Consider the following 57,671-nt stretch of genomic DNA (forward strand, 5'->3'; position numbering starts at 1 on the left):
GGCATCATGGCCCGCAAGTTCGCGGCCCGCACCGACTACCAGCGCGCGGACAACTTCGGAAAAGGTGACATCAACCGGCTCATCCTCCTGAACACGCCCCATGCGGGCACGGGCATCGCCAAGGCCATCGTCGACACGCGCACCCACATGAAGGCCGCCCACCCCGAGGCCTGGACCGAGTTCAGCAACGAGATGCGCCGGGACTTCAAGATAACGCTCGAAGCCGATGGAGGACCGACGGCCGTCGATGACCTGCAGCCCAACAGCGCCACGCTCACCAGCGTGGGGGTGACGGCCATCCCGACGCACGTGCTGGTGAGCCGCAATGGAAAGAACATCGACCGCACCCAGGCGCGGGCGATGCTCTTCGACAACATCAAGGTCCTCTACACCAACATGGAGGAGTACCACCCGCTCGTGGCGGCGCTCACCCCGCCGGCGTCCTGGAACCTCGTCATGCGCGCCAACATCGGGCGGCCCTCGTCCCCGAACGTCCAGCCCAGCAGGCTGTTCTGCACGCAGGACTACGACATGTTCACCTCGGAGCTGGACCAGCGAGGCGGCGCGCCCGTCGCCGCCACCACCGCGTTCGAGATGGATGCGGGCGCCCCGGACCTGGAGCACTTCAAGACGCCCGCCAACGCCGGCTACTACAACCGCATGCTGGAGCTGCTCAACAGCCCCGTGGGAGGGACGAGCTTCGCCGCGTCACTCCCCGCGCCCAGCGCGACGCCCAACTGCGGCGGTGGCGGGGCGTTCCTCCCCGGTCAAGAAGCCTTCGCGCAAGCCGAGGAGGAGCTCCCCCTCCTCCCGGCCGCGGACTGGCAGGAGCCCGCGCTCGCCCCCGGCGGAGGCATGCGCATCGTGTCGCCCGCTCCCGGCACCCTGGTGAGCCCTGGGAGCACCGTCACCGTGGTCGCCGAGGGCACCGACGGCTTCGCCCCCTCCCACGCCTATGTCACGAGCGCCGGAAAGGCGGTCTTCATCACCGAGCCGCCTTTCACCACGGCCTTCCAGGTGCCCCCGCATGCCATCGGCACGGTGCAGCTGGTCGCCACGGGCATCGACGGAGCGAAGCGGCGGCGGTCCTCGGCGCCGGTGGTGCTGTCGGTCGTCAGCTCCGCGCAGCTCAACTCGCTCTCCGTCCTCAACGACGACGGCGTGCTGCATGGAGTCGGCACGACACGACACCTGGTGGTGACGGGCCACTTCAGCGACGGAATCAAGCGCGACGTCACCTCCGCCGCCCTGGGAACGGTGTACTCGTCGTCGAACGAGAACATCGCCACGGTGACGAGCGAGGGCATCATCACCGCCCGGGGGTTGGGCATCGCGACCCTCGTGATTCGCAACGGAGACCGGAGCACGAGCATCTCCGTCACCGTCGTCGCGGCGCCCGTGGAGCACTGCATCCAGGTGCGCCTCAACGACCACAACCTCTTCGTCCTGGAGGACTACCGCCAGGGCCTGGACGTCGCGGGGCGCGTCGCCGCGGGCGGCAGCGTCTTCCTCAAGGACTTCCGGGTCGGCTGGCAGCTGCCGAACTCGGACACCGACAACATCCTGGTGGCGGGCCAGAACCTGAACCTGAACAACGGCACCGTCTGGGGTGATGCCCGGTACGGAGGACAGCTCATCCCCGGAGGCACGCTCTCCATCCTCCGGGGCGTGGCGAGCCGGGGAACGCCCATCGACTTCGCCACCGTGGGGACCTCGCTGCGCAAGCTCTCCACGGACTTGGCCGCCCTCCCCGCCCGAGGCACCGTGTCCATCGAGGGCTGGGGCGGCATCCTCCTGCGTGGCACCGACCCCAAGGTGAATGTCTTCCACGTCGAGTCAGCTGCCTTCGCGAGCGCCTCGCTGCTCTCCATCGAGGCGCCCGCCAACTCGCTGGCGCTCATCAACGTCCGGGGCACGTCCGCCACCTTCTCCAACTTCGGACATGTCTTCTCTGGTGGCATCGACGAGACGGGCGTGCTCTTCAACTTCCCCACCGTCACCACGCTCACCGCGTTTGACTATGGATTCTACGGAACAGTCCTTGCACCGAATGCCAACGTCACCTTCAACTCTGGCAGTTGGGTGGGCGGCATCTATGCGCGCTCACTGACAGGCAATGCGGTTGGCCATATCAGCCATCTGCGGGATACTGACATCTGTCGCTGAAGGCCGGGGTCCCCTCGTGGGACTGAAGCAAACCCATGGGGGGCCAAGTGCCCGAGCGTTCAAGGTGCCGTGTGTCCACCGTGGTCCTGGCCCTGGCCCTCCTTGTTGGAGGGTGCGCGGTGGAGCCCCCCATGGGCAGCCCTCCCGACTCGCGGGTCGGGGGGCCGACGGAAAATCCTCACGCCGTGACAGTCCTGTCGCGGGACACCGAGCGCGGAGTGCCCACCCTGGTGTGGGCGCGAAAGCGTGACACGACTCCCACGCAAGACACGCCCCAGGCCGCGGCGCGCGCCTCCCTGGAGCAGCAGGCGTCGCTGTATGGGTTGAGCGCCGCGGACCTTGAGTCGGTGTATGTCCATCGGGTCCATGATTCGGGTCGGGGTGGAATCATCGTCTTCTTCCGGCAGCGCGTGGGCGGGCTGGAGGTGGCGAACACCGAGCTGAAGGTGCTGTTGGGCAGGGACCTGGAGCTGGTGGCGCTCACCGGGAACCTGCGGGGCGGCGTGGCCCAGCAGGCCGTGGCCGACTTCACCTTCCCCGCGTCCGAGGCGGTGCTGCGAGCCCTGGGCGATGTCCATGGACTCTCGCTGGTGGGAGAGGTCCAGGCCCTGGGCCTCTCTCATGAGGAGGACGCGTCCCGCTTCGACCTGGCTCCGGGCGGCGCCATCCAACGCGCGGGCCTCCGGTTGGTGACTCCCGCGCGCGTCACGCGACTGTATTTCCCCGTGGGGGGCCGGCTGGTCCCCGCCTACGCCGTGGACCACCTCTCCGTGCGCGCGGGAGACGAGCGCCCCCACGGGCAGGTCCATGTCCTGCACGCGGGCAGTGGAGAGGTGCTGCTGCGCGAGGACCGGGTCGCGAGCGATGCCTATTCGTATCGGGTCTGGGCCCACGCGGACGGCACGCCCGCGGACAACCCCCAGGTGGACTTCTCGCCGCATCCCACGGGACGGCCCGAGGACCCCGAGCCCGGCTTCGCGACCTCCCGCAGGGTGACCGTGGAGGGACGGACGCACCCCGGCACTGGCCGGGTCGACCCGTGGCTGCCCTCGGGAGCGGAGGCGACGTGGGGCAACAACGTGCGGGCCTATGCGGACCACTTCGACCCGGATGGGTATACCGACGGCCAGGACCGGCGCGCCCAGGTGACGGCCGGCACGCGGGACTTTCCGCATGTCTACGACTCCGGCGCGGGCCCCATGAGCAGCGTGGAGCAGGTGTCCGCCTCCGTGGTGCAACTGTTCTACACCACCAACTGGCTGCACGATTACTTCTACGACTCGGGCTTCACCGAGGCCGCGGGCAACGCGCAGGACGTCAATCGAGGCCCCGGTGGACTGGGCGGAGACCCCGTGCTCGCCGAGGCCCAGAACCGGGGGCCCGACCCGCAGGCGCGCAACCTGGCGCTGGCCTACGTGCCGCGAGACGGCATGTCTCCCCGGCTGGAGTTCTCGCTGTGGCAGACGGCGGAGGAGCGCGCGTTCACCGCGTCGGGCACGCGGTATGAGACGGGCAAGGCCGAGTTCGGCGCGCAGCGAATCGACGAGGCCGACAGGCCACTCATCGTCGCCAGCGACGGCACGGGGACGGCGAGCGACGCGTGCGAGCCGCTCCAGAACGACGTCACCGGCGCCATCGTCCTGGCGGACCGGGGCAGCTGCATCTACGAGCTCAAGGCGGTCAACGCCGAGGCCGCCCAGGCCGCGGGGCTCATCGTCATCAACAACGTCCCCGGGGACCCGCCGCCGGAGATGACGGACGTGGATGCCACGCTCACCACTGGCCTGCCCGTCCTCTCCGTCTCCTACGAAGCCGGCCAGGCCCTCAAGGATTTGCTCACGCGGGGCTCGGTGACGGGCACCATGCTGCGGGTTCCCCATCCCGAGCGCGACAGCTCCCTCGACAACACCATCGTCGCCCACGAGTGGGGCCACATCCTCTCCCAGCGCCTCATCACCCCCTGCTCGACGCCCCAGTGCCGGGCCCTGGGCGAGGGCTGGAGCGACTTCCTGGCCCTGCACCTGATGGTCCGCGAGGAAGACAACGCCTCCGGGACGTATGCGATTGGCGGGCATGCCGCGCAGCTCTCCGGCCAGAGCGCCTACTTCGGCGTGCGCCGCACCCCCTACTCGCGTGACTTCGCCAGGAACGCCTTCCAGCTCCGCCACCTCTCCAACGCGGCGGGCCTGCCCGCGCAGGACTTCCTGCGAGACAACGGCCTGGAGAACTCGCAGATACACAACGCGGGCGAGGTCTGGGCCTCCATGCTCTTCGAGGCCTACCAGGCCCTGCTCGACGAGACTCGCCAGGGGACGCCTCGCATCGCCACGTTCGCCGAGGCCCGGCGCCGCATGGCGGACTACGCCGTCGCCGGCATGATGCTGACGCCGGGCAACGCCACCCTCACCGAACAGCGCGACGCCCTGCTCCTGGCGGCCGCGACGCGGGACACACTGGACATGCAGGTGCTGGCCCGGGCCTTCGCGCGCCGGGGCGCGGGCACCTGCGCCGTGTCCCCGGCGAGAGACTCCCGCGACTTCAGCGGCATCGTCGAGGACCTGACGGCCCACGCGGACGTGCGACTGGAGTCCGTGCGGGTGACGGAAGCGGGGCACACCGCGGCGGAGCGCTCGTGCGACGGGGATGGCGTGCTCGACGCCTCGGAGACGGGCCTGCTCAAAATCGCGGTCCGCAATCACGGCCCCTTCGCCGCGAAGGGGGCGACGGTGCGGGTCTTCAGCGACGACGCGCCGCTGTCGTTCCCCGGAGGAACCACGTTCTCCGTGGCGGAGGTCGCGCCCTTCGGCTCGGGCGAGGTCCAAGTCCCCATCGCGCTCGCCGCGACGCTGACCTCCTTCCAGACGCTGCGCTATCGCGTCGTGCTGGAGAGCGGCGACGCGTGCCAGCGGCGCGTCGAGCAGGCGCACTCCATTCCCCTCCACTACGACCTGAGTCCCTCCACGACGGACAAGGTCGAGGGGCTGCGGACGACGTGGCGCACGGAGGTGCTGGGCGGCGACGCCACGCAGGCCTGGCGCGTCACCGCGTCCCCGCTCACGTCCGGAGAGAAGCTCTGGTTCGCGGCGGACGGTTACGACTTCGCGGACACGGTGCTGGAGACCCCCGCGCTGGTCATCCCCTCGGGCTCGCCCTTCGTCCTGGCCTTCACGCATCGACACTGGTTCGACTACTCGGAGGACGCGAGGACGGGCGTCATCGACTACTGGAACGGCGGCGTCATCGAGTACCACGTGGAGGGCGAGGCCCCGGACGCGTGGCACGACATCCTCCCCCTGGCCTCCCCGGGGTACGCGGGGCCGCTCGACACCCAGACGGGAAACCCCCTGGGGGGACGCCGCGCGTACGCGGCGAGGAACCCGCGCTGGCCCCAGCCCGAGAGCGTCACGTTGGATTTCGGCACGAGCCTGAGCGGGAAGACGGTGAAGCTGCGCTTCCGCCTGGGCTCCTCCGTGGTCTTCCGCGCGCATGGGTGGGAGGTGGACGACATCACCGCGCAGGGGACGGCCAGCCCGCCCTTCCTGGAGCGCGTCGCGGACTCCACCAGTCCCTGCGTCCCGCTGGCGCAGGCCGGTGAGGACCAGAGCGTGCTCGCGGGCGACACGACGACGCTCGACGGCTCGCGAAGCACGGACCCCGGCGCCGCGCCGCTCACGTTCCTCTGGACGCAGGTGTCGGGCCCTCCCGTGGAGCTGCGCGACGCGAACACCGCCACCCCGAGCTTCACGGCGCCCGGCGTGAGCCAGGACACCGTGCTGGAGTTCGAGTTGACCGTGCAGGTCGCCGGCCTCACCGCCACGGACCTCGTGCGCGTCACCGCGCGGCCCCAGACCTCCGGGCCCGACGCGGGCGAACCGGACGCCGGCCCCACGCCCGACGCGGGTCCCATCGAGCCGCCCAAGCGCCCGGGTGAGCACACCGGCTGCACCAGCGTCGGCGGCGCGGGCCTCGCGTGGCCCCTGGGTCTGCTCGGCGCGCTGCTGCTCACGGCCCGGCGCCGACGCCGGAGCTGACAACGGGGCGAAGCAGCCGGGCAGGCAGGCCCGGGAAAAACCAGAGCCGCCAGTTGGGCAGGGGCACGGGTGTCCACTACACTCGCTCCCCGCCCCATGCGACTTGCCCCCCTCCTCGCCCTGGCCGCCCTGCTGACCGTGTCCTCCGCTTCCGAGGCCGCCGTCAGGTACGACATCAAGAACCGCCGGATTGAACCGCGCCAGACATTGGCGGGCGCGCTGCATGAGGCCCAGTTACCCGACGCCCAGGTGACAGCCGTCATCTCCGCGCTGGAAGGCGTGTTCGACTTCCGCAAGTCCCGCGTGGGCGACCAGTTCCGCATCGTCCTGCGCGACGGCGAGCTGGACTTCTTCGACTACCGCCAGAGCCTGGTCGACGAGTGGCAGGTGCGCCGCGACGGCGAGAAGTACGTGGGCAGCAAGCGCTCCATTGAAGTGGAGAAGCAGGTGTCCGTCGTCTCGCTCGAAATCCAGACGTCGCTCTACGAGGCGGCGGTGGACGCGGGCGAGGACCCGGCCATCGGCATGGTGCTGGCGGACGTGTTCGCCTGGGACATCGACTTCTACCGGGACGTGCGCAAGGGCGACACCGCGCGCGCGCTGGTGGAGAAGTTCGTCTCCAAGGGCCGCGTGCTGCGCTACGGCGAGGTGCTCGCCGCCCAGTACCAGGGCGGCCTCGTGGGCCCCAAGAAGGTCTACCGCTACGTGCTGCCGGACGGGCAGCCCAACTACTTCCAGGCGGACGGCGCCAGCGCGAAGAAGACCTTCCTCAAGAGCCCGCTGAAGTACGCGCACGTCACCAGCAAGTTCGGCTCGCGCTTCCACCCGGTGCTCCAGTACCTGAAGAACCACAACGGCGTGGACTACGGCACGCCCATCGGCACGCCCGTGTGGGCCGTGGCGGACGGCACCGTGACGCAGGCGGGCTGGGCCGGCGCGGCCGGCAACATGGTGGTGCTGCGCCACGCCAACGGCTTCGAGACGCAGTACATGCACCTGTCGAAGCTGGGGGACGGCGTGCGCGTGGGCGCCCGGGTCAGCCAGAAGCAGGTCATCGCCTACTCGGGCAACACCGGCCGCTCCACCGGGCCGCACCTGCACTTCGGCATGAAGCGCGGCGGCGGGTACACCAACCCGCTCAACCAGCAGTTCCCCCGCGCGGACCCGCTGCCCAAGACGCTCCTGCCGGACTTCCTCGCCAAGGCGCAGGAGCTGGCCGGACAGATGGAGGTCGTCTCCGTGGCCGCCGTCGCCGGACAGGCGCCCGCGGCGCCCTGAGGTCGCCGCGAGGCAGCGCAGGCCCGGCGGACTACTCCCAGACGATGTCGTAGTCCGCCGCGAAGTAGCCGTGCGGCGTGCCCACCACGGAGCCCTTGCACTGGATGGCCTTCAAGGCCTCCTGGAGCACGCCCTCGTGGAACTGCACCGGCTGCATGTCGCCGTGGAAGGACAGGCGCACGTGGCGCTCCGACACCACGGTGTAGTCCCGGCGCCCGTAGCTCACCAGCGTGGAGTAGGCGGTGGGCGCGTTGGACAAGAGGCGCTTGGGGTCGCCCTTGCCAATCAACCGCGTCAGCGTCTGGCCCACGGTGGAGGAGAAGAAGCCCGTCACCGCGGCGGCGCCACACGCACGCACCGCGTCCTCCTGGGTGCTGAAACGCCCCGCCTTCTCCAGCGCCTCCGACGTGGCGTACAGCAACCGGATGGCGTCCACGGCGGAGTACGAGAAGAAGTCCACCGGTGAGCGCTTGAAGAGCGGCTCCCGCAGCCGGGCGGCGGTGTCCGGCCCCAGTTGCTTCTCCGCGAGCGTCAGCACCGCGTTGAAGATGAGGCCGCGGACCGTGTCTTCGGGCCGCACCAGCGCGAGCCGCTGGTCCAAGTCATTCTTCGGGAAGGCCATGAGCGTTGATTTCTACATCAAACCGGCCGGCCACGGGCGGGCGTTCCACGCCAGCGCTGTGGGAAAGCAGGCGGACGGACACACGTCGCGCATCCCTCCTGGACGTCCCAGGTCCTTCCCAGGGAGCATCCTCCTCCTTCCTGGCTCCGCGCTTTCCCATGCGAGGTCCGCCAGGGCTGCGATACCCTGACAGCCCGCATCACCCTTCTTCCCACCCGAAGTCACACCCGGATGGAGACCTCTCGCGACATGGCCTCTCCCGCCTCTTCTTCCCCGCAGCCCCGTCCCGCAGCGTCGAGTGCCACTGACGATGGCGGCCGCAGCACCGGGCGCGACGCGACGTCCATGCGTCGCTCCTTCCTGGACCACGTGCGCTACTCGCGCGGGAAGAACTACGAGACCTCCACCGCGCATGACCGCTTCATGGCGCTGTCGCTCGCGGTGCGCGACAGGCTGGCGGACCGCTGGGTCCGCACCGCGCGCACGTACTACGAGAAGGACGTCAAGCGCGCCTACTACCTGTCCGCCGAGTACCTGCTGGGGAGGGCGCTGGGAAACAACCTGCTGAGCCTGGGCATGCACGACGCCGCGTCCGAGGCCATGCGCGAGGTGGGGGTGGACCTCACCAACCTGCTGGAGATGGAGCCTGACGCGGGCCTGGGCAACGGCGGCCTGGGGCGCCTGGCGGCGTGCTTCCTGGACTCGCTGGCGACGCTCGGCTACCCCGGCATGGGGTACGGCATCCGCTACGAGTTCGGCATCTTCACGCAGGACATCGTCGACGGCTACCAGGTGGAGCGCGCCGACGAGTGGCTCAAGTTCGGCAACCCGTGGGAAATCGTCCGGCCGGAGAAGGCGGTGCCGGTGCGCTTCTTCGGGCGCGTGGAGCACCACCAGGGCCCGGACGGCAAGCCCGTGGCGCGCTGGGTGGGCGGCAAGACGGTGGTCGGCGTCCCCTACGACACACCGATTGCCGGCTACCACAACGACACCGTCAACACCCTGCGGCTGTGGCAGGCGCGCGCGTCCGAGGAGTTCGACCTGCTGCTGTTCAACGCGGGCGACTACGAACGCTCCGTCGTGGAGAAGAACGACTCGGAGGTCATCTCCAAGGTCCTCTATCCGAACGACGCGTTCCAGGCGGGCAAGGAGCTGCGCCTCAAGCAGCAGTACTTCTTCGTCGCGTGCTCCATCGCCGACATCGTCCGGCGCTACCTGAAGAACCACACGGACTTCAGGGACTTCCCCAAGAAGGCGGCCATCCAGCTCAACGACACGCACCCGGCCATCGGCGTGGCGGAGCTGATGCGCGTGCTGGTGGACGAGAAGCGGCTGGGCTGGGAGGAGGCCTGGTCGATTACGCAGGCGGTGTTCGGCTACACCAACCACACGCTCCTGGCGGAGGCGATGGAGAAGTGGCCGGCGACGCTGTTCGAGCGCCTGCTGCCCCGGCACCTGGAGCTCATCTACGAAATCAACCAGCGCTTCCTGCGCCAGGTGCAGATTCGCTACCCCTATGACCAGGAGAAGCTGAAGCGGATGAGCCTGGTGGAGGAGGGGCCGGAGAAGAAGATTCGCATGGCCCACCTGGCGGTGGTGGGCAGCCACAGCATCAACGGCGTGGCCGCGCTGCACACGGACCTCTTGCGCCGGGACGTGCTGCCGGACTTCGCGGCCATGTATCCGGAGCGCTTCAACAACAAGACGAACGGCGTGACGCCGCGCCGGTGGCTGGCGTGGTGCAACCCGCGGCTGTCCCAGCTGATTACGTCCCGCATCGGCGAGGGCTGGGCCACCCACCTGGACAAGCTGCGCGAGTTGGAGCCGCACGCGGAGGACCCCGCGTTCCGCAAGGCGTTCCGCGACGTGAAGCGCGCCAACAAGGAAGACTTGTCCAACCACATCCGGGACCTCCGCTCGGTGCGGCTCAACCCGGACGCCATCTTCGACGTGCAGATAAAGCGCCTGCACGAGTACAAGCGCCAGCTCCTGGACGCGGTGCACATCGTCGCGCTGTGGATGCGGGCGCGCAGGGACCCGAGCACCATCATCCACCCGCGCGCGTTCCTCTTCGGCGCCAAGGCGGCGCCGGGCTACCACCTGGCCAAGCTGACCATCCGGCTCATCAACGGCATCGCCGAGGTCGTCAACAGCGACGCGGGCACGACGGGGCTGCAAGTGGTGTTCGCCCCCAACTACCGGGTGAGCCTGGCCGAGCGCATCATCCCGGCGGCGGACGTGTCCGAGCAGATTTCGACGGCGGGCATGGAGGCCTCCGGCACGGGCAACATGAAGCTGATGCTCAACGGCGCGCTGACGCTGGGCACGCTGGACGGCGCCAACGTGGAGATTCGCGAGGCGGTGGGCGATGAGAACTTCTTCCTCTTCGGCCTCACCGCCGACGAGGTGATTGCCAGGAAGCGCGCCGGCTACCGGCCGCGTGACGAGTACGAGAAGAACCTGGAGCTGCGCGAGGCGCTGGACCTCATCTCCACCGGCTTCTTCTCCCCGGAGGACCGCGCCCTCTACAAGCCGCTGGTGGACAGCCTGCTGGACGAGGACCGCTACCTGGTGCTGGCGGACTTCGCGGCGTACGCGGCGAAGCAGGACGAAGTCGTGCGCGCCTACCAGGACACCGAGAACTGGACGCGCAAGTGCATCATCAACGTGGCGCGCGCCGGCATCTTCTCCTCGGACCGCACCATCAAGCAGTACGCCGAGGAGATCTGGCGCATCCAGCAGACGCCCGTGGAGCCGTAAGGCCCCGCACCGCCCCCCGTTGACCGCTCCGGCGACGGGGGGCGCCCCACCCTGAGGGACGCGCGCAAGGCGTGTCCTCGGAGGGCGACGCGGCACGCAACGACTGACGCAGCAAGACGACGCACCGCGCAATCACAGACGACGCAGTGCGCCACCCGACAGACGGCTCGTCCCGTGGGGCTGACGCGGCGCGATGTATTGACTCTGGAATCAATCCTGGGGCACTGATCTCTCGTTCTTCGGGATTCGCTCGGTCGTGGGGATGGGCTGAGTCGCAGGGGTGCCTCCGCGTGAGGCCGGCTCCCGAGGTTCTGTTCCGACGTGCATCGGTCGCAGCAGGCGTTCCTCCCAAAGACAGGAGTCCCCCAATGAAGCAACAGCCGCTGTTCCTTGCAGTCCTGACGCTCGGTGTCCTGGGTGTCGCAGGCCCGGCCACCGCCGCGGAGAAGACCACCTACCCCGTCGTGTTCGCCCATGGGTTGGGCGGCTTCGACGACATCCTCGGGTACGACTACTGGGGGGATGACTACGGGACGTTCGTGGGCGACCCGTGCAACGAGCTGTTCGAGGTGTCGTGCAACGACGGCCTGAACAGCGGGCAGCGCGCCTTCGCGGCGGCGGTGCAGCCGGTGCAGAACTCCGACGTGCGCGGCCTGGACCTGGCCAATGACGTGGAGGGCTTCATGGCCTCCGCGGGCTCGTCCTACGTGAATCTCGTGGGCCACTCGCAGGGTGGGCTCGACGTGCGCAAGGCCGCGCGCGTGCTGCGCGAGCGCAAGGGCTACACGGTGGTGAAGGCGATGGTGAGCGTGTCCTCGCCTCACCGCGGCTCGCCGGTGGCCAAGTACATCCTGGACCTGGGGCCCGGCATCACCAGCGTGCTGGACGCGCTCTTCCGCTTCTACGGCGACGTCGTCTACGCCCCGGGCAATGACGGCTACGCGGCGGTGAAGGCGCTCATCTACAACGACGCGGACGCGAACGACGGGAAGACGACGGGCGCCAAGGCCTTCAACGTCGCCAATCCCATCAACGCGTCCTACGCGTCCCACTACGCGTCGCTCATCACCGCGCAGCAGGGCCTGAGCGTGAACCCCGCGTTGTTCGTGGTGCGTCAGTTCCTGTTCGATATCGACGGGGACGGCTTCTGCGCGGATGACTGCGACAACGACGGCGCCGGCGGCAAGGGTGACGGCAACAAGGCCGAGCAGGACGACGACGGCCTGGTGGGCGTCAACTCGCAGCAGATGGGCTACCGACTGCGCTACACGGAACGCCTGGGCTCGGACCTCATCGCCCAGGACTCCGCGCTGGGTTACGTGTCCAACATCAACGCGCCCAGCTCGTTGCAGTCCACGTCCATGTCCAGCGTCATCAACCAGGACCACCTGGACGTCATCGGCCTGGGGCCCGACACGTTCAGCGAGATGGAGTTCTACGCGGCCATCATCGACTACATCGCGAAGGTCGACTGACCCGCGCTGAGTCGTCCATCGCCGGGAGGGCCGTCACCTGGCCTCCCGGCGTTCTTCACCGTGCCCCAGGGAGTGGATTCATGCGACAGCGCACGAAGGTCTTGCTGGTGGGCGCGGTGGCCGTGACGTGTGGAGTGCTGGGCTGGGGACTCGTCAGGCCCACCGGGGCGGCTGTCCCGGCCGCGACACCCGCGACGACGTCGACTCCCGGACAAGCCCCACCGACAACGCCTGTCGCGGCCAGTCCCTCGGCCGCCACTCCGCCCCCGGTGATGCCCGCCCCTGCTCCGGTGCGAGGTGCCGGGGACGAGGAGCTGGAGGCGTTCGCGACGTCGCTGCGCGAGAAGTACGGGGCGAAGCTCCACGAGCCGTATCTCCAGATACGGATGGTGGAGGAGCTGATGCGCTTCTTCCAGGAGCGCTTCCCGGACCGGTGGGAGCAGGAGCTCCTGGCCTTCCTCAAGGCGAACTTCCCGGAGCATTACGACGCGCTGGCGGCGATGTTGCGCAACCGCGTGGACTACGAGAAGTGGGTCAAGGACAGCGACTCGTACCTGCGAGGGCTGAGCGCCGAGCAGCGCCGGTCCGCGACCTGGGACGCGCGCCACCGCCTCTTCGGCAAGGAGAACGCCGAGCGCATCTGGGTGTCGGAGCGGAAGAACCAGGCCATCGCGGACACGCTGCGGACGCTCGGCGCGCAGGAGGGCGTGAGCCTGGAGAAGAAGCTGTCCACGTACAAGGAGCGCCTCCAGGAGGTGCACGGCGAGCAGGCGGCGGCCTACGTGGAGCGCCACCAGCAGGAGCTGATGAACCGCTTCCTGGACCTGCCCTCGGTGCAGACGGACCTGGGCGGGATGACACCCGCCGAGCGCAACCAGAGCCTGCGCGCGGTCCGCAAGGAGATGGGCCTGGACGCCGAGGCGCTCCAGCGCTGGGACGCGCTGGACCAGACCCGGGACGCGCGCTGGGACGCGGGCGCGAAGTACATGGCGGAGCGGGAGACGCTGGCGAAGGAGCTGTCCGGGGACGCGTTGGAGGCGAAGCTGGTGGAGCTTCGCGCGCGCTACTTCGGTGGGGAGGCGGAGACGATTGGCCAGGAGGAGGCCAGTGGCTTCCTGCGCTTCTCCCGCCCCCGGCAGTGGGGGCGCAACTGACGGTGCCTCAGAGCGGTGAGTCTCCTCCCGTTCCAGGGACGGGAGGCTCCACCGGCAGCGGCAGCAGCGCCGGAGTCAGCTGATGGCGCTTCTTGAAGCGCGTCCAGTCCCGGGTGAAGCTCTTGCGGGCCGTGCTGGAGCCCGGGCGCGCATCGAGCGACACCCGCTCCATGCGCTCGTCCTGGGTGAGCGCTTTTCGCGGCGCGAGCTTTTCATCACCCTGGCGCTCCCGGAGCAGCTCGAAGGCGTGGGGGAGCCAGTCAGGGAGGCCGTCCAGGGTGAGCACTGTCTCGATGGCTCGTGCGGCCATCAAGTCCACGTTCGCGTCCACATGGCCTCGCAGGGCCATGAGCATCATGGGGAGCGCACGGTCCAGCGGAGGGCGCTCGACGAACCCCCGCGCCAGCAGCTCCAGCTGCGCGCCCGTCAACGCCAGGGGAGTCCTGTCGCGCCCGTCGTAGAACGAGCGGGCCGAGTCCCCATCGGGCACCAGCCCGTACAAGCCATCCCAGCGCGTCATGGGATGGTCGGACACGCGCACATGCCAGTCCACTCGCGCCGCATCCAGGTCCCCGCTCCCGTCCACGCCGCGCTCCTGCGCATCCCTCGCGAGCGTCACCGCGCGCCGATAGGCGTCCGCGTCGTCATTGCTCGCCGGGTAGCGCGTCCCATACGACATCGCCACGGTGCGCCACTTCCCAGCCCTGCGCTTCAGGAAGGCCACCACCGCCAGCCCTTTCTCGTAGCGAGGGGGCGCCGGACAAATCATCGGGCGCCAGTGCACTTCCAGGAGTTCGCCCTGACGGGCATTCCCCTTCCACACCTCACGGACGACCAGGCGCGCGAAGTCGCCAGACGCCCGGTCCTCCTTTTGCGCGAGCGCTCTCTCATTCGCCGGCAACGACAGCACCTCATGGACGTCCGCCCACACCACCCACTCGGCTTGCTGGGTCAGGGACCAGAGCGTCTCTGGAGGAATGGGATAGGCCTCCGCGCGAGGCCCCGGAATGAACAGCGCCACCAGGACCAGCGCCAAGGCCGTCCCGGGGCCCTTCTCGAAATCGGACTCACGCATGGGTCGCTCTCCTCTCAAGTCACCGGGAGGCTACCTCATCCACACACACTCGGAGTCATGCTCCCCCGAAAAGGCAGGGGGCCCAGACGTCAGCGGTAGTGCGTGGCAATCCAATCGCCATTGATTTGCTGGATGGCGATCTCCAAGTCATAGACAGCCCGCAGCACGTCCGGCCGCATGATGTCCTCCGAGCGCCCCTGGAACGCGACCTTGCCGTCCCGCATCGCGATGAGGTGGTCGGAGTAGCAGGACGCGAAGTTGAGGTCGTGCAGCACCAGCACGAAGCTCTTGCCCAGCGTGTCGGCGGCCGTCCGCAGCTGCTTCATCATCGACACCGCGTGCTTCAAATCCAGGCCGTTGAGCGGCTCGTCCAGGAGGACGTAGTCCGTGTCCTGGCAGAGCACCATGGCCACGAAGGCGCGCTGACGCTGGCCTCCCGACAGCTCGTCCAGGAAGCGCGCCGAGAGCGCCTCCAGGCCCATGTGCTGAATCGCCCGCTCCACGTGCTCCTGGTCCTTCACCGTGGGCCGCCCCTTCGAGTGGGGATAGCGGCCGAACGTCACCAGCTCCCGCACCGTCAGTCGCGAGGTGAGGTGGTTGTCCTGGCGCAGGATGGCCAGCCGTTTGGCGAGCACGTCTCCCGGCGTGGTGACGACGTCCAGCCCATCCACCAGGACGTTGCCCGAGGACATGGGCAGCACGCGGGAAATCATCGACAGCAGCGTCGACTTGCCCGCGCCATTCGGGCCGATGATGGAGGTGATGCCGCCCACGGGCAGCCGCAGGGAGACGTCGTCCACGACGAGCGTCGTGCCGTAGCGCTTGGTGACGTTCTTCGCCTCGATCATCCCGGGGCCTTCCTCATGAGCATCGTGATGAACACCAGCCCGCCGACGAACTCGATGATGACGCGCGGGTTGGTGTCGAAAGCGAAGACGTGCTCCAGGACGACCTGCCCCGCCACCAGCGCCACCGCGGCGACCAGCGCGGCGGCGGGCAGGATGAGCTCGTGCTTGTACGTGCGCACCACCGCGTGGGCCAGGTTGGACACGAGGAGGCCGAAGAACGTCACCGGCCCCACCAGCGCGCTCGACACGGAGACGAGGATGGCCACCAGCACCAGGATGAGCGCCACCGTGCGCTGGTAGTCCACCCCCAGGTTGATGGCCGTCTCGCGGCCCAGCACCAGCACGTCGAACGTGCGCAGCATCCGGAAGCCCAGCACCGACACGCCCAGCGTCACCAGGAACGAGACGACGAGCAGCTCCTGGTCCGGGTTGTTGAAGCTCGCGAAGAAGCGGTCCTGGAGGAAGATGAACTCGTTGGGGTCGATGAGCCGCTGGAGGAAGGACGACAGGCTCCGGAACAGCACCCCCAACACCACGCCCGTCAGCAGCACCAGGTGCAGGTTCCTCCGCGCTCCGCCGAACAGCCCCCAGTACAAGAGCCCCGAGAAGGCCACCATGATGAGGACCTCCACGCCGAACAGCAGCCGGGGGTCCAGGTTCACCACCGTGCTGGAGCCCAGGAAGAAGAGCAGGCACGTCTGGATGAGCACGTAGAGGTAGTCGAACCCGAGAATCGCGGGCGTCAGCACGCGGTTGCCCGTCACCGTCTGGAAGAGCACCGTGGAGACGGCGATGGCGTAGCCCACCAGCAGCGCCGTCGCGAGCTTCTTCCCCCGGAACGGCAGGACGAAGTCCCACTGCCCGCCCACGTCGATGAGCATGAACAGGACGGCGCACGCCGTCGCCATGCACCCGAGGATGAACAGGGTGCGCTCGGGCCTCGCCGGCACCGCGACTCGGTCAGCCGACACGGGCGTCCCTCCGCAGCAGGAGGTACAGGAAGAGCACGCTGCCCATGACGCCCGCGATGGTCGCCCCCGGGATTTCGTACGGGAAGCGCACCACCCGGCCGATGACGTCACACACGAGCACGAAGCCCGCGCCACACACCGCCACCCACGGAATGGAGCGCCGCGCGTTGTCGCCCATGAAGAGGCTGACGACGTTGGGGACAATCAGGCCCAGGAACGGAATCATCCCCACGGTGACCACCACCATCGCGGTGACCATGGAGACGATGACCAGCCCCAATGCGACGATGCGCGAGTAGCGCATCCCCAGGTTCGTGGTGAAGGACTCGCCCATGCCGGCCACGGTGAAGCGGTCCGCCGCCACGTAGGCGCAGCACGTGAGGCCCAGCGTCACCCAGAGCAGCTCGTAGCGCCCGCGCAGGACGGTGGAGAAGTCCCCCGTCGTCCAGGCGTTGACGGACTGGAGCAAATCGAAGCGGTACGCGAAGAACGTCGTCACCGAGTCGATGACGCCCGCCAGCACCAGGCCCACCAGCGGCACGACGAGCACCGAGCGCAGGGGGATGCGCTTGAGGATGAGCAGGAACAGCGCAGTGCCCGCCAGGGCGAAGCCCGACGCCACCAGCATCTTCCCGAGCACCGGGAGCTGGGGAGCGAGCACCGTGGCGGTCAGCATGCCCAGGCTCGCGGACTCCGCGGTGCCCGCCGTCGCCGGCTCCACGAAGCGGTTGCGCGCGAGCATCTGCATCAGCAGCCCCGCCACGCCCAGGGACATGCCCACCAGGATGACGGCCAGGAGCCGGGGGATGCGGCTGATGACCAGCACCTGGAGGGCGCGCTCGTCGGGGCTCGGCGAGAAGAGCGAGTTCCACGACACGTTGCCGACGCCAATGAACAGGCTGACCAGGGCCAGCAGGACGATGACGACAGCGGCGGCGACGAAGCGTTTCACGACCCGGACAGCCTACTGGGCTCGCGCGGCGTAGGCTTCCGCAATCTGACCGCGCAGGTGGTTCACCGACTGGATGCCACCGCCGATGAGATACGTCGTCATCGGGTCCAGGTAGACGACCTGCTTGTTCTTCCAGGCCGTCGTCTGGTGCACCAGCTCGTTGTCCAGCACCTGCTGCGCCCCACCCCGCTGGCCCATGCCCGCGTCACGGTCAATCACGAAGAGCCAGTCGGGGTTCTTCTCCCGGATGAACTCCGAGCCGATGACCTCGCCATGCAGGGACGCGTTGAGTCCCTCGACGGCGACGGGCACGCCGAAGTCGCCATGCAGGACGCCGAAGCGCGAGCCCGGCCCGTAAGCGCTGATGCGGCCTCCGGTGACGAGCACCACCAGGCCCTTGCCCCGGCTCGCCGTCGTCTCCTTCAGCTTCGCGATGGACGCGCGCAGGTCGGCGACGAGCGCGCGGCCCTTCTCCTCCTTGCCGAAGAGGCTCGCCAGCAGCTCCGTGTTGGCCACCACCGTGTCGATGTAGTTCGCGCCGCTCATCGGCAGGTCCACGGTGGGGGCGATTTTGGAGAGGCTCGCGTACTTCGCGCTGGAGCGGCCCCCGGTGATGATGAGGTCCGGCTTCGCGGCGTGGAGGGCTTCGTAGTTGGGCTCGAACAGCGTCCCCATGCGCGGGTACTTCGCGTCCGCGAACGGCGCCAGGTGGTGGGGGAACTGGTCCCCCGCGACGCCGAGCACGTTCACTTCCAGCGCCTGGAGGATGTCCAGGGCCGCCAGGTCGAAGACCACGACGCGCTGGGGATTCAGCGGGACGACCGAGGTCCCCTGGACATGCTTCACGGTGCGGCCCTGCGCGGCGGGCGCCGCGGCCTCGGGGGCTTCGGGAGCCTGGGCCACCACCGCCGCGGGCGACGGAGCGCCGCGCTGATACGCCACGACGACTCCGACGACGGCCAGCAGGGCCACGACACCGAGAATCGCGAGGAGGGGGAAGGGACGCCTGTCAGGTGTGCTCACGGTTTCATCCAGCCAGTGCGCGCGGAACGGAAGCGAAGGGCGCGGGACGGCGCGGCCTCACATAGCAGCCCAGGCGGGAACACGCACTACTTGATTCTGCAAATCAATATCGACATGTAGGCCCCCGCGCGGCGCGAGTGGGGCCCGGTGAAGGCGCCCCACCCTTCAACCGGCGACGCTCACGCCGCCTTGTTCAGCCACGCCTCGTAGGCGGTGTAGTCGTAGTCACGCCCCAGGAAGGCGTGCACCAGCTTCGCCGCGTCGTCGGAGCCGCCCGGCTCCAGCACCGCGCGCCGGTACGCCTTCGCGGGCTCGGGGGACAACATCCCCTCCTTCTGGAACACGGTGAAGAGGTCCTTCGCGATGACCAGCGACCACATATACGTGTAGTAGTTGGACGAGTACCCCTCCAGGTGGCCGAAGGACAGGTGGAAGTACGTGCCCTCCACGTAGGGGAACGGCGTGTACGTGCCCTGGAGCTCGCGCACCAGCGCGGTGGCGTCCAGGCCCGCCGGGGCCCTCCGGTAGATTTCCAGGCTGAGCGCCGCGTAGAACATCTGCTGACGCACCCACAGGCCCTTGCCGAACTCCTCCGCGCGACGCATCCGCGTCACCATCTCCGCCGGCAGCGGCTCGCCCGTCTGGTAGTGCTTGGCGAAGGTCTGCAGGCTCGCCGTGTCGCGCGCCCACTCCTCCAGCATCTGCGACGGCGCCTCCACGAAGTCCCACTCCGTGCGCACGCCCGACACGCCGGCCCAGCGCGTGTGGCCGCCGAAGATGTGGTGCAGCAGGTGGCCGAACTCGTGGAGGAACGTCTCCACGTCGTCATGCTGGAGCAGCGCGGGCTCCGCGCCGGGCTTGGGGAAGTTGCACATCAGCACGCCCTCCGGGAGCCGCCGCCCGGACTTGCCGCTGGTGAGGGTGAACTGCGCCGCGTGCTTGTACTTGTCCGCGCGCGGATGCATGTCCAGGTAGAAGCGGCCCTTCACCGTGCCGTCCTCCAGCACGTCGTAGGCCTCCACGTCCGGGTGCCACACCACGGCGTCCTGGATGCGGCGGTACGTCACGCCGAACATCCGCGCCGTCAAGTCCAGCATGCCCTGCTTCACGCGCGTGTACTCGAAGTACGGCCGCACCGCCTGCGAGTCGAAGGCGTACTGCTCCGCCTTGATGCGGTCCTCCAGGTACGCCTGGTCCCACGGGTCCACGCGCGCGGCGCCAGGCACGTCCCGGCGCTTGCGCTCCAGGAGCAGCCCGTAGTCGCGCTCCATCCGCTTGCCGGACGCGTCGGAAATCCGGGCGATGAAGTCCGCGGCGGCCTGCTCGTCGCGAATCATCTTGTCCTCGGTCGCGAAGGCCGCCCAGTTGCGGTAGCCCAGGAGCGTGGCCAGCTCGTGACGGCGCGCCACCATGCGCTCCAGCACGTCCGTGTTGCTGGGGTGCCCGCGCATGCGGAAGGCCCGCCACATCTGCTCGCGCGCCTTCGCGTCACGCGCGTACGTCATGAAGGGGATGATGTCCGGATAGTCGGTGGTGATGCTCACCTGGCCGTCCGCGCCGGGAGGGTGGGCGCGGACATAGTCGTCCGGCAGTCCGTCCAGCGCGGAGGGCGGCAGGGACACGGCGCGGGTGTCCTGGAGCATGTTGCGGCTGAACTCCTGGCCAATGCGGACCAGCTCCTCGTTGAGGGCCTTCACGCGGGCGCGGGTGGCGTCGTCCCGGTCCACGCCGGAGCGGCGGAAGTCGCGCAGCACCTTCTCCATCCACTTGCGCGTCTGCGCGTCCTGGCCGGAGAGGTCCAGCGAGGCGAGGACGTCGTAGACGCCCCGGTCCATGCGGATGTCGGTGGCGAGCGTCTCCAGCTCCTGCTCGGCGGACTCGGCGGCCTCGCGCATGGCGGCCTCCGGGTGGGAGTGCCGCGCGACGCTCGCGCGAGCGCCCGCGTCATCGAGCGAGGCCATGGCCTCGTCATACAGCTCCAGCACCTGGACCACGTCGAAGGGGGCGCGGAGGGCCTTGAGGCGGGCGATTCCGGCGCGGGTGGCCTCCATGGCGGCTTCGCCGGAGCGTCGGAACTCGGCGGGCGGACAGGTGATGAGGCGGACGGCGTCGGTGACAGGCGTTTCAGGCACGGGCTGCTCTCCTGGGCGTGCTGACGGGAAGTGTGCGCCGCAAAGGTAATCCGCCTGCCCTCCGCGAGCAGCAGCCTTTGATGACCGGACGGCACGCTGGCCGACAGTGGGCCAGCCAGGCCCCGCCCTCGCGAAAACAAGGAGGCCGCCCCGGCTTACAGCCAGGACGGCCTCCCCTGCCGCTCGAGGTGTCCCCGGGACTACGGAAGCTCGGTACCGCTGGCGGAGTTCTGCGGCTGGCGGGCGGCGCGAATCACGAAGTCCGCCGCGTTGTTGTTCGTATCGGAACCATTGCCCCGACTCGCGTCGGAGCCGCCCTCCGCCATGGTGGCCTGCGTGGACGTGGGCAGCGCCTTGCGCTCGATGCTGCCGCCCGCCGCCGGGTGGGACGGACCGCCGGTGGTGCCCTCCGGCGTGTTCGCCGTGCCCCACCCCAGCTTGTCCACTTCAATGGGCGAGGACGTCGTCAAGTCCCGGCCGATGCGGACATGGCCGCCCGCCGTCGTCGAGGCCGACATGTCGAAGCCGGACCACATCGCGTCCGCGGCCAGCGCCCCGGTCCCGGTGTAGCCCGTGTGCGCGAGCAGGAAGTAGCCGTGCGCCGGGATGACCTTGCCCGCGGGAATCACGAAGGTGCCCGAGTACGTGGTTCCCGTCGCCGACTTGTACTGGAGCATCCAGCCGCTCAGGTCCACGGCCTGGTTCGTCGGGTTGTGCAGCTCGACGAACTCGTCCGTCTGGGACGTCACGCCACGGCCACTGACCTCGCTGATGACCACGTGGTCCGACACGGGGATGACCTCGTCCACCGTCACGGTGCCGTAGCTCGCCGGGACGCCCGGAGCGACGACGCCGTTCTGGTCGCAGTAGACCCACGTGTCGGCGCCCGCCGGGCCGCGCGTGAAGCGGTAGCGGAAGCCGTAGAGGTAGCTCCCGTTCGCGGGAATCTGGAGGGTGGCCAACATCTCGTCGTCGTTGCCGCCGAGCGCGCCGTAGCTGGGGTTCGGCGTCGCGGACACCCACGTCCAGGACTCCGGCGCGTTGGCGTCCGTGCCATAGCCCAGCTCCGAGACGAGGTACGGGAAGTGGTCATTGCCGGACGTGCTGCGCGTCGTCACCTGCGGCTCGTAGACGCGGCTGGTGACCTCGTGGGGCGAGCCCGGTGCAATCGCCGTCGGGAACGACTTGGGGGACTCGATGGCGCAGAACTCCACGGGCGGTTGGATGACCACGCCGCACGTCTCGTTGGGCAGGCCCGGCGTGCCCCGGTCTCCGCCCGACAGCTCGTCGCTGGAGGCGCACCAGAACCAGGAGTAGCGGCTCGCGGTGCTGCCCACCAGCTCCGAGGACAGGCTCAGCGAGCGGCCCGCCACCAGGGGGAACTCCTCGTCATAGGTGACGTCGTCCATCACCACGCCCTTCACGCGCAGGGACAGCTGGCCGGTGGCCTCCAGGTCCAGGGCGTTCCCGTAGCCATGGTCCGCCGCCACGCCGCCGTTGGTGGCGAAGTCCGCGTTGCTCGCCAGCACCAGGATGCCGCGCGCCGGCAGCACCACGGCCGCGCCCGGGCCCCGGTCCACCGAGACGGTGCTCGTGTCCGAGGAGATGAGCGACAGGCCGTTGATGTTGAGCAGCGCGTCGGACGTGCTCGTCACCTCGATGTACTCCGTCGTGCCGGTGCTCGGGGAGGCCATGATTTCGGTGATGATGAGCGCGCGCTCGCCCGGCGCCGCCGCCGTGGTGCACGCCGCCTGGTAGCAGACGCCCTCCACGCCAGGGCACGCCGTCGAGGTGGGCACATAGCGGCACGTCGGCTCGCCCGCGAGCACCTCGCAGGTGGCCTCGTACGTCACGACCTCCACACCGGACTCGGAGCACTCGGAAGCGCGGGGCGCGCAGACGTGACTGCCGCACGCTCCAGGCAGGTCCAGCGAGGTGCCCGTCAGCAGGCTGGTGTTCCCCACGCCGTCCAGCACGCGCACGGCGAAGTGATACGTGCGACCCGTGGGGAGGCTCGGGACTGTCACCTCCTCTTGCGTGCCGGGCAGGCCGGGCGCGCCGGTGGGCACCAGCACCGCCACCTCGAAGTTCGTCTCGGTCAACGGCGCCAGGCTGTAGCGCAGCTGGTAGGACGCGGCCTGGCCGAGCTGGCCGTCATCGCCCGTGGCGACCCAGCGCAGCCGCACGGAGTCGGTGCCCACCACGCTCGCCTCCAGCGAGGCCACCTTCGCGGGGAGCTGGTCGTCGATGAGGGTCAGCGCGGTGGACGCGGCCGTCAGGCTCGCGCCGGACACGGAGGCCGTCAGCGTGTAGTCACCCTCCTGGACCACCGAGAGCGTGCTGAAGCGCGCCACACCCGAGACGGCCGTGGCCGTGACGTCGCCTTCGAGCACGCCGCCGCCCGAGAGCGCGAGCGTCACGACAGGCGTCTGGGAGGACGTCGTGTTGCCGAACGCGTCCTGTACGGCCACGCGCACCTCGGGCAGCACCTGACGCACCGAGGCCGAGGCCGGCACCGAGACGAAGCCCAGCCGCTCCGGAGCCGCGGCCTCCACCGTCACGTCGAGCGCCTCCGACACCGCGAGCGCCGCGTCCGAGAAGGTGACGGTCTGCGTGCCCGCCGTGCGCAGCGTGAGATTGAAGAGGTGCTCGCCCTGCTCCGCGGCGGTGTACGTGTGGGCGGTGAGCAACCCCGCCTGGGCGTCCGTCGACGAGGGCTGCACCGTGCCCACGTAGTCGCGGGACAGGTTGCCGAAGCGGTCCCTCGCGCTGACGGAGAAGGACTGCGCGACACCCGCCGTCAGCACCTGCGTCACAGGCGCCACGTGAAGCGCGGTGGCCACACCCGCGCTCACCGTCACGGCCTCGGAGGCCGTCAGCGTCGCCTGCTGCGTGTCCACGGCGGACAGCGTCGTCTCCTGCGCCTGGGCGAACGTCACACTGAAGACGTGCCGTCCCGCGTCCGCCTCGGTGAAGGTGTACGCGCCCGGGACGGAGGCCCCGGGGTCCTGCGCCACGCTGAGCGCCACCGTGCCCCGGTAGCCGGAGGCCTGGTTGCCATACGCATCCACCAGCGTCACCGTCGCCACCACCGCCTGGCCGGCGGCCGGCGTCGTCGTGGACAGCCCCAGCGTCAGCGACGCCGCGGCCCCCGGGGACACCTGCGTGTTCTGGGAGGCGGACCGGGAGCTGCCCGCTTCAGACACGGTGATGGAGTGCCCGCCGGACGTCTCCAGCGTCACGCTGAAGGTGTAGCGACCCGCGTCCTCGGCGGTGAAGACATGCTCGGGAGGCAGCGTGGCCCGGGGGTCGTCCGAGGCGAAGTCCACCTCACCGGTGTAGCCCGTGACGAGGTTGCCGGAGCCGTCCCGCACGCTGAGCGTCAGCTCGTGGCTGCTGCCCGCCGCCACCTGCGCCGGCAGCCCTTCCAGCACCAGGTGGTGGCCAGCGTCGCTCGTCACCTCCACCTCCATGAACGCCGTGAGCTGCGCGTTGGCGGTGTCCGTCGCCGTCACGCGGCGAAGCCCCGAGGTCATCAGCACCACGTCCGTGAAGACATGGCGACCCTGGTCCTGCGCGGTGAAGGTGTAGTCGGCGGGCAGCTCCGCCGCCGGGTCCGTGGACGTGAAGCGCACCGCGCCCGTGTAGCCCTGGGCCACGTTGTTGAAGTCGTCGAACGCCGTCACCTCCACGCTCTGGGACTGCCCCACGACGACAGGCGCCACCAGGCCCGTGAGCACCAGCCGCGACGGCGCACCCGCCGCGATGACGAACTCCGCGCTCTGCACCGTCAGCCCGTTGGCGCTGGCCTGGAAGCGATAGGTGCCCGTGGTGTCGACGCGAAGGCCGGAGAAGAGGGCCACGCCGGACGCGGCGGAGACCTGCTTCGGCTCGAAGCCCGTGCCCCCCACCAACGTCAGCGTCACCGGCAGGCTGCTCTCCGTCACCACCTCGCCCTGCGCGTTCAGCAGGGAGACGCCCACGTCCGCGAGCGACTGGCCCGCGGTGCCGTTCACCGGCTGCGGGGTGAAGGCGAGCTGCGTCACCTCGGAGTTCAGCGTCTGGAAGGACAGGCTGTTGGAGAGCGCGGCGTTGCCCCGGTTGTCCACCACCCGCAGCGCGACATGGTACGTCTGGTTCGCGCTCAGGCCTGTGAGCTGGGCGGACTCAGCGGTGCCCGAAGGGGCGGGCGCATTCACGCCTCCCACCGGCGTCGCCGCGTCGAACTCCGCGGCGGTGGTGATGGGGGCCAGGGAGTAGCGCAGCGTCTGCGACAGCGCGCGCCCCACGTTGCCGTCATCCCCCACGGCCACCCACGTCACCGTCGCGGAGTCCGCGCCGAGCGTTCCCACCGCGAGCACGGGCCTGGCGGGCGGCACGTCATCCACGATGGCGATGGCGGCGCTGTCCGTGGCCGTCAGGCCGGGCGCGCTGGCCCGGAGGTGGAAGCTGCCCTCCGTGCTCACGCGAAGCCCGGTGAAGCGGGCCACGCCCTCCACCGGCGCCACCGCCAGAACGCCGGAGAGGTCACCGGCCTCCACCAGCGACACCGTCACGACAGGCGCCCCCACGGCCGACGTGTTGCCGAAGCCGTCCTGGAGCGACACCTCCACCGAGGACAGCGCCGTGCTCGACGAGCCCGACGTGGGCACCTGGGTGAACGCCAGCGTCGAGGGCTCCCCCGCCACCACGCCCACGTCCTGATGACCGCTCAGCGTGGCGACGCCCACGTCCTGCACGGTGACCTGGTGGCTGCCCGCGCGCTTGAGGACGAGGCCCGTGAAGGTGAAGTGTCCCGCGTCCGTCGCGGTGAAGACATGGGACGCGGGCAGCGTCGCCGTGGCGTCCGTGGAGCGCACGGCCAGCGTGCCCGTGTAGTTCGTGGCCACGTTGCCGAACGCGTCATGCACCGTCACCTGCGCCTCGCGCGCCGCACCCGCGACGGCGGTGGCCGTCAGGCCCGCGAGCTCCAGCGAGGCCGCCTCGGCCGGCACCACGGTGAACGTCTCCGTCGTCGCGTTCTCCACGCCCGTCGCCGCCGCCAGGAGCTGGAAGCCCGCGCCGGCCTTCTTCAGCACCACGTCCGTGAAGCGCGCCACGCCGTCCACCGGCACCACGGTGAGCGTCCCCTCCAGCGTCGCGGCCCCCGGGTTCGCCGCCAGCGACAGCGTCACCGGCGCCGTCGCGCCTGGGACGAGTCGCGCCTGGGAGTCGAGGTAGCGCACCTCCAGGCTGTTGATGACCGCGCCCGCCGTGGCCTCCAGCGCCGACGTGGAGAACGCCAGCCGCGTGGCCACCGGCGCGACGAAGGTGAACGAGGGCTGCGAGGCCAGCACCACCGCGCCCCCTTCCGCGGCGACGGAGACCGTCACCCGCTTCTCACCCGCGCGCGTGGACACCACGAAGGCGACGGCGACACCCTGGCTGTTCGTCAGCCCCGCCTGCGTCACCGTGTTGCCCTCGCCCGCCACCGCCACCATCACCGAACGTCCCGCCAGCAGCGCGCCGTCCTTGCCCTTCACGATGACGGTGACCTCGCCCCGGGCCTGGCCATCCGCCAGCAGCGCCCCCGTCGGCGTCAGCACCACCGTGGACGCGGTGGCGTCCGGCAGCGTCGCGGGCGGCGGCAACGGCTGGGGATTCGAGTCATCGCCACAACCAAGCAACAGGCCAAGGCTCAACACAGCCAGCCCGAGGAGTCGGGCTGACGGGGCAAGGCGTACGGACATGCGTGTCTCCGGGATGCGAGCAGTCCCCCCAGGGAAGACTCCGCTCGCGAGGTGCGATGCCTTGTACCAGACATCGCAACCCCACGGAGACCCAGGCCACAAGTTTGCAGTTACAACAAACTTCACCCACGAGGAGGTCGTGGACGCCCCAGCCTCCTCCCGAGCCGCGAGCCCTGGGGCCCGGGCTACATCCCGAGGGCCGCCATCAGCGCGGCGCCGCCCAAGAGGGACTGGCCACCATCGCAGACCATGATGGAGCCGGTGATGTAGGACGCGCCCTCCGAGGACAGGAAGAGGGCCAGCCGGGAGATGTCCGCCTTGGTGCCGAAGCGCTGGAGCGGCAGGGCCTGGGCGAGCTTCTCGTGGCCTTCCGCGCTGGGGGCCAGGCGGCGCATGCCCTCGGTGTCCTCGATGGGGCCGGGGGTAATCGCGTTGACGCGCACGCCGGCGCTGCCCCACTCGAGCGCGAGCACGCGGGTGAGCATGTCCACGCCCGCCTTGGCGGCGCACACGTGGGCCTGCATGGCCATGGGCAGATAGGCCTGGGGCGCGGAGATGTTGATGACGCAGGCGCCGGGCTTGCGCAGGTGCTCGAAGCCGGCGCGACAGAGGTTGAAGGTGCCCAGCACGTCGATGTCCATGACGGCCTTGAAGCCGTTGGAGGACATGCCCAGCGCGGGCGCGGGGAAGTTGCCCGCGGCGCCACAGATGAGGATGTCCATTTCACCGTACACATCGCGCACCGTCTGGAGCGCCTTCTCCACGGAGGCGTAGTCGCGCACGTCCGCGGCCACGCCCATGGCGGTGCCGTAAGCCTGGAGGCCCTTCACCGCACCCTCCAGCTTCTCCACGTTGCGGCCGTTGATGGCCACCTTGGCGCCCGCCTTCACGAACGCCTCGGCGATGCCGAGGTTGATGCCGCTGCTGCCCCCCGAGATGAACGCCACCTTGCCCGCCAGCAGCCCGTCCTTGAACACGCCTTCAGCCATGACTCGTCTCCTGTGGAAGCAACCGGGCGGCGACTTGAACAGAACCTGCCGCACTGCGTCCACGGGCGCGTGTCAGGGCTCGTGTGGTAGAGGGCGGAAGCATGCGCCGTCGTCCTGAAATCCTGGCCCCCGCTGGTGACCTCGACTCGATGAAGGCCGCGCTCGCCAGTGGCGCGGACGCCATCTACTTCGGACTGGACGAGGGCTTCAATGCCCGCGCCCGGGCGGAGAACTTCTCGCTCGCAACCCTGCCCGACACGCTGGCGCTGGTGCACCGCGCGGGGGCGCGCGCGTTCCTGACGATGAACACGCTGGTGTTCGAGCCGGAGCTGCCGGTGGTGGAGGACATCCTGCGCCGCGTGGCCGCCGCGGGCGTGGACGCGCTCATCGTCCAGGACCCGGCCATCGCGCTCGTGGCGCGCGCGGTGTGTCCCCAGATGGAGGTCCATGCCTCCACGCAGATGACGATTTCGAGCGCGGAGGGTGCGCGCTTCGCCCGCGGCCTGGGCGCCACGCGAATCGTCGTGCCGCGCGAGCTGTCGGTGGCGGAGATTGGACGGCTGGCGTCGGAGACGGACATCGAGCTGGAGGTGTTCATCCACGGCGCGCTCTGCATGTCGTGGAGCGGCCAGTGCCTCACCAGCGAGGCGTGGGGTGGACGCTCCGCGAACCGGGGCCAGTGCGCGCAGTCGTGTCGGCTGCCGTATGACCTGGTGGTGGATGGAGCGACGAAGGACCTGGGCGACGTGCGCTACCTGCTCAGCCCCAAGGACCTGGCCGGCGTCATGGCGGTGCCCAAGCTCATCGAGATTGGCGTGCACTCGCTGAAGATTGAGGGCCGGCAGAAGGGGCCGCAGTACGTGGCCACGGCGGTGCAGGGCTATCGGCGCTGGGTGGACGGCGTGGCGGCGGGCAAGGCGGACACGGGCGCGCTGCGCCGCGATTTGGCCGACATGACGCTGTCGTACAGCCGGGGCTTCTCGCACGGCTTCTTCGCGGGCTCGGACCACCAGACGCTGGTGGAGGGGCGCTTCCCCAAGCACCGGGGCGCGTACCTGGGCGTGGTGGAGGCGGTGCAGGGCCGCGACGTGCTCGTGGCGGAGGACCCGGAGGGACGTCCGTGGACGGGCGGGCTGGGGCAGGACGACGCACGGACGAAGCCGGAGGCGCCGCAGGGCAAGGTGTCGTCGCCGCTGGAGGGCGATGCGCCAGTGGCCGCGGAGCTGTCCCCTCGCCCGGGCATGGGCGTGGTGTTCGACGACGGGCACCCCGAGGACAAGCACGAGGCGGGTGGACCGCTGTTCCGCGTCGAGCGCACCGGCCACGGCTGGGTGCTGGGCTTCGGCAATCCCGGGCCGGACATGGCTCGGGTGACGCGAGGGCAGCGCGTCTGGGTGACGAGCGATCCCTCCCTGGCGAAGCACACCGAGGAGCTGCTGGCCCAGGGCGAGCCCGAGGGCCGTGTCCCGCTGGCGCTGACGGTGTCGGGGACGGCCGGTGGGCCGCTGGTGGTGACGGGCACGGCGCGAGGAGGCCACGTGGCCACGGCGTCCAGCGCGGTGCCGCTGGCGCAGGCTCGCGGGGGTGGGATGGACGCCGCGCTGCTGAAGGACAAGCTGGCGGCGCTGGGTGGCACGTCGTTCCACCTGACGGAGCTGGACACGACGGCGCTGGCGCCGGGGCTGCATCTGCCGGTGTCGGAGCTGAAGGCGCTGCGCCGCTCGCTGGTGGCGGAGCTGACGGAGGCGGTGTCCCGGGGGCCGGCGCGCAAGGTGAGGGAGACGCCGGTGCTGGAGGAGGTCCGGGCCTCACAGCGGGAGCGCGTCGCCGCGTCACTGGGGGCCGAGGGAGCGCGGCTGCTGCCTCTGTGTCGGACGGACGAGCAGCTCGAGGCAGTGATTGCAGCGGGGCTGCCAGAGGTGGAGCTGGACTGGATGGAGCTGGTGGGCCTCCAGCGGGCGGTGGAGCGGGCGCGCGCGGCGGGGCTGCGCGTGACGATTGCGACGGTGCGGGTGCAGAAGCCGGGCGAGGAGGGCTACGACGCGCGCATCGCGAAGCTGAAGCCTGACGCGGTGCTGGCGCGGCACTGGGGCGCGATGATGCACTTCCTGGAGCGGCCCTTCGCCCCGGGGGAGACGCGGCCGGCGCTGCACGGCGACTTCTCGCTCAACGTCACCAACTCCGTGACGGCGCTGCACCTGCTCGGGTTGGGATTGGACACGCTCACCTTCGCGCACGACTTGGACGCGGTGCAGCTGGGGGCGATGTTGGAGCACCTGCCCGCCGAGCGCTTCGCGGTGACGGTGCACCACCACATCTCGACGTTCCACACGGAGCACTGCGTGTATTCGCACACGCTGTCCCATGGGCGTGACTTCAAGAGCTGCGGACGCCCGTGTGAGAAGCACCGGCTGTCGCTGAGAGACCACAAGGGCCTGGAGCATCCGGTGGTGGTGGACGTGGGCTGCCGCAACACCGTGTTCAACGCACAGGCCCAGAGCGCTGCGTCATTGGTGCCTTCGCTGCTGGCGCGCGGCGTGCGGAGATTCCGGGTGGAGTTCGTCCGGGAGTCGCGCGAGGAGGCCACGCGCGTGCTGGGGGCGTACCAGGAGCTGCTCGCGGGCCGCATCTCCCCGGCGGAGGCCGTGCGCCGCGCGGCCGTGCATGAGCAGTTCGGCGTGACGAAGGGGACCATGAAGGTGCTCAATCCCACGTTCACCGTTCAGCGTTAGTGCTCGCGGTGTCGCGGCACAGCCGCAACACGGCGTGGAAGACATCGTCCAGCGCGCCTGTCTGGAGCCCATCGTGTTCCGCCCACGCGTGTCGGATGTCGAGCATGGACGACTCCCGCTCCGTGTCGGGGAACGGAAGGCCGTGCTCCGACTTCACCCGGGCCGCTTCCTGGACAAGCCGAGCCCGACGCGCCAGCAGTGACACCAGCTCTCGGTCGACCTGGTCGATGCGCTGACGCACGTCCAGCAGCGCGGGGGGCGCGGCGGGGGTGCGAATGGCCTTCGCGGAGGCCTCCAACCCCTGGTGCATCTCCGTGAGCGCGTCGAGCAGCCCCGCGCGGGCTTCGCGCGCGTAGGGGTTCTCCGACTGCACGACGTTGAAGAGGTGGGGGACCTCCGTGCGTGCGTACTCTTCGAGCCGTGCCACGGGCTGGAAGCTGGGCGGAGCGAAGGGCAGGTCCTTCCCTACTCCCGCCTTCAAGAGCCCATGAGCCAGGAAGAACGTGAGCACATGGGTGCGAGCCATCAGCTCGTCATGCGCTTCCGGTGACATCTCCGTCACCGCGCAGCCGAGCCGCTCGAACAGCGCGCGGGCCCGATGCGTGGCTTCGGGATGAAGCGAGTTGGGACACACCACGGTGCGCCGGGCGTCTCCTCGCGCGAGGCTCGCGGGGCCGAAGAGCGGATGCGTGCCCACCCAGGGAATGTCACGCCCCAGCACGGAGGCGAGCACTTGCACCGGCCGCACCTTCACGCTGCCCACGTCGATGACGAGCTGGGTGGGCGACAGCATGGGGCGCAGCGCGGTCAGCGCGTCGTGCATGGCGGTGACAGGCATCGCCAGGACAAGAACCGTGGAGCGCGAGGCCAGCTCCGCGAGCGAAGCGGCCTGCAACTTCGGAGGCACTTCATCCTGCCTCGGGTCGAACACGCTGTGCGGCACGCCCGCGTCGGACAGCAGCCCCGAGAGGGCGCGACCGAAGCGCCCATAGCCCAGCAACCCAACCGTCTCCGTCATTCCGTGGGACTCCCGAGCCTCGACTTCATGGGAATCCTCGCACTGTGAGCGCAGTGGGTGAAAGCCCCTCGTGAGAGGGGCGGGGTTCACCGGCCCACGAACTTGGGGGGACGGCGCTCGGCGAAGGCGGAGAAGGCTTCGGCGAGGTCGTGCGACTGGAGGAACGCGGAGTTCCACACGGCGACGTAGCGCAGGCCATCCGCCGTGGACTTGTCCGCGCAGTACTCCATCACCTGCTTGGCGCCCTGGACGACAAGGGGCGGATTCTCCGCGATGCGTCGCGCGGTGGCGCGGGCGTGGGTGAGCAGTTCCTCGGCGGACGGGAAGACCTCGTTGACGAGTCCCATGCGGAGGGCGCGCTCGGCATCCACGTCGCCACCGGTGTAGGCCAGCTCGCGCGTGTGGCCCTCGCCGATGATGCGAGGCAGACGCTGGAGGGCGCCCATGTCCGCGACAATGCCGACCTTCACTTCGCGCAGGGAGAACTTCGCGTCGCGGGAGCAGTAGCGGAAGTCACACGCGGCGATGAGGTCCATGCCCGCGCCGATGCACCAGCCCTGCACGGCGGCGATGAAGGGCTTGCGACAGCGGGCTACGCCTTCGGTGGCCTGCTGCATGTCACCAATCAGCTTCAGGAGCTTCGTGCGCTCCAGGGCCAGGTTGTTGTCCCCGGTGAGCAGGGGCCCCAGGGACTCCATCATCCCCACCAGGTCCAGGCCGTAGGTGAAGTTGTCACCGTTGCCCCGGACAAGAACCACGCGCACTGACTCGTCTTCGTCGAGCGCGCGAATGGCTTCAGGCATCTCCCGCCAGAAGTCCGGGCCCATGGCATTGCCGCGACCGGGGCCCTGGAGAATCACTTCGGCGACTCCATCCGCCTTCTCGATGCGCAGCGACTTGTAGGTGGTGTCCATGACGGCCTCCCGCGTGAGTGGGCGAACCGTACCTCACCCACGCGGAAGCAGTGTGGTGCCGAAGCACCCCATCATCACCCGAACTCCACCACCCGCATTCCAAACAACCGGTCCACCGCCAGCAGCAGGTCGTCATGCACCTGCACCTTGAGCGACGTGTTCCCGATGAGCGCCTCCGCCTCACCGTGGAACAGCACACTCACGGCCACCGGCGTCGCCCCCGCGTACTTCTTCGCCAGCTCGTGCAGCTTGGCCACGCGGTCCTCCGTCAGCAGGTCCGCCGGCACACGCAGCTCCAGCCGCTTGGTGCGCTTCTCACGCACCTCCTTCAGGCTCTGGATGTCGTCGACAATCAGCTCTGGCGTGGGCGAGTCCTCGTCGCGCTGGCTGATCTGCACCGTCCCCGTCACCAGAATCGGGTCGTCCGACTTGAGCAGGTGCTCCCAGTTCTCGAACCCCGGCTTGGGCCCCTGCTTCGCCCACTTGCCGTCCCTGCCCATAACATTGCGCGTGCCGTCCTTGCCCGGGAAGCACACCAGCTCAATCGACCCGGACAGGTCTTCAATCGTCACCCACGCCATGCGCTTGCCCGTCTTCGTGGGCCGCTCGCGCAGCACCGTGACGACGCCCGCCACCGTGAGCTTGTCGTCCTTGCGCGCGCGCTGCACCGCCGTAATCGGCTTCGCGTAGCGCTTGAGCTCCTTGTCGTACTGATGCAGCGGATGGCCGGACACGTAGAAGCCGATGGCCTCCTTCTCCAGCGCCAGCCGCTCCTTCTCCGACCACTCCTCCACCACGACGTAGTCGTCCTTCATCGCGGCGCCACCCGACGACGGCCCCGCCAGCATGCCGAACAACGAGCTCTGCCCCGCCGCCTTGTCCTTCTGGCTGGACGAGCCGCGGTTCATCGCCCGCTCAATCGTGTCGAAAATCTGCCGGCGCGGCCGCTTCTCGAAGTCGAACGAGCCCGCCTTCACCAGCGCTTCCAACACCTTCTTGTTGACGCGCCGGCTGTCCACGCGCTCGCAGAAGTCGAAGAGGCTCTTGAAGGGGCCGTCCTTGCGCGCATCCAGGATGGATTCGATGGCGCCCTCGCCCACGCCCTTGATGGCGCCCAACCCGAAGCGAATCTTCCCCTCCACCGCGCCGAACTGCAGGTCGGACTGATTCACATCCGGTGGCAACACCTGGAGGCCCGATTCGCGCGCCTCGCCAATGTGCTTCACCACCTTGTCCGTGTTGTCCTTCTCGCTGGAGAGAAGGGCCGCCATGAACTCGCAGGGGTAATGCGCCTTCAGCCACGCGGTGTGAATCGTGACGAGGCCGTACGCCGCCGAGTGGCTCTTGTTGAAGCCGTACTCCGCGAACTTCTCCATCAGGTCGAAGATTTCGCCGGCGACCTTCAGGTCGACGTTGTTCTTCGCGCAGCCCTCGAGGAAGCCGGCCCGCTCGGCCTGCATGACCTCGGCCTTCTTCTTGCCCATGGCGCGGCGAAGCAGGTCCGCGCGGCCCAGGGTGTAACCCCCCAGGACCTGCGAAATCTGCATCACCTGCTCCTGGTACACGATGACGCCGTACGTGTCCTTGAGCACCGGCTCCAGCGCGGGATGCGGATACGACACCTTCTCCCGGCCGTGCTTGCGATTGATGAAGACATCCACCATGCCGGAGTCCAACGGACCCGGACGGTAGAGCGCGCCCGCGGCGATGACGTCTTCGAAGCAGGACGGCTTGAGCTTCACCACCATTTCCGTGAAGCCACTCGACTCCATCTGGAAGACGCCGGCCGTGTCGCCCTTGGCCATCAGCTCCCAGACCTTGTCGTCATTCAGCGGAATCTCATGCCGCGGAATGTCCTTGCCGTGGTTGCGCTTCACCAAATCCAGCCCGTGCTGAATCACGGTGAGCGTCTTCAGGCCGAGGAAGTCGAACTTCACCAGGCCCGCCGCCTCCACCTCGTCCTTGGCGAACTGGGTGATGAGCGTCTTCTCACCCGGCGGCTGGTAGACGGGCACGAACTCCCACAGCGGCTTGTCTGCGATGACCACGCCGGCCGCGTGCATGCCGGGCTGGCGGTGCAGGCCCTCCAGTGCGAGGGCAATCTCCAGCACGTCCTTCGTGGTGACGGGCTTGCCCTCCACGTCGCCGATGTTGGTGGGCTTCTCCATCATCTCCTTGAGGCGAGGCTCCATCTCGATGGCCTCCTTCAAGGTGATGTTGAGGACCTCCGGCACCAGCTTCGCGATGCGGTCGCCTTCGCTGAAGGGCAGCGCGAACACGCGGCACACGTCGCGCAGCACGCTCTTCGCCTTGAGCGAGCCGAAGGTGATGATCTGCCCCACGTTCATCTCGCCGTACTTGCGGCCGACGTACTGGATGACCTCGTCCCGCCGGTCCTGGCAGAAGTCGATATCGAAGTCGGGCATCGACACGCGCTCCGGATTCAGGAAGCGCTCGAACAGGAGGTTGTACGGAATCGGGTCCACGTCGGTGATGCGCAGCGCATACGCGACGAGGCTGCCGGCGCCGGAGCCACGACCGGGGCCCACGGGGATGCCCATCTTCTTCGCCCAGTTGATGAAGTCCTGGACGATGAGGAAGTAGCCGCTGAAGCCCATCTTCTGGATGACGCCCAGCTCCAGCGTCAGGCGCGCCTGGTACTGCTCGCGGTCGATGGGATATTTGACGGTGGCCGCAAGCTCGATGAAGCGCTCGCGCAGGCCCTCGTAGGCCAGCTCCGACATGAAGCTGTCCGGCGTGTGGCTGTCCGGCACCTTGAACGTGGGAAGCATGGGCTTGCCCAGCTTCAGCTCCAGGTTGCACTGCTCGGCGATGCGCTGGGTGTTGTGGACGGCCTCGGGGATGTCCTTGAAGAACTCCAGCATCTCCGTGGGGCTGGTGACGTAGAGCTTGTCCGTCGCGTGCTTCATCCGCTTGCTGTCCGCCAGCGTCTTGCCGCTGGCGATGCACATCAGCAGTTCGTGCGCGCGCGCGTCCTCGCGCTTGATGTAGTGCGCGTCCGCGGTGGCGCACAGCGGGAGGTCCATGTCCCGCGACAGCTGCATCAGGTTCTCGTTCGCCTTGTCCTGCTCCGGCATCCCGTTGGACTGCACCTCCAGGAAGAAGTGCCCGGGCTCGAAGATGTCCTTGTACTCCTGGGCCGCGCGGCGGGCGTGGTCCATGTCCCCGCGGAAGCACGCGCTCGTCACCTCACCACCGAGGCACGCCGTCAGCGCGAAGAGGCCCTTGCTGTGGTCCGCGAGCACCTTCTTGTCGATGCGCGGGTGGTAGTAGAAGCCCTGCATGTACGCGGTGGAGGAGAGGTAGCGCAGGTTCGCGTAGCCCTCCGCGTTCTTCGCCACCAGGATGAGGTGGTGGTTGACCTTCTCCGAGCGGTCCTCGCGACCCTTGGCGCCCGCGACGTACGCCTCCATGCCGAGGATGGGCTTGATGCCCGCGTCCTTCGCCTTCTTGTAGAAGTCGATGGCCCCGAACATGTTGCCGTGGTCCGTCACGGCGACACTCGTCATCCCCTTCTCTTTCACCGTCTTGATGAGGTCCTTCATCCGGATGGCCCCATCGAGCAGTGAGTAGAGAGTGTGCAGGTGGAGGTGGGTAAAGGACATGGCCCGAACACTACGTTCGGCCCAGGCCTCCCGCTACTCTCTCGAACGCGTCCGGGCGGCACGTCCCACAGGCCGATAAATCGGCCCCGCAAGTCGTTCTGTCGGGAGCGGAAAGGCGGAGTGGAGCCCGAAATCGGGGCACCTGGGACCCGTGGGGCCAAGCTCTCCCTCCAGGCGTCCAGGCGGGCACACCCGGGGCAAAATCCAGGGGCTTCGGGGCTTCATACTTCTTCACGCCCCGTACAAGCGCCCCATAAAGCGGCCCGGCACATTGGGCAACGTCGCCAATCACGGCGAAGCCACCCGGGCCCCACGTCGGGCCCCGCAGTCGGAGAGTGCCCCATGATGAAGAAGCTCGCCATCGCCGGTTCCGCCGTCGTCGCCGTCGTCCTGCTCAGCGGTTTCGCCTTTCGCGGAGGCCACCACGGCTGGGGCCACAACCCCGAGCGCATCAAGCAGATGGTGTCGTGGAAGCTGAACGACAAGCTGGATGATATCGACGCGACGGACGCCCAGCGCCAGTCCATCAACGCCGTGAAGGACCGCCTCTTCGAGGAGGGCGCGAAGCTCGCGCAGGAGCAGCACGCGGTGCGCTCCGAGGTCGTCACCCAGCTGGAGTCGGACAAGCCCGACGCGCAGAAGCTCCACGCCCTGGTGGACGAGCGCATCGACGCCATGCGCGCGTTTGCACACCAGGCGACGGATGCCGCGCTGGAGGTCCACGGCACGCTGACGCCGGAGCAGCGCAAGGAGCTGGCCACGGAGTTCCGTGAGCGCACCGGCATGAAGTGAGCCGCCCTGGGGGAGCGCGTCCCCCACTCAACGCCCACCCATGTCCTCGGGTAGGAATGGGTAGGCGGCGGGGAGCGTCACGCATAGGTTGCAGGTGTGAGATACACCGACTACGCGCAACGCATCCGTTCGTTCGACAACCTTGGTGAAGTGGCCGAGTACGGTCAGGTCCTGGAGGGCGGCCAGCCCTACCCCCTCTTCCGCATCACCGTGCCGGGAGAGCGTTGGCTGGTCATCACCTCGGGCTTCCACGGAGAGGAGCCCGCGGGCCCGCTCACGCTGGCCGAGCGCTTCCCGGAAGTGGTGGCCTATGCCCGGCAACGCGGCGTGGGCCTTCGCGTGTATCCGTGTATCAACCCGTCCGGCTTCGAGGACGGCACCCGCTACAACCGCTCCGGCGAGAAGCCCAACAACGACTTCATGCGCTACGAGGTGGCGCCCGGTGAGTGGCGCGGCGAGCTGAACGAGGGCCAGGACCACCTGCGCTGGGCCCTCTATGATGGCGGGCCCAAGGAGACGCGCCTGGTGCGCTCGGACCTGGCGCGCTTCCGTCCGCCGAACGCGGCGCTGGACATCCACCAGGACAACTACCTGGGCGGCGCCGCGACGTACGCGTATGTCTTTGGGGACAAGGCCGTCTATCGCCCCCTCGTCGAGGCCGCGTCCAAGCACGCGACGGTGGTGCGCAACCAGAAGGTCGACGAGCAGAACGTCACCGATGAAGACGGGCTCATCGTGTATCACGATGGCAGCGTCACCGACTGGTACATGCGCCAGGGCGTGCCCTACACGGCGACGCTGGAGACCACCACGCCCATGAGCATGGACGCGTGCCACGCGGTGAACCTCCTCTGGATTCGAGGCTTCATCGACCTGGCCGCGCGCGCAGTCCGCTGACCTGGGCTTACGCGCTCGCCTCCTCGTGACATGCTGCCGTGCACGCGTCCCGTGCACGGGGCTCGCGAGGAGGCTGTCACCGTGGAGCGCCGTCCGCTGGGAAGAACTGGACTCGAGGTGTCGGTGCTCGGCTTCGGCGCGGGCCAGGTGGGCAGTGCCGACCTGGAGGACCGGGCGGCGTCCGCGCTGCTGAATGGCGCGCTGGACGCGGGCCTCAACCTCATCGACACCGCGCCCAGCTATGGCCTGTCCGAGGAGCGAATCGGCCGGTTCCTCTCCGGGCGCAGGCAGGAGTTCCTCCTGTCCACCAAGTGCGGCTACGGCGTGCCTGGCGTGGAGGACTGGACGCCCGAGTGCATCACCCTCGGCGTGGACCAGGCGCTGCGGCGGCTGCGCACGGACGTCATCGACGTGCTGCACTTCCACTCGTGTCCCGGTGAAGTGCTCCAGCGCGCGGAGGTGGTGGATGCGCTGCGACGGGCCGTGGCCCAGGGCAAGGTGCGCGTGGCCGCGTACTCTGGAGACAACGCGGCCCTCCAGGTGGCGCTGTCCAACGGCGCCTTCGGCAGCGTGCAGACCTCCGTCAACGTGTTCGACCAGCGCGCGCTCGACGCGGCCGTGCCTCGCGCGCGGGCGCTGGGCGTGGGCGTCATCGCGAAGCGCCCCCTGGGCAACGCGGCCTGGCGCTTCGACACGCGGCTTTCCGCGCATGACGTGGGGCAGTACTGGGAGCGGATGAAGGCCATGGCGGTGGACCCGGGTGACCTGGACTGGAGCGAGCTGGCGCTGCGCTTCTCCGCCCATGCCCCTGGCGTGAGCACCTGCATCGTCGGCACCGCCAACCTGGACAACCTGCAACGCAATGTCCGGCTGCTGGAGAAGGGCCCGCTCCCCGAGGCCCAGGTCTCCGCGCTTCGCGAGGCCTTCCGGCGGAACGACGCGGGCTGGGACGGCGTGATTTGAGCACACGGCCCGCCCCTCGATGAACCGAGGGGCGGGCCGCCGTCATGTCCTCCGTCAGTGCGGCTTGCGTCGACGCTGCCGCCAGCTGCGCAGCGCGAGCAGGAGCAGCGGGAGAGGAAGCGCACCCGCGGCGCCGCATCCGAAGCCCTCGGGCATCGCCTCGTTGGCCAGGCGCTGGGCCTCGTTGGCGACGGCGACCTCATCCACGTCACCGGGCGCGGGGTCCTCCGACACCGGGCCCCAACGCTCGAAGTCCGCGAGCTGTGCCAGCAACCGCGCATCGTCCGGGAGCTCCGTGAGCACGGGCGCGACAACGGGCCCCCCGCCCTCGACGCCCTCAGGCGATGCCATCGACAGAGCCGCCACTTCGTCGGCGCCATCTCTGGCGGTGGCCCCGCCCTCGACTCCCATCGTCGGTGACATCGACAGAGCCGCCACCTCGTCGGCCTCGCCAGCGGCGGTCGTCCCACCGGGCGTCACGGTGTGCCCCAGCACCCGGAAGTCGCTGTCCGCGATGACCGTCCTCACGGACACGCGGCCCAGGTCATTGATGGCCGGCGCTCCAGTGCGGAAGACGTACTGGTTGGCGATCTGCACCTCGCTCCCTCCCGGAGGGCGGACCCACACGCTGTAGCGCTGCGCGGGCAGGTCCGCGACGAGGCGCACGTGGTACGTCTGGCCGCTGACGTAGGGCACCCGGACCAGCGACGAGTAGCCGCCGCCGTTGCGCACGTCGAAGTACCCATCCAGGTTCATCCTCACCGTCAGGTTCAGCGAGGAGTAACCCGTCACCGACGTGGAGCTGTCCGCGTAGCCCACGGTTCCATCCTGTGGAGAGGCGAGCGGTGTCACGTCGAACTCGACGGTGCGCACGCCCGTGTTCGTGGTGCCGAGCAGGTGCTGGCTCTCGAAGAACGCAATCTTCGAGTACCAGGGGTACGGCGGGTTCGGGTTGAAGCGGAGCACCGCCTCCAGGAAGTAGTAGTCGCCATAGATGAGGCTGACATCAATCTCCTGGTTGGCGGGCAGGTGTCCCACGCCGTGCAGCAGCAGGCCCGGGCTGTTGGTGCCCTGCGCGAAGTAGGCCGGCGACACCAGCGTGTCCAACGTGCGCAGCGCCGCATCCCGGTAGCGCACCTTGCGCACGGCATCCGTCTCCAGGTTGCTCAACTCCTGCAACGCCGAGGCGACGATGGCCGCCGCCGAGGAGTCCTTCTGCGTGCCCGGCGCGTCGAAGTCCCACTTGGGCACCATGTCCGCCGGCACATGGTCCAGGTACCAGTCCGTCACCTTGCGCGCCGCCGCGAGCATCCGCGCGTCCCCCGTGTACCGATACACCATGGTGTAGCCGTAGATGAGCCACGCGTGGCCCCGCGCCCAGGTGGAGTTCGTGGAGTACCCCTGGAACGTGCCCTTCGAGCGGATGGCCCCCGTCGCGGCGTTGTAGTCCACGTAGTGGAACGAGCTGCCATCCGGGCGCACCGCATCCCGCAGCGTGGTGAGCGCGTGGTTGAGGGCCATGGTCCGCAGCTCCGCGCGGCCCCCGTTCGCCGCCGCCCACAGCAGCAGCTCCAGGTTCATCATCGTGTCCGTGACGAGCGGCACGTCCCACGCCGAGTTCCAATCACAGCAATCGATGATGCCGATGCGCGAGTTGTAGCGCGTCGCGAGCGACTCGGCCGACGTCAGCAGCACGCCGCGATAGTACGGGTCTCCCGTGAGCTGGTACGCATTGCCGAAGCTCAGGAACATCTTGAAGCCCAGGTCGTGCGTCTGCCGGTTCGTCTTCTGTCCCTCCAGGGGCCGCGTCCACAGGTCCGCCTTCTGCTGCCACGAAGGCTCCAGTCCCACCTGGAACAGGTGCCACATGCTCCCCGGGAAGAAGCCCTGTGTCCACGCCACCGCGTCCGTGTTGGCCACCATCGACCACGTCCCGTCGGCCCGCGAGGCCTTCGGAGAGCGCGTCGTGTTCGGCATGGCGGTGGCCGTCCTGCGCATCTGCGTTCGCGCGAAGCCCACCACCTTCAGCGCATCCGCGTCGGTGAACGCCTGCGACGTGCTCCCCACCAGCAGCAACGCCAGCCCCAGCGCCCCCATGGCCCGCCTCGTCCCCTGAGCAGCTCTTGTCATGCACCCCTCCCATCGCCGCCGCCAAAGTGGCCGCGTGCCCACCGTGGGAACAGGGGGGCCCAGGCATGACGGCGAGCGGCCGCATGCCCGCGGAAGCAGCGCCCCCACAGCTCCTGGTCCGATTCGGTGGTGAGGTGACAGGTACGCGACGACGCGAATGTGAAGTGCCGGCCCGCGCCGTCAGTCCCCGGGGCCCGGCAGCCAGCGAGTGGCCCGCGGCGCTAACGGTCGGAGGTCAACACGCGCGACCACAGCGTCAGCAGGTCGCGGACCACGGGGCCCTCGGGAACCTCCGCCACGGGAGGCACGTCCACGCGGACACCGTGGGCGGCCAGCCTCGTGAAGGGATTCTCCGGGTCGTCTGTCTTCAGCGGCACCGCCGGGTCCGCCGGACGGAAGCCGAACGACAACGCGCGCTCCTGCACCGGACGGCTCTGCAGATAGCGCAGCCACTCCACCGCCGCCGCCTTCTGCGCGGGCGTCACCCAGTCCGCCTGGAGCACGGCGGCGGGATGGTCGCTCCACAAGGTGAGCGCCGGGTAGTACACCCGCAGCTCCCCCCACCGCCCCTGCGCATGGGAGAGCTGGGCGATGGCCAGGTTCTCGTACACCACCGCGATGTCGTAGCGGGACGGGCCGAAGCGGACCATGTCCGCCATGAAGATGCCCGTGGAGGGCTCGAAGCGGGTGACGCCTCGCTCCAGCGCCTTCATCCATTCCTGGTAGCGCGGCTCCAACAGGTCCGCCACCGTGAGCCCGCCGCGCTTGCCGTAGTACTCCAGCGTGGCCAGCAGCAGCGCCTGGAGTCCGGAGTTGGAGCGCGTCGGGTCGGTATGGCCCAGCTTCACGAACCCCCACTCCGGCTTGCCGCCAATCGCCGGCCAGCCCTGGGGACTCGTCACCGCCTTCTGCAGCACCTTCCAGGACACCGCGCCGCCACCGCTCGCCTTGCGCAGCACCTCCGCCCGGTCCTCCCACACCACGAAGACCAGCGGGGTGATGACCAGCGGACGCGGAGCCTGCTCGCCCTCCTCCGCGAACAGCGGCCCGCGCGCGGGGTCCGTGGCCCAGTCGGAGGCCAGCATGCGCAGCACCGCGCTGTCCGCCGGGCTCCACACCGTGGGCTGCTCACGGCCGTCGAGGATGGCCTGCGCCGCCTCCAGCGACCCGCGTCCCACCAGCTTCAGCCGGATGTGGGGATGCTGCTTCTGGAAGTCCGCCGCCGCGGCCTCCACCCACTCCTTCTTCTCCGTGCTGTAGAGGAAGGAGACGTCCACCACCTCGCCGGGCCTCGGAGGCCGGGGCGACGTGGGCTCGGGCGTGCCGGCCTCCTGGACGCCGCGCGTTGGCGGCTCCCGGCTGGAGGTCAGATAGAGGACCCCGCCCAGCGCGAGAAAGAGCCCGACGACGATGAGAACCCTGGGTGTCATGTGTCGATGCGCCCCCCTCGCGCCGCGTCCTGCCTCACGCCTCCAGGCGCGAGAGCCGACCGGCGAGCTGCGCATCGCTCCCCGCGTTCACACCCTTCACCCACTCCGTCAGCGAGCCACCCGACGACGTCAGCTTCGCCTCGACATGCGGACGCAGCACGCCCCAGCGCTTGCCCCAGCCCTCTTCGGACGCGCTGCCCTTCATGCCCGGCCGCTCCGCGAGCAACAGCCCCAGCCGCAGCGCCAGCTCCGGCTCACCGAGCGACTCGGCCCGCCGCACCATGGCCAGCGCCTCCGTCTCCGGCGCCCGACGCCATGCGTCCACCGCGCGGGAGAAGGCCGCCACGTCCAGCTCGCTCAGCAGGCCCAGCGCATGCCGCAGCGGCAGCCGGCCCTCCTTGGGCGAGACGACGACACGCGCCATCAGCGCATCGAACGTGGAGGACAGCTCCGCGTGCGCCGCGGGGTCCACGCCACCGAGCGCTCGCAATGCCCTGCGTGCGCTCCTGGCGCGGGACGTCACCTCCCAGCTTCGCCAGCCCAGCCGGGCCCGCAGCCCCGCGAGCGCGTCCGCGGCGGCCTTGAGCAGCTCCGGCGTGGGCTTCGCGACAGGCACGCGACGCGGCAGCGGGGCCTTCTCGGGCGCGCGCGGCGCGGCGGCGACGGGGGCGGGCGCGGCACCCTCGGCCGTCACCTCGCGGTAGCCCTCGCGCACCTTCTCCGCGACCTTCTTCTCGTACTCGCGCTCGGCGGCCGCGGCGTCGGGGAACGCCTTCTCCTTGCGCTGCCCGGCGGTGCCGATGCGGCCGAACGTCACGATGAAGCTGTTGCCCTGAACCTCCGGCTGCCAGAACTTGGAGCTGGTTCCCTCGACGAATTCGAACCTTCGCATGGCCCATCCTCCTCGCGCACCGGCCGGCCCTCCAGGCTAGCTCATGCGCACCTGTCGCGCCTCACGCGGCGCGCGAAGACCGCTCCTGGAACTCCGTCTCCATCTCCTTCAGGCCCATGGAGCGCGGCACCCGTCCTTCGTACCCCAGCTCCTGCCGGGCCTTCTCGTCGCTCACCGTCACCTCGCGTCCAATCAGCAGCACCTCCGTGCGACTGAGGGGCGGCCGGCCCGGCAGCCCGAGCGTTCCCCATGCCAGGTCCGCTATCGTGGCCACCGTCGCGGCCAGGCCGTAGGGAATGGTGCTGTTGCCCGGGTCCACGCCCTGCGACTTGAGCATCGCGGTGACGAACTCCCGGAACTCCACCGGCTCGCCGTCGGTGAGGAAGTACGCCTCGCCGCCCCGGCCCTTCTCCGCCGCCAGCAGCATGCCCTCCACGCAGTTGGCCACGTGGCAGGTGGACGTCAGGTAGCGGCCGCCCCCCACCCACTTGAAGCGCTTGCTGCGCACCGCGTCCACCATCTGCGGCAGCACCGACGTGTCACCGCGTCCCCACACCAGGCGCGGACGCACCGCCACGGTGGTGAAGTCCGCGGAGTTGACGCTCAGCACCCGGCGCTCCGCCTCGTTCTTGGTGGAGGGATAGTCGCCGATGGGGCGCTCCGGCAGCGGCCACGTCTCGTTCACCTTCACCAGCGGCGTGCCGTCCGCCATCACCGCCTCCGTGCTGACGTGCACCAGCCGCTTCACTCCGGCGGCGCGAGCGGCCTCCAGCACCCGCTCCGTGCCGCGCACGTTGGCCTCGTAGTACTCCGCGCGAGGCGCCCACGACTTCACCAGCGCGGCCGAGTGGAAGACGGTGTCACAGCCCTCCATGCCCGCCCTCAGCTTCGCCACGTCGGACAGGTCGCCCTCGAAGGGCTCCCCGCCCGCCGCCGCCACCGTCGCGATGGACTCTGGAGAGCGCGCCAGCGCCCGAGCCTCGTCGCCGCGCGCCTTGAGCGCCGCGAGAAGGTACCTGCCCACGAAACCGGAACCGCCGGTGACGAACGCCCGCATGGACTGCTCCCCTGGCAATGAGGTCTGGGGCTCCTACCACCACCCGCCCTCGGCGCGGTAGCCACCCGACGGCCTTGAGCCCCCCATTCGAGCGTCCTGGCGCTCATGGGAGGCTCCCGCCCTCTCCCTAGAACATGTCCCGCAGGGACGGCTGCGGCCCGGCGAACAGCGCCATCGCCGCCTGCACGGACGCGTCATCCGCCTCCACCAGCCCCACCGAGCGCAGGGAGGCCGCGGACTGGAAGCCGGTGTACAGCGGGCCCAGTTGGCGGATATCCAGCCGCAGCCCGCCCTCGCCGCCGCGCTTCACCCGGCCCACACCGTCCTCCACCTCCAGCACGAAGCGCCCCTGGTTCTCCGGGAAGAGCTCGTCCGTCACCTCCAGGTGCAGCGAGCCGGAGAGCCCCGGCGTCCAACCCCGGGCCTCCAGCGCGGAGACGACGTCCAGCACTCGCACCATCCAGTGCATGTACACCTTCACCGAATAGGACTGCTCGCGCAGCAGCAGGAGGAACGGGTCGTCCGGGCCGCCGTACCACACGACTTCCGTGCCCAGGGAGTGGTGGTCCCCCAGGAAGCGCAGCAGCCGGCGCGCCGCCGCGGGCGTGGTGGCCACGATGTCCGTGAGGGCCAGCTCCTGCTTCAAGTCCTTGAGTGGCCTGCGCGCCAGGTAGACGTAGCCCTCCACTCCGGCGCTGCCCTCCACGAGATAGCCGTGCACGGGCTCGGAGCGCGGGTTGCGTACGCGGCCCCAGGAGAACTCGCTCCGGTCCAACCAGCCCTGACGGAAGCGGGCCACGCTCGTGTAGCAGGCGGCGATGGCTGCCTCGTCGCGGGACTCGATGGCTCGCAGCGACAGCGAGCGCTCGCCCATCTCCAGCGCGGACATCTGCACGCGCGTCTCGTAGCGCGCTCCGGCCTGCTCGTAGCCCGCGCGGCGATAGAGGGGCTGGGTGGCGGGATAGAGGATGGAGAGCGCCGCGCCCGACTCGCGGGCCTCCCGCACCAGTCGCGTCATCAGCCGGGTCGCCGTGCCCTGCCCCCGGTGCAGCGGGGAGACGCCCACGCCGCCCACGCCGACGACGGGCACGCTGCGCCCGCCGTACCACTGGCCCTTGCGGATGGAGACCAGCGTGCCCGCCACCTTGCCGCCCTCGCGCAGAAGGCGCAGGTCGTTCGGGTCCAGCCGCTGCCTCCATGCGATGCAGTCCGCCGGCGTCATCGCATAGGCGTGCATCAGGATGTCCGCCACGGCGGACAGCTCCTGCTCATCTCTCGGCGGTCCAAAGTCGTCCGGCTTCGCGTCCACGTCCCCATCCCTCCAGGGGGTGCGCTCACGCACCCTGGGGGCATCCTAGCGGGGGGCTCACGGGACGACGCGCTTCATCTTCGAATAGAAAGAAGGCGCGAGCAGGTAGGCGAACGTCGCGTCACCGAAGCCCAGCAGGTCTCCGTCCCGCACGTGCAGCTCCCCGCCTGACTCCACCTCCTTGGCGTTGACGAACGTGCCGTTGCTCGACTTCAGGTCCACCAAGGTGCAGCCCACCGAAGGGCCCCACCAGCAGAGCTTCGCGTGACGCTTGGAGACCGAGGGCTCGTTGACCACCAGGTCGCAGTCCGGCTGTCGCCCCACGGTGAGCACGTCCTGTCCCTCCACGGGAGGCAGCGTCGCCACGGTGAGCGCGTCGAAGTGCAGCCAGAGCGCGACCTGCTGGCGCTCCAGGCTGGGGACGTCGCGGGCCATCGTCGTGCGCGCGGCCCCCATCTTCAGCGCCAGTTGCGCCATCACCGGGCTGGGCGGACGCTGCACCAGCACGAACGGCCCCACCTGCTTGCAGAAGAACGCCTCTGTCAGTCGGGAGCTCAGCGCGCGCAGTTCCTGGACGGTCATCATGGGTGCTCCCCCGAATCGCTCACGCGCGCGATTCTGAGGGGGACGCTGTCACGCGTCGAGTCTTCTCGTGTCAACGCCCCCAGAAGAGGAGGGCTCCTCTGCCCCATCAGCGCCTGGAAGGCATTTCAACCCGGGGCCTATGCCTCTTCGTCCGGCTCCACGCCGAAGCGCTCATCCCGGGTGGTGAGGATGTGGCGATAGGGCACCACGCGCACCAGCTCCGCCACCGTGGTGGCTCCGGCGTTGACCTTGTCGAGCCCGTCCTCCATCAGCGTCCGCAAGCCGTGCTTCCGCGCATGTCGGCGCAGCCGGACCGTGGGCTCACCGTGCGCGATGAGGTCCTGGAGGTCCGGGTCCACCACCAGCAGCTCGAAGATGCCGGAGCGACCTCGATAGCCCGTGTGGTTGCACGCGGAGCACCCTCGCCCGGCGCGCGAGCGCACTCCATCCAGCAGTCGCCCCAACAGCTTCACCTGCTCAGCCGTGGGCGTTGCGTCCTCTACGCACTGCTCGCAGATGCGCCGCACCAGTCGCTGCGTCAGCACCGCCAGCAGCGAGTCCGCCACGTCCACGTCGTCCAGTCCCAAGCCGCGCAGTCGAGCCACCGCGCCCACCGAGTCCGCCGTGTGCAGCGTACCCAGCACCACGTGGCCGGTGGCCGCGGCGGTGAGGGCCATGCTGCCCGTCTCCTGGTCGCGCACCTCGCCCACGAGCAGGACGTTCGGGTCCTGGCGCAAGAGCGCGCGCAGCAACGTCGCGTAGGGCATCTGCGGCGTCACCTGCTTCTGGTTCACCTTGGGGACGTAGTACTCGATGGGGTCCTCGGCGGTGACAATCTTCTTCCGCCCGTCATTCAGCCGCGCCAGCGCCGAGTACAGCGTCGTCGTCTTCCCGCTGCCCGTGGGCCCGGTGACGAGCACCAGTCCCTCCGGGTTGGCGAGCAGTTGGAGGAAGACGGCCTGCATGGCGGGCGACATGCCCAGCTTCTCCACCGGCACCAGGCCCACGCTCGCATCGAGGATGCGGATGACCACGTCCTCACCCGCGGGACTCGGCACCACGCTGACGCGGAAGTCCACCACCTTGCGCCCCTCGGGCTGCTCGACGATGGCGCGCAGGCGACCGTCCTGGGGACGGCGGCGCTCCGTGATGTCCATCCCGGCCAGCACCTTCACCCGGCTGACCACGCCCGGCAGCGAGCGAGGGTCGATGTCCGTGTAGGACTGATGGAGGATGCCATCGACGCGATAGCGCAGGTCCACGTCGTCGAAGTAGCTCTCCACGTGGATGTCGGAGGCCTTCATCTCCACGGCGCTGAAGAGCACGTGCTCCACCAGCTCCACGGTGGTCGGCGAGTGCGTGAGCTTGACGCCGGGCTTCAGCACGACGTCCGCCGTGACGCGAGGCCCCGCGCCGAAGCCGACCTCCAACGCCGACTCGATTTCGTAGGGGTTCAGCCGCACCGTGTGGAGCGGGCGCCGGAGGAACTCGGTGACGAGCGCCAGAATCTGGCCATTGTCCGGGTTCGTCGTGCCCACCGTCACCGGCGCGTCGTGGGCCGCCGGGTCCACCTTGCCCAGCACCACCACCTGGTTGCGACGGCAGAACGACTCCGGAAGCAGCCGGAGCGAGGCCCGGTCCAGGGTGAACTGCGCGAGCTCTGCGAAGGCGGGGGCGTCCTCGGACATGGCGGACGGAGGTTATCAGCCGCGAGTCGCGCCGGGCGCACCGCCATTCCTCCCCGGATTGAAGTCGCCCGGAGAGGAATGGCCGGATCGCGCCCGCGAACGGTCAGCGGACGTACGCCGCGAGGTGCTCGGCGGTCAGCGTCGACCGCGCGGCGACCAGGCTGGCCGGGGTGCCCTCGAAGACAATCTTCCCGCCCTCGTGGCCCGCGCCCGGCCCCAGGTCGATGATCCAATCGGCGTGCGCCATCACCGCCTGGTGGTGCTCGATGACGATGACCGACTTGCCGGAGTCGACCAGCCTGTCCAGCAGCCCGAGCATCTGCTCGACGTCGGCCAGGTGCAGGCCGGTGGTCGGCTCGTCGAGCACGTAGATGCCGCCGTCCGTGCCCATGTGCGTCGCGAGCTTCAGTCGCTGCCGCTCGCCACCCGACAGCGTGGTGAGGGGCTGGCCGAGCCGCAGGTAGCCGAGCCCGACATCGGCCATGTGCTTGAGAATCTCATGCGCGGCCGGCGTCTTCGCCGCGCCGGAACCGAAGAACGCAACCGCGTCCTTGACGGGCAGGTCGAGCACTTCGGCGATGTTGAGCCCGCCGAGCTTGTACTTCAGCACCGCCGCCTGGAACCGACGGCCCTCGCAGTCCTCGCAGGGCGTGCTGATGCCGGCCATCATCGCCAGGTCGGTGTAGATGACTCCGGCGCCGTTGCATGTGGGGCAGGCGCCCTCCGAGTTGGCGCTGAACAGGGCGGGCTTCACGCCGTTGGCCTTCGCGAACGCCTTGCGGATGGGCTCCAGCATGTCGGTGTACGTCGCCGGGTTGCTCCGCCGCGAGCCACGAATCGGGGCCTGGTCGACCGACACCACGCCGTCCCTGCCCGACACCGAGCCGTGAATCAGCGAGCTCTTTCCGGAACCCGCCACGCCCGTCACCACCACCAGCACGCCGAGCGGGATGTCGACATCCACCTTCTTCAGGTTGTGGGAGGTGGCACCGCGAATCTTCAGCGCTCCCGACGACTTGCGCACCGACGGCTTCAAGGCGGCCCTGTCATCCAGGTGCCGCCCGGTGAGCGTCTTGCTGGCCCGCAGCGCGGCGACGGTGCCCTCGAACACCACTTCGCCACCCGCGGTGCCAGCGCCAGGACCCAGGTCGACGACGTGGTCGGCGATTTCGATGACCTCCGGCTTGTGCTCGACGACCAGCACGGTGTTGCCCTTGTCGCGCAGCCGCAGCAGCAGGTTGTTCATCCGCTGGATGTCGTGCGGGTGCAGGCCGACGGTCGGCTCGTCGAACACGTACGTCACGTCGGTGAGCGCGGACCCGAGATGACGAATCATCTGCGTGCGCTGGGCCTCGCCGCCCGACAGCGTCCCCGACGGCCGGTCGAGGCTGAGATAGCCGAGGCCAATCTCCACGAACGAGTCCAGCGTCTGCCGCAGCGTCGCCAGCAGCGGCGCGACGGACGGCTCGTTCAGTCCGCGCACCCACTCGGCCAGGTCGCTGATCTGCATCGCGCAGGCATCGGCGATGTTGAGCTTCTTGATTTTGCAGGACCGGGCGGCGGCGTTGAGCCGGGTGCCTTCGCACTCGGGGCAGCGGGTGAAGGTCACCGCCCGCTCCACGAACGCGCGGATGTGCGGCTGCATCGCCTCCTTGTCCTTGGTCAGGAACGACTTCTGGATTCGCGGAACCAGCCCCTCATAGGTGAGGTTCATGCTCTCGAACTTCACCTTGGTCGGCTCGTGATAGAGGAAGTCGTGGAGTTCCTTCTTGGTGTACTTGCGGATGGGCTTGTTCGGGTCGAGGAAGCCCGAGGCCGAGAAGATGCGCACCTGCCAGCCATCGGCGGTGTAGCCCGGAATCGTGAGCGCGCCCTCGGCGAGCGACTTCGTGTCGTCGTACAGCTGTGACAGGTCGATATCCGTCACCGAGCCCATGCCCTCGCATTTCGGGCACATGCCACCGGCGGCCGTGAACTCGCGCTTCTCCACCTTCTTCTCGTCGCCCTTCTCCACCTCAATCTGTCCGACGCCGCGGACCGACGGGATGTTGAAGGAGAAGGCGTTGGACGAGCCGATGTACGGCTTGCCAATGCGGCTGAACAACACCCGCAACATCGCGTTGGCATCCGTCGCCGTGCCGACCGTCGAGCGGGAGTTGGCGCCCATCCGCTCCTGGTCGACGATGATGGCCGGCGTCAGTCCTTCCAGCACGTCGACCTCGGGCCGGCCCAGGCTCGGCATGAAGCCCTGGACGAAGGCGCTGTAGGTCTCGTTGATGAGCCGCTGCGACTCCGCGGCGATGGTGCCGAACACCAGCGACGACTTGCCCGAGCCCGACACGCCGGTGAACACCGTCAGCCGTCGCTTGGGGAGCTCGACGCTCACGTCCTTCAAGTTGTTCTCACGGGCACCTCGGACGCGAATCAGGTCATGGCGGTCCGCGGGAGGCTGGCTGGGGGAGGGCTTGCGCTCAGTCATGGCGTAGGTCACCAACGGCAATCAGGGGTGTGGAAATCCGAGCGGGCCTGGCCGCTCGGGCGCTCAGCTTCTACGCCGACCGTCGGTCGACGTCGACGAACATGCCTTGACGGGTATATACCTCCGTGAGTATATATCCAGCGTGGAATCATCATTCGCCATCATCGCGGAGCCCCACAGACGGGCCATCTTGAGCCTGCTGCTCTCGTCGGAGCGGTCGGTGGGCGACCTGGAGCGCGAGCTCCGACTGTCGCAGCCGTCCGTCTCCAAGCACCTGCGGGTGCTGCGCGATGCGGGGTTCGTGGAATCACGCATTGAAGCGCAGCGTCGCCTCTACCGACTGAGACCGGAGCCGCTCATGGAAGTCGACGAATGGCTTATTCCCTTCCGGCGCTTCTGGTCGAAGCACCTGGACGCGCTGGAGCAGCACCTCGACAAGATGGACAAGGTCCCCCCTGCCAAAGGAAGGAAGAAACATGAGCAGCCGTGAGCGCTACACGCCGGGTGCCGCGTCGGGCGCCCGGATTGAGAAGGAGGGAGAGAAGTGGACGCTCGTGCTCGTGCGCGACCTCTCCCACCCTCCCGCGAAGGTCTGGCGGGCGATTACAGAGCCCGAGCACCTGCGCGAGTGGGCGCCGTTCGATTCCGACCGGAATCTGGGGAGCGTTGGCACCGCGAAGCTGTCGACCGTGGGAGCGCCGAAGCAGGTGGTCGCGGAGACGCAAATCAAGCGGGCCGACGAGCCGAAGCTGCTCGAATACAGCTGGGGGGGACAGGACCTCCGCTGGGAGCTGGAGCCCCAGGGAACCGGTACCCGACTCACGCTCTGGCACAACATCAACCGGGGCTTCATCTCGATGGGCGCCGCGGGCTGGCACATCTGCTTCGATGTGATGGATCGGCTGCTCGACGGTCAGCCCATCGGACGCCTCGTCGGCCCTGACGCCATGCGGTTCGATGGCTGGCAGCGATTGAACGTCGAGTACGCCAGGCAGTTCGGCGTCGAAGCCCCCTCCTTCTGATTTCCGCCCGATATGAACATGCAACGCTCAAAAGGAATCGTCATTGGCTTCTGGGTCGTCACCGTGCTGCTCTGCCTGCAGATGGGCTTCACCGCCTACGCGCAGCTGAGCCTGCCGGAGGTGGCGCAGGCCATCGCCGAGCTCGGCTTCCCGGACTACTTCCGCAAAGGGCTCGCGTGGGCCAAGTTGATTGGCGTGGTGGTGTTGCTCGCGCCGGTGCCGGCGCGGCTCAAGGAGTGGGCCTATGCGGGCTTCGCCTTCACCCTCGTCTCCGCGCTCATCGCCCACCTCGCGATGGGTCACGGCATGGAGCGGTGGATCTATGCGGTGGTCACCGGCGTGCTCTGGGGGCTCTCGTATTTCTTCTGGCGCCGTCTGCAGGCCCCGGCTGTCGAGCTCCGCCCGGCGACCGCCTGAGCGCTGGAACTTCCAGGAGGAGACCATGAAGAAGACAGGCGCGATTGAAGGTCCTCCGGCGTCGGAGCTCATCTCACAGCGAATCGTCGACCTGGGGGGATGGCGCGGGGAGACCCTGGCGAGGATGCGCAAGCTCATCCAGGACGCGGACCCGGACGTCGTCGAGGAGTGGAAGTGGATGGGCACGCCGGTCTGGTCACACGACGGCATCATCTGCACGGGCGAGTCCTACAAGGAGGTCGTGAAGCTGACCTTCATCAAGGGTGCATCCCTGATGGACCCGGGCAAGCTCTTCAACTCGAGCCTCGAAGGAAACGCGCGCCGGGCAATCGACATCCGCGAGGGGGAGAAGGTGGATGCGGCTGCCTTCAAGATGCTCATTCGCCAGGCGATCTCCCTCAACAGTGAGGGCAAGGCGAAGCCGTCGAAGGAGAAGGCGAAGCCCACGAAGAAGGCGAAGGCCTGAGGGCTTCCGCGACCTGGACCTCGTGGACCTCCGGGAGTCACCTCGGAGGTCCTAACGGAACGGCGCGAGCTGGACGTAGGTCACGTCGGCGTCGGTGGCGGCTCCCTCGTGCATCGGTGGCACTCGCCCGCGATACGCCACAATCTGGTCATCCGGACCGAGTCGAAGCTCCATCGGGGAGATTGCCAGCCCGACGAAGAAGTTCGTCGCGCGCATCCGCACGGTGTCGCCATGCAAGGTCAGCTCGAAGCCGTAGGTGCTGCCTCGGTCCCAGAACACCAGGGGGACGGCCTGACCGGCGCGCAGCTCACGCAGGTGCGTGCGGACGAACCGGAACAGCGTCGGTCCGACGACGAGGTCCGTCCCACGGCGCTCGCCGCCCTCGAAGTGGTGCGCCTCGCCGCGTTGAGAGTGCACCTCATCGAACGCCAACAACCGGCCGTCACCGTCCTGAGTCGCCTGCTGCAACACGACCGGCGTGTTGTCGGCGAAGGTGATGTGCGTCGAGACGCGCTCGCCGTTCGCGCGCTCGACGACGCGTCGTTCGTAGCGAAAGACAGGAGCGGGGCTCCCCTCGGGCGTCACCGTTCCGACGTAGATCAACTCACCATGGCTGGCCACGGGCGCCGCCAACCGCGACGACTGCCCTGGCGCGAGGGGGACGTGCCCACAGCCAACCACACCGCACACAACAAAGAAGAGCGCACTCAGGCATTTCATGGGGTGATGATGCTGAGCCATGGGAGCCGCCAACAATGTCGCAGGCCGCCAAACCACTGTCCGAGGGCGACATCGCCGCGTGCAACGTCATCCCGGCGTTTGAAACGTCGCTCCGGTTCGGTGCCACCGAGGATGAACTGACAAGCCAGCTCGGCTGGCGCAGACAGGCGTTGCTCGAGCCTGACGCGTATGTCAGCGGCGCGTCCACGTACAAGCACATGGAGCTGATGTTCGAGAAGCCTCGCTATGCCGAGTTCGTCATCGCGGCGGCGCGTGCGTACGACGCCAAGAGCCTCGGTGTCGTGGGCCTCGCGTGCAAGAGCATGCCGGACATCGGCGTCGCGATGGCGTGTCACGCCCGCTTTCAAAAGCTGACCAACCGCACCGCGACCTACCAGACGACCCTCGCGGCAGACGGTTTGCACATCCGCGAGCACCGAGATGACCCGCGCCTCGGCAGCCAGCTCGTCTCCGACTACACCCTGCTCGTCGCCGTCCGCCTGCTCTCCCTGCTGAGCGACGCCCCCATCCCCGTGCGTGCGATGTACAGCCGCAGAGCGCGGCTGCCAGCAGGGGAGCGCGCAATCTACGAGGAGACACTCGGCGCCGCCGTGACGCCCGGCGCGACCTTCGCTGAGCTGGTCTTGGAGCCGACTGTCGCCACGCTCGGCGTGCGCAAGGCGGACGCGGAGCTGGAGAGCTACTTTCGCGGCGTCCTCGAGCGAGCCCTGCCGAGGCCCGACGATGCTCCAAGGCTGCTCGCCTCGGTGCGCGCCGTCATCAGAGACCACCTCCAGCAAGGTGCGCCGACCCTGGGCAGGGTCGCCCAGGTCTTGGGGCTCGGCGAGCGCACGCTGCAGCGGCGTCTCCAGGAGTTCGGTCTTGGCTTTCAAGAGCTGCTCGACGACACGCGCAAGGCGTTGGCGGAAGGCTACCTGAAGCAGCCGGAGCTGACCCTCGCCGAGGTTGCGTATCTCCTCGGCTTCGCCGAGCAGGCGTCGTTCTTTCGTGCCTTTCGTCGCTGGCACGGCATGACACCACAGGCCTACCGGACACGCAGCTCGGCGCCGTGACGCCCGACGCGGCGCTCACTTCCTCTGACGCTCGATGAGGCGTGAAGGGCGACTCGCAGCGCTTCGCCGCGGGGACGAATCCCGAGGCCGCATGCCGAGCCGTGGGCTGCTCTTCTTCTCCGCCCCTTCCCTGCTGCCGGGCGTGGCGATCCTCCGGCTCACGCGGGGTGAGCGTCACGCCGTTCGCGATGCCGAGGCGCTCGAGCGCGATGCGCGAGCCTTCCTCGGAGTCCACCTCGAACGAGAACGCGACCTCTCGTGCTCCCTCACGGGTCGCTCGAATCGCGGCTGCGGTGCCGAACGAGGTTTCGTCGCCGAAGAAGAACCTCGGCCAATTCATGGCGGAGAGGTCCAGCGCGGAACGAGGGCCAACGAGGAAGAGCTGCTCTCCGCTCGTCGCTGAAGCGAGCCAGTTCGACGCGATGCCGTGGCCGAGGACGTGACCGAGGGTGCCCCGGCTCGACCATCACCGGGGCGCGGCCTTGGTTTCTACGGCGTGCTCAGCACGGCGGCGTCGCAGGCGGTGAGCTCGCGGCTGTAGGTCCGGACATCGGCGCGCAGCCGCTCCAGCGCGGCCTGCCCCTTCTGGACGTCCCGGCAGGCGACCATGACCTCGCCCCCCGCCCGCCCCAGCTCCAGGGCGGTGAAGTACCCGATGCCGCTGTTCGCCCCCGTGACGATGGCCTTCCTTCCCTCCAGTCGGGGGATGTCCCGCGTGCTCCAGTCCTTCTTCATGGCGCAACCTCGCAACGTGGTGCAGTACCTGATGAGCAAGCCCGTGCCCGAGGCGGACACGCTGGCGAGGCTGCTGCTGTCGGCGGGGGATGCCGAGGTGCGTGATTTGGTGACGACGCTGCTGGAGGCGCGGCTGACGCGACCGCTCGCCCAGAGGCTGGGGCCCCCGAAGGCGGAGTCGCGCGCGGCGCTGCTGCTCGCCCTCTTCTGTGGCGTGTGGACCTTCCGAAGCATGGCGCCGATGAAGCCGCTCGCCGGGACGTTGGACCCGGCCACGGCCGCGATGCTCGCGACCATGCTCCAGGACCTCGTCGACGGCGGCTGACCGCTCGGCGCTTCGTGCCGCACCTCATGGGCGCGTGGCGAGGACTGGCGAGTAGAGCACGCACATTCGGTGGAAGGCGCGGGGCATGGATGCGGTGAACGTGTCTACCGGCGCAGCGCGGTGAACAGGTCGCCACTCCGCTCGATCTCCATCCGCATGTACCTGGCGGAATCCGCGCAGGCCCCCCGTCCGGTCTCCAGCCGCAGCACGTTCGCGTCCAGAGTCAGATCCCCAGTCGCCAGACAGCCCAAGATGTCGCTACTTGAGAGCCACTTATGAATGTCCAGTTTGCCGCCGAAGACGGCGGGATGCTCCGAGAACATCTCGGGCAATCCCGTCGACAGGCCCCGGTATTCGAAGCGCATGGGCTCGTCTGACTGGAAGGCGAACTCCAGCACGTGGGGTTTCCCCTGGTAGGTGAAGCGCGCGCGAAGCTGGAAGCTGGGGTGCTCCGGCGTCCCCGGAGCCCACCGCGTATCAATGGCGGGATAGTAGATGCGAGGGATGAACACTTGCTTGCCCTCCACGGTCAGGCCCTTGCCGGTGCCCAACTCCACGGGGCCCGGGAGGTGAAGCACGCCAGGCAGGACCTCGGGGGAGTTCTGGAGGGGGGGCGAGCCAGGGCGCCTCACGGGGTTGATACAGGACACCTCTGGAGAGAGCACCTCTTCATAGTCCTCGCAGCGGACGTGGGGCGACAGGTCCATCCGCAAGTCCGACAGCCTGAACGTGAGGGTCTCCACCACGAAGGAGAGGCCGTCGAACGAGACGAAGGTGCCTGGGTCGGTCACGAAGGTGTCCGAGCTGTAGACGAAGTCGAGCAGGTACCGGTCGGCCTCGTCGGGACCTCCGCAAGCGCAGATGGCCAGAGCGGCAGTGATGCCAACGGTACGGTGCCAGGAAGGTGACGGCATATGGGAAGGGACTCGATGCTCGGAAGAAGGTGCGTGCACCGGAGCCAGGCGCGTCGATGGAGGCCCCGAGCAGGCTCACTCTATACCGACAACCCGGGAAAGGGACCAACACCCTTGGTCATGGCGATTCTCTCGCCAGCCGTATGGCTTGACTCCACGTGTTCGTGAACTTGAGTTCCCTCTCAAGGACGTCCACTCGCATGACGACGCTTGCGGACGGCATGATGGCGAGCTGCATGTCTTTGCCCGCGCTGGTCGACTGTCTCATTTCACACGCATATCCTGTGCGCGGAAAAGCCAAGCTGGAATTCAGGCTATTTCAGCTTTTGATAGAATAGACTCAAGGGCATGAGAGACCCTTCCTTCGCACGAGTGGCGGTTTGGAGTCTGGCCATCCTGGGGGTGCTCAGCGGCGCCTGCGGGGACGCTCCCCTGCCCCATCGCGATGAAGCACAGCCCGGCCCGTCTTCCATGCTGGCGTCCCTGGCCCCGGTGGTCCCCCTCTTCGATTCCAGCACCCCGCTCGAGCACGCGGTCGTGGTGGATACGCCGACGGCGCTCATCACCCGTCTCGGAGACCGGTCGAGAGATCGCCACGCCCGTGAGGCGCAGTTCCAGAGCTACGAGCACTACCTGCCGCTGTACTTCGAATACCGCACCCACGGCATCGAAATCATCGACAGGGTCGCCAAGGGTGGCACCGACATCACCGTCAACGTCACCTCACTTCGTGCCCTGGACACACCGGACTTCCGCGCGTTCTACCAAGGCCAGGCTGTGCTCTCTCAATATTGGTTCAACGTGGACATGACGCAGGTGGACCCGCTGCACTACACGGCCACCCTCAATTACAATGCGAAGGAGAACCGGCGGATTCAAGTGGGCGACCGCATGGAGATTGAGTTCAGCCCCTTCATGCTCCCTCCCGTCGTGGGACGCGCCAACTATTACGGGACAGCGTTCCTCTACATCGTGGGCCAGGGCGGCATGGTGCCCTGGGAAGGAAGGGGCTCGAACCTGGACTCGTTTCCCCTGCCCGAGACAGCCTGGCTGGGGGGACGCACGACGCTTGGCTACAGCTACTCGAACGAGCCGGCGCACCTGTTCAAGCAGCTCGCGACGAACATGGCGCCCGGGAATGCACAGCCGTTCGTCGAGGGGCGGCGCCTGCATCACACCGACTTCGGCGATGGCTCCCACTCGGAGGCTGGCAACCCGAGCTTCACCGCGCAGCAGAACAAGCTCGGGCCCGCCTATATCGCGCGCACCTGCGTTGCCTGCCACATCAACAATGGCCGCGCGCTTCCCCCCGACCCGGCGACGTCCGTGTATGGCTTGCGGTTCTATGTGAATAACGCTCCCTGGGCGGACCTTCACTACCGGCTCAACGTAGGCTCCCAGCAGAGCTTCCGGATGGCGCATGACAGCTCCAACGCGAACACCCATCTGCTCAACACCATCGCTGCGGGGACGGTCGTCCAGTACCACTTCACCATTGGCAACTCCGCGGGGGGACTGAGCACCACGTCCCCGGTGAGCTTCACGGTGGGCGGTGGTGGCCCCAGTGGAGGAAACCCCTATGGCCACGTCGTCCTCGCGCCGCCCCTTCGCTATACCGTCAGGGTGGGAGCGGTCGGCTCCTCCGTGACGGCGCATCCGGCGCTGGGGTGGGTCCTTCAACCGCAGCGCACCACCGGGAGCCCCGAGGGCAACGTGAGCATCTCGGGTTGGACGGTGACGAGCGGCACGTTTGGAGATGGCACGGGCTATCAGCTGCGGCGCCCCGTCTACGGCTTCACAGGCCCCATTCCCACGCACCATTCGGCCCGCATCACGCCACCCCTCGTCGGATTGGGCCTGCTGGAGGCTCTCGATGAGGGCACGATTGCCGCCCTCGCCGATGCCAACGATGCCAATGGCGACGGCATCTCCGGGCGCATGCAGACGTTGGTGGATCCACAAACGGGCCAGCCGCGCGCCGGGCGCTTCGGCTGGAAGGCGGGCAAGGCGAGGCTCCGGCATCAAGTCGCGAACGCGCTCAATGTCGACATGGGGGTCACCACCTCTGTCTTCCCCACTCTGGATTGCGGCTCGGAGCAGACCTGCGCGGGTGCGGGCACCGAGTTGGCGGATGCGGACCTGGATAGGATGGTGCGCTACATCGCCCTGCTCGGGGTCCCCGCGCGCCGCAAGCTCAATGACGCCCAGGCGCTTCAGGGGGAAGGCCTCTTCGACAGCCTGGGCTGTGCCCGGTGCCATGTCTCGACGTTGACGACCAGCCC

At 68.9% G+C, this 57,671-nt stretch carries 41 protein-coding genes (2 of these 41 cut by a window edge); 17 read left to right on the forward strand and 24 right to left on the reverse strand.

The features are described 5' to 3' along the window. The 3 genes from LZ199_RS16485 to LZ199_RS16495 form a co-directional block, all read left to right on the forward strand. A protein-coding gene (locus LZ199_RS16485; protein WP_253994653.1) for a choice-of-anchor A family protein crosses the window boundary here: on the forward strand, positions 1 to 2,166 show its 3' portion. The gene continues 1,545 nt to the left of window position 1, outside the view; the window shows 2,166 of its 3,711 coding nt (coding positions 1,546-3,711); the start codon falls outside the window, past its left edge; the stop codon is at positions 2,164 to 2,166. Positions 2,167 to 2,351: 185 nt separating this feature from the next. Continuing rightward, the gene (locus LZ199_RS16490; RefSeq protein ID WP_253994654.1) at positions 2,352 to 6,197 is read left to right on the forward strand and encodes a M36 family metallopeptidase; all 3,846 of its coding nucleotides are present in this window, start codon (positions 2,352 to 2,354) and stop codon (positions 6,195 to 6,197) included. A 96-nt stretch (positions 6,198 to 6,293) separates the two neighbouring features. Next, positions 6,294 to 7,475: a M23 family metallopeptidase gene (locus LZ199_RS16495; protein WP_253994655.1), complete on the forward strand. Its 1,182-nt coding sequence runs from the start codon at positions 6,294 to 6,296 to the stop codon at positions 7,473 to 7,475. Positions 7,476 to 7,506: 31 nt separating this feature from the next. On the opposite strand, the gene LZ199_RS16500 is transcribed toward LZ199_RS16495, so the two are convergent. Together LZ199_RS16500 and LZ199_RS46120 are read right to left on the reverse strand one after the other, a co-directional pair. Further along, positions 7,507 to 8,097 (reverse strand): TIGR02265 family protein, encoded by a 591-nt coding sequence (locus LZ199_RS16500; protein WP_253994656.1) that lies wholly within the window; start codon positions 8,095 to 8,097, stop codon positions 7,507 to 7,509. Positions 8,098 to 8,318: 221 nt separating this feature from the next. After that, positions 8,319 to 8,444 (reverse strand): hypothetical protein, encoded by a 126-nt coding sequence (locus LZ199_RS46120; RefSeq protein ID WP_256569163.1) that lies wholly within the window; start codon positions 8,442 to 8,444, stop codon positions 8,319 to 8,321. Between LZ199_RS46120 and LZ199_RS16505 the strand changes: the two genes are divergently transcribed. From LZ199_RS16505 to LZ199_RS16515, 3 genes are all read left to right on the forward strand, one after another. Next, positions 8,443 to 10,857 carry a glycogen/starch/alpha-glucan phosphorylase gene (locus LZ199_RS16505; RefSeq protein WP_253994657.1) on the forward strand — a complete coding sequence of 805 codons (2,415 nt, stop codon included), beginning with the start codon at positions 8,443 to 8,445 and terminating at the stop codon, positions 10,855 to 10,857. The genes LZ199_RS46120 and LZ199_RS16505 overlap by 2 nt on opposite strands. Positions 10,858 to 11,225: 368 nt before the next feature. Beyond that, on the forward strand, positions 11,226 to 12,332 hold the full coding sequence (locus LZ199_RS16510; RefSeq protein ID WP_253994658.1) for an esterase/lipase family protein: 1,107 nt from the start codon (positions 11,226 to 11,228) through the stop codon (positions 12,330 to 12,332). A gap of 80 nt (positions 12,333 to 12,412) precedes the next feature. Beyond that, positions 12,413 to 13,486 carry a hypothetical protein gene (locus LZ199_RS16515; protein ID WP_253994659.1) on the forward strand — a complete coding sequence of 358 codons (1,074 nt, stop codon included), beginning with the start codon at positions 12,413 to 12,415 and terminating at the stop codon, positions 13,484 to 13,486. Positions 13,487 to 13,493: 7 nt separating this feature from the next. On the opposite strand, the gene LZ199_RS16520 is transcribed toward LZ199_RS16515, so the two are convergent. The 8 genes from LZ199_RS16520 to LZ199_RS16555 form a co-directional block, all read right to left on the reverse strand. After that, on the reverse strand, positions 13,494 to 14,561 hold the full coding sequence (locus LZ199_RS16520; protein WP_253994660.1) for a hypothetical protein: 1,068 nt from the start codon (positions 14,559 to 14,561) through the stop codon (positions 13,494 to 13,496). 89 nt (positions 14,562 to 14,650) lie between these two features. Beyond that, the gene (locus LZ199_RS16525) at positions 14,651 to 15,409 is read right to left on the reverse strand and encodes an iron ABC transporter ATP-binding protein (protein WP_253994661.1); all 759 of its coding nucleotides are present in this window, start codon (positions 15,407 to 15,409) and stop codon (positions 14,651 to 14,653) included. Next, positions 15,406 to 16,380 carry an iron chelate uptake ABC transporter family permease subunit gene (locus LZ199_RS16530; RefSeq protein ID WP_253994662.1) on the reverse strand — a complete coding sequence of 325 codons (975 nt, stop codon included), beginning with the start codon at positions 16,378 to 16,380 and terminating at the stop codon, positions 15,406 to 15,408. Before LZ199_RS16530 ends, LZ199_RS16525 begins: the two co-directional genes overlap by 4 nt. Then, positions 16,370 to 17,332: an ABC transporter permease gene (locus LZ199_RS16535; RefSeq protein WP_253994663.1), complete on the reverse strand. Its 963-nt coding sequence runs from the start codon at positions 17,330 to 17,332 to the stop codon at positions 16,370 to 16,372. Before LZ199_RS16535 ends, LZ199_RS16530 begins: the two co-directional genes overlap by 11 nt. 12 nt (positions 17,333 to 17,344) lie before the next feature. Beyond that, entirely contained in the window at positions 17,345 to 18,355 is a 1,011-nt protein-coding gene (locus tag LZ199_RS16540; protein ID WP_253994664.1) for a siderophore ABC transporter substrate-binding protein, read from the reverse strand. A 179-nt stretch (positions 18,356 to 18,534) separates the two neighbouring features. After that, positions 18,535 to 20,487: a M3 family metallopeptidase gene (locus tag LZ199_RS16545; protein WP_253994665.1), complete on the reverse strand. Its 1,953-nt coding sequence runs from the start codon at positions 20,485 to 20,487 to the stop codon at positions 18,535 to 18,537. Between the two features lie 200 nt (positions 20,488 to 20,687). After that, positions 20,688 to 26,216, reverse strand: coding sequence for a lamin tail domain-containing protein (locus tag LZ199_RS16550; RefSeq protein WP_253994666.1), 5,529 nt, complete (start codon positions 26,214 to 26,216; stop codon positions 20,688 to 20,690). Positions 26,217 to 26,401: 185 nt separating this feature from the next. Next, positions 26,402 to 27,205, reverse strand: coding sequence for an SDR family oxidoreductase (locus tag LZ199_RS16555; RefSeq protein WP_253994667.1), 804 nt, complete (start codon positions 27,203 to 27,205; stop codon positions 26,402 to 26,404). 101 nt (positions 27,206 to 27,306) lie between these two features. On the opposite strand from LZ199_RS16555, the gene LZ199_RS16560 reads away from it, so the two are divergent. Then, entirely contained in the window at positions 27,307 to 29,937 is a 2,631-nt protein-coding gene (locus tag LZ199_RS16560) for a DUF3656 domain-containing U32 family peptidase (RefSeq protein WP_253994668.1), read from the forward strand. On the opposite strand, the gene LZ199_RS16565 is transcribed toward LZ199_RS16560, so the two are convergent. From LZ199_RS16565 to dnaE, 3 genes are all read right to left on the reverse strand, one after another. Further along, positions 29,921 to 31,132 (reverse strand): prephenate dehydrogenase/arogenate dehydrogenase family protein, encoded by a 1,212-nt coding sequence (locus LZ199_RS16565; RefSeq protein WP_323389727.1) that lies wholly within the window; start codon positions 31,130 to 31,132, stop codon positions 29,921 to 29,923. The genes LZ199_RS16560 and LZ199_RS16565 overlap by 17 nt on opposite strands. Beyond that, a complete protein-coding gene (locus tag LZ199_RS16570) occupies positions 31,042 to 31,869 on the reverse strand; it encodes a crotonase/enoyl-CoA hydratase family protein (protein WP_253994669.1) in 828 nt (275 codons plus the stop codon). Before LZ199_RS16570 ends, LZ199_RS16565 begins: the two co-directional genes overlap by 91 nt. 74 nt (positions 31,870 to 31,943) lie before the next feature. After that, positions 31,944 to 35,495 carry a DNA polymerase III subunit alpha gene (gene dnaE, locus LZ199_RS16575; protein ID WP_253994670.1) on the reverse strand — a complete coding sequence of 1,184 codons (3,552 nt, stop codon included), beginning with the start codon at positions 35,493 to 35,495 and terminating at the stop codon, positions 31,944 to 31,946. Positions 35,496 to 35,837: 342 nt separating this feature from the next. On the opposite strand from dnaE, the gene LZ199_RS16580 reads away from it, so the two are divergent. The 3 genes from LZ199_RS16580 (at position 35,838) to LZ199_RS16590 (ending at position 38,147) form a co-directional block, all read left to right on the forward strand. Continuing rightward, on the forward strand, positions 35,838 to 36,287 hold the full coding sequence (locus tag LZ199_RS16580; protein WP_253994671.1) for a Spy/CpxP family protein refolding chaperone: 450 nt from the start codon (positions 35,838 to 35,840) through the stop codon (positions 36,285 to 36,287). Between the two features lie 96 nt (positions 36,288 to 36,383). Then, positions 36,384 to 37,184, forward strand: a complete 801-nt coding sequence (locus LZ199_RS16585; protein ID WP_253994672.1) for a M14 family metallopeptidase — start codon at positions 36,384 to 36,386, stop codon at positions 37,182 to 37,184. Between the two features lie 81 nt (positions 37,185 to 37,265). Further along, positions 37,266 to 38,147: an aldo/keto reductase gene (locus LZ199_RS16590; RefSeq protein WP_253994673.1), complete on the forward strand. Its 882-nt coding sequence runs from the start codon at positions 37,266 to 37,268 to the stop codon at positions 38,145 to 38,147. 54 nt (positions 38,148 to 38,201) lie between these two features. On the opposite strand, the gene LZ199_RS16595 is transcribed toward LZ199_RS16590, so the two are convergent. The 8 genes from LZ199_RS16595 to LZ199_RS16630 all read right to left on the reverse strand — a co-directional run bounded on the left by LZ199_RS16595 (position 38,202) and on the right by LZ199_RS16630 (position 49,717). Next, positions 38,202 to 40,277, reverse strand: a complete 2,076-nt coding sequence (locus LZ199_RS16595; RefSeq protein ID WP_253994674.1) for a glycoside hydrolase family protein — start codon at positions 40,275 to 40,277, stop codon at positions 38,202 to 38,204. A gap of 221 nt (positions 40,278 to 40,498) precedes the next feature. Next, a complete protein-coding gene (locus LZ199_RS16600) occupies positions 40,499 to 41,707 on the reverse strand; it encodes a substrate-binding domain-containing protein (RefSeq protein ID WP_253994675.1) in 1,209 nt (402 codons plus the stop codon). A gap of 34 nt (positions 41,708 to 41,741) precedes the next feature. Next, the gene (locus LZ199_RS16605; protein WP_253994676.1) at positions 41,742 to 42,599 is read right to left on the reverse strand and encodes a WGR domain-containing protein; all 858 of its coding nucleotides are present in this window, start codon (positions 42,597 to 42,599) and stop codon (positions 41,742 to 41,744) included. A gap of 61 nt (positions 42,600 to 42,660) precedes the next feature. Then, entirely contained in the window at positions 42,661 to 43,656 is a 996-nt protein-coding gene (locus tag LZ199_RS16610; protein ID WP_253994677.1) for an NAD-dependent epimerase/dehydratase family protein, read from the reverse strand. A 127-nt stretch (positions 43,657 to 43,783) separates the two neighbouring features. Next, positions 43,784 to 44,998, reverse strand: coding sequence for a GNAT family N-acetyltransferase (locus LZ199_RS16615; protein ID WP_323389731.1), 1,215 nt, complete (start codon positions 44,996 to 44,998; stop codon positions 43,784 to 43,786). Between the two features lie 24 nt (positions 44,999 to 45,022). Then, positions 45,023 to 45,550 carry an FHA domain-containing protein gene (locus LZ199_RS16620; protein ID WP_253994678.1) on the reverse strand — a complete coding sequence of 176 codons (528 nt, stop codon included), beginning with the start codon at positions 45,548 to 45,550 and terminating at the stop codon, positions 45,023 to 45,025. Positions 45,551 to 45,687: 137 nt separating this feature from the next. Beyond that, positions 45,688 to 47,238 (reverse strand): GspE/PulE family protein, encoded by a 1,551-nt coding sequence (locus LZ199_RS16625; protein WP_253994679.1) that lies wholly within the window; start codon positions 47,236 to 47,238, stop codon positions 45,688 to 45,690. Between the two features lie 103 nt (positions 47,239 to 47,341). Further along, positions 47,342 to 49,717 (reverse strand): ATP-binding cassette domain-containing protein, encoded by a 2,376-nt coding sequence (locus LZ199_RS16630; RefSeq protein WP_253994680.1) that lies wholly within the window; start codon positions 49,715 to 49,717, stop codon positions 47,342 to 47,344. 142 nt (positions 49,718 to 49,859) lie between these two features. Here LZ199_RS16630 and LZ199_RS16635 point away from each other — a divergent pair, with 142 nt between their 5' ends. From LZ199_RS16635 to LZ199_RS16650, 4 genes are read left to right on the forward strand one after another with little or no spacing between them, the layout of a single operon-like run. Continuing rightward, a complete protein-coding gene (locus tag LZ199_RS16635) occupies positions 49,860 to 50,207 on the forward strand; it encodes an ArsR/SmtB family transcription factor (RefSeq protein WP_253994681.1) in 348 nt (115 codons plus the stop codon). After that, positions 50,194 to 50,739 carry an SRPBCC family protein gene (locus tag LZ199_RS16640; RefSeq protein ID WP_253994682.1) on the forward strand — a complete coding sequence of 182 codons (546 nt, stop codon included), beginning with the start codon at positions 50,194 to 50,196 and terminating at the stop codon, positions 50,737 to 50,739. Before LZ199_RS16635 ends, LZ199_RS16640 begins: the two co-directional genes overlap by 14 nt. An 18-nt stretch (positions 50,740 to 50,757) precedes the next feature. Beyond that, positions 50,758 to 51,156: a DoxX family protein gene (locus LZ199_RS16645; RefSeq protein WP_253994683.1), complete on the forward strand. Its 399-nt coding sequence runs from the start codon at positions 50,758 to 50,760 to the stop codon at positions 51,154 to 51,156. Positions 51,157 to 51,181: 25 nt separating this feature from the next. Continuing rightward, on the forward strand, positions 51,182 to 51,622 hold the full coding sequence (locus tag LZ199_RS16650; RefSeq protein ID WP_253994684.1) for a DUF1801 domain-containing protein: 441 nt from the start codon (positions 51,182 to 51,184) through the stop codon (positions 51,620 to 51,622). Between the two features lie 51 nt (positions 51,623 to 51,673). Here the strand turns inward: LZ199_RS16650 and LZ199_RS16655 are convergent, their stop codons facing one another. Further along, a complete protein-coding gene (locus LZ199_RS16655) occupies positions 51,674 to 52,243 on the reverse strand; it encodes a hypothetical protein (RefSeq protein ID WP_253994685.1) in 570 nt (189 codons plus the stop codon). Between the two features lie 134 nt (positions 52,244 to 52,377). Here LZ199_RS16655 and LZ199_RS16660 point away from each other — a divergent pair, with 134 nt between their 5' ends. Then, positions 52,378 to 53,415, forward strand: a complete 1,038-nt coding sequence (locus tag LZ199_RS16660) for a helix-turn-helix transcriptional regulator (protein ID WP_253994686.1) — start codon at positions 52,378 to 52,380, stop codon at positions 53,413 to 53,415. Positions 53,416 to 53,904: 489 nt separating this feature from the next. Here LZ199_RS16660 and LZ199_RS16665 read toward each other — a convergent pair whose 3' ends face one another. Next, on the reverse strand, positions 53,905 to 54,150 hold the full coding sequence (locus LZ199_RS16665; RefSeq protein WP_253994687.1) for an SDR family NAD(P)-dependent oxidoreductase: 246 nt from the start codon (positions 54,148 to 54,150) through the stop codon (positions 53,905 to 53,907). Here LZ199_RS16665 and LZ199_RS16670 point away from each other — a divergent pair. Then, on the forward strand, positions 54,131 to 54,475 hold the full coding sequence (locus LZ199_RS16670) for a TetR/AcrR family transcriptional regulator (protein WP_253994688.1): 345 nt from the start codon (positions 54,131 to 54,133) through the stop codon (positions 54,473 to 54,475). The two genes, LZ199_RS16665 and LZ199_RS16670, sit on opposite strands and share 20 nt — an antisense overlap. Positions 54,476 to 54,579: 104 nt before the next feature. Here the strand turns inward: LZ199_RS16670 and LZ199_RS16675 are convergent, their stop codons facing one another. Next, on the reverse strand, positions 54,580 to 55,389 hold the full coding sequence (locus LZ199_RS16675; RefSeq protein WP_253994689.1) for a hypothetical protein: 810 nt from the start codon (positions 55,387 to 55,389) through the stop codon (positions 54,580 to 54,582). A gap of 348 nt (positions 55,390 to 55,737) precedes the next feature. Between LZ199_RS16675 and LZ199_RS16680 the strand changes: the two genes are divergently transcribed. After that, positions 55,738 to 57,671 carry the 5' portion of a di-heme oxidoredictase family protein gene (locus LZ199_RS16680; RefSeq protein WP_253994690.1) on the forward strand. It continues 322 nt past the right edge of the window, so only the first 1,934 of its 2,256 coding nucleotides appear in the window; it begins with the start codon at positions 55,738 to 55,740; its stop codon lies beyond the right edge, outside the window.

The organism is Myxococcus qinghaiensis, from assembly GCF_024198215.1.
GTDB classification, from domain to species: Bacteria; Myxococcota; Myxococcia; order Myxococcales; family Myxococcaceae; genus Myxococcus; species Myxococcus qinghaiensis.

What these genes read in the sequence shown, in the direction of transcription:
- LZ199_RS16665 (WP_253994687.1), bottom strand. Translation starts at nt 54,150, where the DNA reads ATGAAGAAGGACTGGAGCACGCGGGACATCCCCCGACTGGAGGGAAGG.
- LZ199_RS16580 (WP_253994671.1), top strand. Translation starts at nt 35,838, where the DNA reads ATGATGAAGAAGCTCGCCATCGCCGGTTCCGCCGTCGTCGCCGTCGTC.
- LZ199_RS46120 (WP_256569163.1), bottom strand. Translation starts at nt 8,444, where the DNA reads ATGGACGTCGCGTCGCGCCCGGTGCTGCGGCCGCCATCGTCAGTGGCA.
- LZ199_RS16550 (WP_253994666.1), bottom strand. Translation starts at nt 26,216, where the DNA reads ATGTCCGTACGCCTTGCCCCGTCAGCCCGACTCCTCGGGCTGGCTGTG.
- dnaE (WP_253994670.1), bottom strand. Translation starts at nt 35,495, where the DNA reads ATGTCCTTTACCCACCTCCACCTGCACACTCTCTACTCACTGCTCGAT.
- LZ199_RS16660 (WP_253994686.1), top strand. Translation starts at nt 52,378, where the DNA reads ATGTCGCAGGCCGCCAAACCACTGTCCGAGGGCGACATCGCCGCGTGC.
- LZ199_RS16625 (WP_253994679.1), bottom strand. Translation starts at nt 47,238, where the DNA reads ATGTCCGAGGACGCCCCCGCCTTCGCAGAGCTCGCGCAGTTCACCCTG.
- LZ199_RS16620 (WP_253994678.1), bottom strand. Translation starts at nt 45,550, where the DNA reads ATGATGACCGTCCAGGAACTGCGCGCGCTGAGCTCCCGACTGACAGAG.
- LZ199_RS16555 (WP_253994667.1), bottom strand. Translation starts at nt 27,205, where the DNA reads ATGGCTGAAGGCGTGTTCAAGGACGGGCTGCTGGCGGGCAAGGTGGCG.
- LZ199_RS16595 (WP_253994674.1), bottom strand. Translation starts at nt 40,277, where the DNA reads ATGACAAGAGCTGCTCAGGGGACGAGGCGGGCCATGGGGGCGCTGGGG.
- LZ199_RS16500 (WP_253994656.1), bottom strand. Translation starts at nt 8,097, where the DNA reads ATGGCCTTCCCGAAGAATGACTTGGACCAGCGGCTCGCGCTGGTGCGG.
- LZ199_RS16640 (WP_253994682.1), top strand. Translation starts at nt 50,194, where the DNA reads ATGAGCAGCCGTGAGCGCTACACGCCGGGTGCCGCGTCGGGCGCCCGG.
- LZ199_RS16645 (WP_253994683.1), top strand. Translation starts at nt 50,758, where the DNA reads ATGCAACGCTCAAAAGGAATCGTCATTGGCTTCTGGGTCGTCACCGTG.
- LZ199_RS16510 (WP_253994658.1), top strand. Translation starts at nt 11,226, where the DNA reads ATGAAGCAACAGCCGCTGTTCCTTGCAGTCCTGACGCTCGGTGTCCTG.
- LZ199_RS16525 (WP_253994661.1), bottom strand. Translation starts at nt 15,409, where the DNA reads ATGATCGAGGCGAAGAACGTCACCAAGCGCTACGGCACGACGCTCGTC.
- LZ199_RS16495 (WP_253994655.1), top strand. Translation starts at nt 6,294, where the DNA reads ATGCGACTTGCCCCCCTCCTCGCCCTGGCCGCCCTGCTGACCGTGTCC.
- LZ199_RS16605 (WP_253994676.1), bottom strand. Translation starts at nt 42,599, where the DNA reads ATGCGAAGGTTCGAATTCGTCGAGGGAACCAGCTCCAAGTTCTGGCAG.
- LZ199_RS16515 (WP_253994659.1), top strand. Translation starts at nt 12,413, where the DNA reads ATGCGACAGCGCACGAAGGTCTTGCTGGTGGGCGCGGTGGCCGTGACG.
- LZ199_RS16675 (WP_253994689.1), bottom strand. Translation starts at nt 55,389, where the DNA reads ATGCCGTCACCTTCCTGGCACCGTACCGTTGGCATCACTGCCGCTCTG.
- LZ199_RS16630 (WP_253994680.1), bottom strand. Translation starts at nt 49,717, where the DNA reads ATGACTGAGCGCAAGCCCTCCCCCAGCCAGCCTCCCGCGGACCGCCAT.
- LZ199_RS16560 (WP_253994668.1), top strand. Translation starts at nt 27,307, where the DNA reads ATGCGCCGTCGTCCTGAAATCCTGGCCCCCGCTGGTGACCTCGACTCG.
- LZ199_RS16570 (WP_253994669.1), bottom strand. Translation starts at nt 31,869, where the DNA reads ATGGACACCACCTACAAGTCGCTGCGCATCGAGAAGGCGGATGGAGTC.
- LZ199_RS16610 (WP_253994677.1), bottom strand. Translation starts at nt 43,656, where the DNA reads ATGCGGGCGTTCGTCACCGGCGGTTCCGGTTTCGTGGGCAGGTACCTT.
- LZ199_RS16520 (WP_253994660.1), bottom strand. Translation starts at nt 14,561, where the DNA reads ATGCGTGAGTCCGATTTCGAGAAGGGCCCCGGGACGGCCTTGGCGCTG.
- LZ199_RS16505 (WP_253994657.1), top strand. Translation starts at nt 8,443, where the DNA reads ATGCGTCGCTCCTTCCTGGACCACGTGCGCTACTCGCGCGGGAAGAAC.
- LZ199_RS16650 (WP_253994684.1), top strand. Translation starts at nt 51,182, where the DNA reads ATGAAGAAGACAGGCGCGATTGAAGGTCCTCCGGCGTCGGAGCTCATC.
- LZ199_RS16600 (WP_253994675.1), bottom strand. Translation starts at nt 41,707, where the DNA reads ATGACACCCAGGGTTCTCATCGTCGTCGGGCTCTTTCTCGCGCTGGGC.